Genomic DNA, 47850 nt, shown 5'->3' on the forward strand with positions numbered 1-47850 from the left:
GACTCGACAGGCATAAGATGGTTTGGCGAAGCGGCGCCCTTTGCCGCACAGTCAAAACAGCTTATGTCCCGAGAGTCTGGGAGTCGGAGCTAGACATTAAAGAAAAGCGAAAAAGGCCGCTTAGGCATAAGTTCGCAACACATAACAAAACGGTTTCCACCTAGGAAACCGTTTTGTTATCCCAAAAAAGTAAAAAAGCGGCGGACAAGGGCTATCACCCACTGTCCGCCGCTCTTTTCTGTCTACCACACATTTTTTCCTGAATTGAAACAGCTAGCAAGTTATCCTCTTCTTGCGCCGCGGCCACCGCGTTTCGATTCCGTTGCTCTTTTCAAAGTCGTCAGACGCTCTTCGCTGTCTTTCATGAACTTCGCCATCTTCTGTTCAAAGTTCTCAGGACGATCACTCATAACGGGACGACCACCTTGGCGCGGACGTTGAGGGCGCTGAGGACGTTCCGGGCGTTGTTCAGACTCGGGTTTCGCCTTTCTGATGGACAACCCGATTTTACCGTCTGTTCCGACATTCATCACTTTTACTTCAACCATATCGCTGACTTTTAAATGATCATTGATGTCTTTTACATAATTGTCCGCCACTTCACTGATATGGACAAGACCTGTCGAACCATTCGGTAACTCAACGAATGCTCCGAAGTTTGTGATTCCTGTTACTTTTCCCTCTAACTTGCTGCCTACTTCAATTGACATAAAAAAAATGCTCCTCCTTAAAATTTAAGCGGGCCCCACGCTGGAGACCTTCTAACCGTTATTCACGAGTCCTGCAAAATACAAGATTCTTACTTCCATTATAGCCAACAAAAAAAGAGTGTCAATAAGACTACTCTTTTCCGGCGTCTTTTTTATCCGTTTTCTTCTTATTTTCCGGAATCGAAAAAATAATTTCATTTTTTTCGGACAAAAAGTATTCTTTCCGCGCAAGTTTAGCAATATAGTCATCATCATTCAATTTCACAAGTTGCCTTTGTAGCATTTCATGGTCTTCCTGTACCCCTTCAAGTTGAGCGAGTAATTCAACTTTCCGCTGTTCTTTCGCAACCAATACTTGCTTCTGCTTAATGAACATTTGTGTTAGACCGCCAAGGATAATAGCCGCAGTAATTGCGAAAACAGTCAGTCTGCGATACAAACGGATTTTTCGCGTATTCTTACGACTTTCTTTTTTTTGCAAGGAACGGACATAATCAGTTTGAATCGATGCGACCGATGAGGACGATTTTCTCTGCTGCTTTTGTTCCATACCTTGCACCTCCTTCTCAACTCACAACACAATTTGTTAATCCATAAAATTATACCTCATATCTCTCTTTTTATAAAGAGATTTCTGGAAAGTATACGGAACAGTTTAACAAACGGTGTAAGAAGGAGTACAACAATCCTAACGGCTATGCGGATGAGCTGGCGGATGATGGAAATGATTACATGTATAATGAACCAAATTGGTTTAACAATCATTATCAATAGTATCCGCCCGAAAAAACGAAATGGCTTATAAAAACAACTTACGTAAAGTAACATTCCGCTAATCTGGGCAAACGGATCATACATGCGCCATGCCCCGTCCCGAACAAGAAAAAGGATATAAAACGTCCCGCATCCGATAAGGACCCAACCAAATACCTCAAACCAGATTGTATATTTTCTTATAAACGACTTTTTCCCAGCATGTGCTGTCCCTGTACCAACCAAATCCATAAATGCGCCAGCCATAATGCCCGTCCCAATCATCGCAAGCAGACTAAGAAACTGGACTGAGAGGCTCATCCAAACAATTTATGGAGGAAATTTTTCGAACCTGATTCTTCTTCGTCATATTGGATGGTACTAACCGTCCCTTCCAATGTAAGAAGTCCTTTATCGACATCGAGATGGACGATGCGCAGTTCTTCCCCGCGTATTTGCAGCAATCCTTGTGATGTCCGAACAAGAAATTCTTCCTGATCAAAACGGTCAATTGATTTTACCGATGTGAGGTCCATCCTTTTCCTATTGCGCATTGTGACCACATGATCCCCTGATGGGATTGCGTACGTAGGACTGTCCGTCTGAAATTGCATATATATCCCCCTTTGCTTGTACGTTCACAGCCATCTTATGCAGAGAAATAAAAAAACATGACAGGAAAATTTCCTGTCATGTCGGTCAATCTTCATCATCCATAAATTCCGGTTCAACCTTTTCAAGTTTCTCCTCATTCATAATCGTGTACATCGAAGCAGCTTCTTCTTTCTTTGTCGACTCTTTCAATGCTTCAATTTTCACCGTTACAATTTTTTGGCCAAAACGGATTGCAAGTTCATCATTTCCTTTGACAACAGAGGACGCTTTTGCCACTTTTCCATTGATTGTAATACGCCCTTGGTCTGCTACTTGCTTCGCAAGTGTTCGACGTTTAATAAGTCGGGACACTTTTAAAAATTTATCGAGTCTCATAATTCTTTTCCCTTCCCTTCGCTTGTTGCCAAAATGATTCGAGTTCATCGAGTGTATACTCGTTAAAATCCCCTTGGCCTTCCTTCACACTTTTTTCAACGAATGAAAACCGTGTTTTGAACTTGTGATTCGCATGGATCATCGCTTCCTCAGGGGACAATTTTAAAAAGCGCGAGAGATTGACGATTGTAAACAAAACATCTCCAAGTTCATCTGTTTGGCTTTGTCTTGTCCCATTCTCCACTTCGTCACGGAATTCTTGCCATTCCTCTTTGAATTTCTCAAAAGCTCCATCAATAGTTGGCCAATCAAATCCGACTTTCGCTGCTTCTTTTTGATAATTAAAAGAGGTCAGAAGTGAGGAAGTATGGCGTTCTTGACCTTCCAACAGCGATTCGACTTGCGGTTTCTCACTTTTCTTGATTTCCTGCCAATTTCGAAGGACTTCTTCGGAATCTTCTACGTCTGTATCGCCAAACACATGTGGATGACGGCGAATCATTTTCGCACTTACCGCTTGAAGAATATCCTCCATCCCGAAATACCCGTCATCTTCACCAATCTGGGCATGAAGGAACACTTGCAGCAAGACATCGCCGAGCTCTTCGATGATTCCTTCGTCGTCCCCTTGTTCAATCGCCTCAAGTAGTTCATGCGCTTCCTCTATTAAATAGCGTTTTAGCGATTCATGCGTCTGTTCCTGGTCCCATGGACAACCGTCTGGAGCGCGCAGGGTCGCAATAATTTCCCGGAATGTCGCCCAGTCTTTCAACCGATTTTCTCGCTCCATAACGGGCGGTACATACACCGTCGTCAAATTGTCGATTTCCGTCACCCGATCCAGTTCGAACAATGGAACAGTCCGTAGCTTTTCACCCGTAGAGCCAGCCGCCGTCACAATCGTCACTGGATGGTCATACGTATATTTGTCCATAAGCGTCAGCTTCACTTCCGAAGCCACGAATGCGTCGTACACCTGTCCAATCAAGACATGTTGTGTCATATTAACAGCATCCCGCTTCAACTCCGTGCCGTCAAGTAGCTGAAATCCTTCAATCGGATCCATCCGTAGCGCCGCGAAAATCGGGTCAAGGAAGCTATTACCGCCCGCAATTTCCAGCGCAACGATACCCGCTCGTTCTTTCTCAACAAGAAGCTGCACAGTCCGCTCCGCAACCAAAGGATGTCCTGGTACAACGTACGTTACCGGTTTCTCTTGGCACATAACGAGTAGTTCCTCTACGATTTGTTCATAAACACTTTCGAACGCATCATTGTTTTCATAGATTTCATCGAAACTCGTGATTTCGATTCCTTCCGCCCTTAATTCCGCGACGGCGGGGTGCTGATCTGTCCGTGCAACGATATGGCTCGCCGCTTTCAACTTCCGGTATGTGCCAAGCGATAATTGGTCCAAGTCTCCTGCACCGAGACCGATTATTGTTATCGAATTCATATCATTCACCTTCTATTCGTCAGTCGTAATTGCAATGTCGCCAATCGTTTACCGAACGGTAGTAAATACCATTCCTTCTCTACCATTATACGTGATTTCATGATGACAAGGAGGAAAACTGCTCCACCCATCACAACAGACGTGAGCGCAATCAGCGTCGCCGCTATACGAGACGACATATTATCGAACAAAATCTGTTCCGCCACCCACATCCACGGAACAACAATTGTAAACATTAGCACAGTCGCCGCCATCACCCAGCCGTAAAAACGGATGGGCGCCAACCAAATTGGCCATACCTTCTTGAAATAAAAAATGAGTCCAACTGTGATTACCACAAAACCGATATTCCCTGCAATCGCTGCGCCCGTCACGTCCCATAGAGGCACAAGGACAAGATTTGCAACAATTTTCACCACCAATCCTCCGATTAGTAGCAACGTCGGGATTTTTACTTTCCCCGCGCCTTGAAGAATGGCTGTTAGCGGTAAAATCAAGGACAGCCAAAAAATTTGGAACGAGAATATAATGAGTGCTACGGAACCATCGCTTGTCTGGAACAGCATTTCATTGACATAAGGTAAAACGAGAGCAAGCCCCGCAGCAGCACCCCAACCGAATAGGAAAGCAGTCCGGAATGTCAATCGGATGAACGGTAGTACCCCACGGCCTTCCTTTTTCGCTGCATGATGAGCAATGAGCGGAACGATGGCAAGCGCCAGTGTCGAAGCGATTAGGATACCCATCTGCACAAGTGGCTGTCCACGATCATAGACACCTTTCATCTCCATAGCAGCATCTCCTACGAAACCGTTAGTTAGAAGTATTTTGTACACTGTGAACGAATCGGTCAACTGGAATAGCAATAGAATAAGCGAACTTGCGCTGACACTCAAACTAACAATCGTCAATTCCTTCACAACTTGCCACGTATCGACTTTTTCCAATGGGCCTTTGAAGGAATTTCGGAAATAAAGCGCAAGAATGACAACGCCGGCAGCTTCCCCGACAACCGCACCCCACATCGCCACTTCACCTGCTGTATAGAGCGAAGCGCCTGCCCTCATCGCAACCCACGTCCCGATAAGAATCACTGTCACACGGAATGCCTGCTCACCAACACCAGAAACCGCAACCGGTACCATCCGCCCCTCCGATTGGAATGAACCCTTCAACACTGCAAGCGTAGGCATCAGCAAAACAATGTACGCACCCGCTCGCAGCAGCGCAACAAGCTCTGGATCACCCATCGAACGTGCGAAAAACGGGGCAAATGTCAGTAGGATGATGAAAAACGATACAGACAAACCTACTAAATAAATAAATGCGACTCGCATCATCGCTTTCGCCTCACCACGGCTCGTACTTCCTGCAAGTAATTTCGACACAGCCACCGCAAATCCATAAGACGTCCAGACAATGAAAATACCAATGAACGGATACACTTGTTGGTAAATGTAAAACCCTTTATCACCTACAAGATTTTGAAACGGAATGCGATAAACCGCACCCAGTAGTTTAACAATGATTGCCGAAACCGTCAGGATTGATGCGCCTTTCATGAACGTTTTCATATTCCAATCCACTGAAGACATACCCGCGCCTCTTTCGTTTTTGGATGAAACTAGTATAGCATTAATAGGTTGTTCATTTTATTCCCCTTACAAAACACTGTTCACATATTTGCCTGAAAAGTATATTTTCATGTATAATAATCATATATAAGTAAACATTTCTCACTACAACCCCTACCATCAGGGTAATGGTTGTCAAAACGTTATTTCTGTTTCTGCGAACCACCCTTTTGCTTCTGACGGCGCGGGGTGGTTTTCTTGTTTTCTAGAACATTATAAAAGAGGTGCATATAAATGCCAAAACATATTTTACTAGTTGAAGACGATGAATCGATTCGTGATATGGTGGAGAACTATTTAACAAGTGAAGGCTTCACCATTACAACAGCCGCGGATGGCGAAGAGGCCGTGCAAAAGGGTTTGAATTCCTCATTTGATTTAATGATTCTAGATATTATGATGCCGAAGCTTGATGGTTTAGAAGTATTAAAGATTATTCGCGGGAAAAGTGCACTCCCGATTTTAATAATGTCAGCGAAAGATAGTGATGTTGATAAAGCACTGGGACTTGGATTAGGTGCAGATGATTATATTTCAAAACCATTTTCAATGCTGGAGCTTTCGGCACGGGTGAAGGCTGCGATTAGGCGAGCGACCAACTATTCTAATCCTGTAGGGGCAAAGCAAAATGTATTAATCATTGGTGATTTAACGATCGACATTCTTAACTTTTCTGTTCTGAAAAAACAGCAACAAGTTAAACTCACCTCGAAGGAATTCGGTATTTTAAAATTATTTGCGACAAACCGGACACGCGTATTTACAAAAGCGCAAATCTATCACGCCATTTGGAATGATGAGTACCATGGTGATGAAAATATTATCAACGTTCATATGAGAAGATTGCGTGAAAAAATAGAAGACGACCCTTCTAATCCCCAATACATTAAAACGCTGTGGGGAATCGGGTATAAGTTAGAAGGTTATTAATATGGTATTATTTCTTTCGATTATTATATTTTTGTTAATCACGATTATTTGTTTCCAATACAAAGAAAAAAAAGATCGAAATACTTCCCTCATTTATACACACAAGAAATTACAATCAATCATCACAGAGCATACGGGCGAAAAGATTTTAACGATGACGAACCATCATGAATTGAAGCAATTATTCAATGCGATTAATGAACTGCTTGATTATAATCAAAAAATTATTGCCACACATAAAAAAATGGAACATTCCATGAGGACAATGCTTGCGAATATATCACATGATTTAAAAACGCCATTAACTGTTGTCCTTGGGTATATCGAAATGCTCCAACTCGACAACGCAATAAGTGACGAAGAACGACAACAATTACTCTCCGGAGTCCATGCAAAAACACTGGAAGTACTTAAGATTATCCATATGTTTTTCGACTTAGCGAAAATAGAAGCAGGAGATACAGATTATCCAATTACGAAAATAAATGTGAATGAAATTTGCCGAAAAAACATTTTATCCTTCTATGATCTGGTGATGTCAATGGGGATTGACATTCAGATTGACATACCTGAAACAACTGTCTTTGCACTCGGTAATGAGGATGCACTTGATAGAATTATCAACAACTTACTGTCGAACGCAATTACCTATGGCGCAGACGGGAATATAATTGGACTAGCCATCAGAAACGATGATGTGAACATTTATATCGATATATGGGACCGCGGGAAAGGCATCGACGAATATCATGTAAATAATGTCTTTGAAAGAATGTATACCCTTGAAGATTCAAGGAATAAATCGTTTCAAGGCAGTGGACTTGGACTGACAATTACGAAGCGGCTTGTTGAACTATTGGGGGGCTCTATTCACCTATCGAGCATTCCCTATGAGAAGACCATCTTCACTGTTTCATTAAAAAGAATGACCTATTAGATAAGTTTGCTTGTAGAGATATCAATGCTCTACAGGCTTTTTTCATACTTAAGGAATTTGTAAGAATCAAGTAATAAAAAAGACAAGTTTACCTCTTATACTAAAGAGAGTCGCATAGCGAGGAGGAATTCACATGACATATCTTGTCCAAACAAATCAGCTTACAAAGGTATATGGAGGAAAAGAAGTTATTTCCGCCGTCAATATGCATGTTAAAAAAGGAGAAATTTATGGTTTTTTAGGACCCAATGGCGCAGGGAAAACAACGATTATGAAAATGATAACAAATCTAATAAAACCAACGAGTGGTGACATCGAAATTTTCGGCGAAAAGTTAACAGATAAATCGTATGACGTTTTAAAAAGAATGGGCACAATTATTGAGTATCCTATTTTTTATGATAAGTTAACTGCAAAAGAAACATTAGATCTCCATTGTGAATATATGGGTTATTACGATAAAAAGGAAATCGATCATGTACTTAATCTAGTAAAATTACTAAATACAGATGGGAAGCCTGTGAAAGATTTTTCGCTTGGGATGAAACAACGATTAGGAATCGCACGTGCAATTATTACAAAACCTGAATTACTTATTCTAGACGAGCCGATTAATGGCCTTGATCCAATGGGAATTAAGGAGCTTCGCGAATTATTTAAGGTGCTTTGTAAAGAATATGGAATTACGATTATCATTTCTAGCCATATTTTGGGGGAAATCGAACAAATGGCGGACACCATTGGGGTGATTAATAACGGAAGATTAATAAGTGAAGTATCGATGGAAAATATAAATCATAGCCAAGTAGATTATATTGAAGTTATTGTAGATGATGGGAAGAAAGCAGCCTTTATTTTAGGGGATCAATTACATATAGCCAATTTCAAACTAATCGATGACCACTGTATTCGTATATATGAATCATCCGTCTCACAAAAAATGATTTCAAAGGCATTGATTGAACAGGATATTGGTATTGAAGCCATCAGCAGGAAAACAAGTTCGTTAGAGGATTACTTCATGAAATTGATTAATGGAGGTGTGGTGAATGCTTAATTTAATGCGGTTAGAAATAATTAAATTTAAATTAGGATCGTATATAAAAGGTGCAGTCATAGCAAATTTTGTGATAGTAGGCCTCATATTATCAATTATGTTCATTTCCAAATTCGAAGGAAGTACTGATTTTAATAATTACCAGGAAGTATTAACTATCATTGACTCCTCTGTCAGAGGCACATTTATTATCTTTGCTGCTACATTAATTGCCAAACTAATTATTGGCGAGTTTAAAAGCAAGACAATTACCACGTTATTTATGTATCCAATTAGTAGAAAGAAGTTGATTGCTGCAAAGCTAGCAATTATTATCCTTTTTACTTTCTGTGCCATTGTCATCACAAATTTGTTCGTTACAGCTGTCTTTTGTTTCATTAGCGAAAGTTTTCAATTACTTCCAGATACATTAACGGCCTCCATGATTACACAACTTGTTCCTTCTGTTTTTATGAATGCAATTGCTGCATCAGGAATGTCCCTCGTTCCCCTATATTTCGGAATGAAAAAATACTCTGTACCAACGACGATTGTTTCTTCTATTTTAATCGTAATGGTTATTTCTTCGAATAACGGGGGTTTTTCATTAAATGATATTATTGTGATTCCAATAGCACTGGCGTTAATTGGGGTAGGTATTGCCTACTTAGCGATTCGAAATATTGAAAAGATAGATGTACACTAATTAAGGCGGCAAGGCGAGTGGCTGGTATCAGTCACTCACACAACTCGAGTATGCGCACGAAATAGAGTTTATGCAAGGACAGGGGGAATGCTGATTATATAGTGGTCTATGCAGTAAACCCCAAAAACGGATCTACCCAAAATGGTAGATCCGTTTTTTTCAGTTCAGCCTATATACTCTCCTGCTTCAATGCATCAATAATAGTCTCTTTTTTCACTTTCGAGCTAGAATAGAGCATCGCAGCACCAACAATAACAAATACTGCAGCAATCACATAACCAATAATCAGCCAAGGAAGTACAAACGCATAGTCAAAGCTATTCATCATTGATCTATGGATTAAATACATCACAATAATACTAATCGGAAGCCCATACAGCAATGACTTAATTCCGTAAAAGATACTTTCATAGTTTATCATTTTATTAAAACCTGTTGGCGTCATCCCGACAGATTTCAGCATCGCGAATTCTCGTTTCCTTAGCGAAATACTTGTTGAAATCGTATTGAAAATATTCGCAATTGATATCGCCGTGATCAACAGGATAAAACCATAAATGAATACGGACATTAGCACAATCATTTGTTCATCCCGTTTTCTAGTTTGATACACATTGTGAACATAAATCCCGACCTCTTTCAACTCTTCAATTTCTTGTTGTGTCTTTAATGGATTGGTACTTTTCAATAAGAGCTTTGATCTAACTCGTGCATTATCTTTTTTGCTAATCAGTTGTTCCATAACTTGTTCAGAGACAATGATATCTAACATGGCTAATTCCCCATCTAAACGAACACCCATCGGCAACTGATCTGTCAATGCAGCGATTTCCACTTTGTCTACATACGTTTCTTCTTCCGTTTCTCCATCTTCATAATGTAAATCAAGGCTATGGCCAACTTTTGTATGTATCGCTTTTGTTTCAACAAATTTACCTGTTTCCATATCCTGATAGGGAACCGTATCAATCACAATTGCGGATACTTTTTTCGGATTTGTTAATTGTTCAAAATTTGCACCCACCTCTTTTGCATAGGCTTTTAGGTTCTCCTCATTTAATGAATGGATGATAATATCATAAGGTAATTTTCCGTTCTTAAGCATATCCTTATCTACTTTTGCCCTATTTCGCAATTCATCGGCAATCGAAGCTTCGGAGATGAATGAGGACAGACCCATTTCTTTCACGACATTATATTCCGTTACCCCCTCAAGGGAACCAATCGATTTGATCAACTGTTCATCTTTCCTAGTGTCTTCACCTTGCAATAATACTTGAATATCATAGTTCACACCGTCCTGCGAAAGTCCGAGTGCCTTTTTTAGGTTATCAGTTACAAATACGACCGATAAAAACAACACAATGCTAATCACAAGTGAGAATACGGTTGCTTGGTATCTACGCCTGTTTCTTTTTAAATTTTTCAAGCCGATTTCCGCTTCAATTCCGAATAGCTTACGAACCATTTTTGATGTTTTTACCACTTTCCTTGTCAGCTTAACATCGGCTGTCTGTCGTATTGCATCAATTGCCGAGATTTTAGATGCTCTCTTTGCTGGAATATAAGTTGAAATGAAAATCGTTAACACTGAAACCGCGCAGGCAATCAAAATCGAGAACGGCGTCACAATAGCCGTTAACTTTTCAGCTATCCCTAAAGCATCTTGAATGATTGAGTTAATAAAATAAAAGGTAATCCCCATACCAGCAAGTCCACAAATGATTCCGATTGGTATGCTGATTAACCCAATAACAGCACCCTCAAAAAACACTGACTTTTTCTTCTGCCTATTTGTAGCTCCGACACTTGAAAGCATTCCTAAATGTCGAGAACGTTCTGAGACAGAAATCGCGAAAGCATTGTAAATTAGCGAAACTGAACCCATAATAATGATTGCCATAATGATTGCTACCTATGAAAAAAGCGTCGTACGTAAGTCATCACTACCAATCACTCCATAATAGCGTAGTAAATTATAATTATAGCTACATGATTCTATATTGTTCTTCTTTGCCAAATCTTCTGCGTGAGCAAGCAAAGAATTATTAACTTTTTTAAATACGACTGCCGCATGAACCGTATCTTCTACACCTATTAAACTTTCATCCACATATGAAAGTATTGTATACCCCGGTGCCCATGCTGGTTCCCACATAGGCCGTTTTATGGTGCCCACAATCGTGTAGTTTACAGTTTTTTCATTTTTTAAAACTTCGGTAATTTCCCCATTTTCCATTTGCAATGAAACACCCTGCTGAAATGGATCCTCCCCGTCAGTTGTGAAACGATCACCAACGCCAAGTGTTACTGTATCGCCTATTTCGTAAACAACTTTAGCATTCAACGCAATGTCCTCCGAAATAACTACTTCATTGGCTGCTTGTGGGAATCGCCCCTTACTGAGTACAATCGGAAAGTTTTCAAAACCTTGCGTATTATATTCTTTGATAAATAAATAGGGCTTGTTATCATTTTGACTACCTTCCAACTGTGCAAAGCCAAGATCCCTAGATATAATAAGTTCTTTTGTTGCTTCATCATTTTTAATCGCTTCAAGCTGCTCTTTATCTACATCCATATACAGAACATGCCATTCTCCATTGTCTGCGATTGACTGTCTTTGCATTAAATCCAAAAAGGAAACAGCTATCGTCGCAACAGCTGTCAACATGGCAACAGAAATAACGACGCCAATAATCGTTACGAGTGTTCTACGCTTATTCTGCCTTAAATGCCTAAGCGTAAGTTTATTGACGATGTTCATGGACGAATCACCTCATCCTTGGCAATCCTTCCATCCTTAATGGTAATAATTCTGTCAGCCTGAAGCGCAATCCGTTCATCATGAGTAATGATGATTAGTGTTTGATTATAGTTTTTATTAAACATTTTAAGCAAATCAATGATTTCCTTACTATTTTCACTATCTAAATTACCTGTTGGCTCGTCTGCCAGCATAAGAGCGGGATTACTAATGAGCGCTCTACCGATTGAGACTCTTTGCTGTTGCCCACCGGAAAGCTGATTAGGTAGATGATTTAAGCGGCTTTGTAGATTTAACGTTTTCACAATTTCACCAAGTTGCTTTTTGTCCACTTTATGTTCATCAAGTAATACTGGCAGCGTAATATTCTCTTCAACCGTTAGTACCGGAATGAGATTGTAAAACTGATAAATCAAGCCGATTTGTCTGCGTCTAAAAATTGCTAACTGGGTTTCATTCAGATTATAGATGTCCGTGTTGTCAACGAATACCTTCCCGCTTGTCGGTTTATCTACCCCACCAAGCATATGAAGAAGCGTTGATTTCCCTGAACCTGAGGGGCCAATAATCGCAACAAATTCCCCTTTTTTTATCGTCAGCGAAACATCGTCAAGCGCCTTTACTGCCGTTTCACCTTTTCCATATAGTTTAGACAGATGATCGATTTTTAAAATATCCACTGTAAAACCTCCATTAATTTTGGTAATGGATTCAGCATACCTGTTTGATATGACTTTCTAGTGACTGTAAAATGACAGTTTAGTCACTTAAGGTTAGATGGCTGGCTTGTAAAACTTTATCCGAAACTGCGTGCCTTCTCCTTCTTCACTCTTAACTTCGATATCTCCACTTTGGCTTGTGATAATACTATGGGCCAAAGCGAGTCCAATTCCAATGCTATCTTCGCTTGCATTCTTGCCTTTATAAAATCTTTTAAATAGATAAGGCATATCTTCTCTCGGGATTCCTTTTCCGTTATCTATAATGAGTACCTCAGTAAACAATGCGTTTTCTGAAAATGAAATCGTGATTACACCGCCCTCATGGGTATGCTCAACACAATTTTTTATAATATTAATCAATGCTTCTGCTGTCCAATTTAGATCACCAAAAAAAGAGACTTTTTCTTCACCTTTTACCGAAACCGTTTGCGCTTTGATGTCCATTGGAATATGGAAAGGTTCCAATGATTTTTGAATTAGCTTTCCTACTACTATGCAATCCTTTTTGAACGGAACGGTACCGGCATCTATTTTTGATAGCTTTAATAAAGAAGTTACGAGCCATTCTGTTCGCTCAAGTTGTACATGAATCGTATTTGTGAATTCCGTTCTTTTCAATGCGGGTAGTTCGGCATCACTTAGCAAATCTGCCATCATCATCATTGAGGTAAGTGGGGTTTTAAGCTGGTGGGATATATCCGAAATTGCATCTGTGAGTCGGATTTTATCTTCTTGCAAAAGCAGGCTCTGCTCTGATAGCATGATCGTCACTTTATAAATGTGGCTTTTCAAGATACTGAGCTCGCCTTCCTGATTATCTCGAACATCAAGCGAATACTCACCATTACTAATTTGACGCAAGTAGCCAGATAATTTTTCTATTTCCCGGTATCTCCAGTTCGTAAATAAAAAACTGGATGCGATTAGTAAAGCGGAAGTGATAAACGTGAACACTGCGGCAATGGTCGAAAAGAAAGCCACAACAACTGCACCCACTAAACTTAGTGTACACATCGTTACTATTAAAATCCTGATTTCTCGATTACGCAGCATGTCAATCACCCACCTTATAGCCTAATCCACGCACTGTTTTAATAATCGTCGGCTTTTGCGGATTATCCTCTACTTTTTCGCGAAGTCTTTTTATGTAAACAGTTAACGTATTATCATTCACGAAATCTCCTGCTACATCCCAAATCTGTTCTAACAGTTGATTTCTTGAAAGAACCTGTCCACTATGATTGGCAAAGATGAGCAATAAACGATACTCCAATGCAGTCAACGTAATTTCACCGCCATTTTTATAAACCTTTCCTTGGAGCGTATTAATTTGTACAGTGTCTATTTCAATCACTGCGCTGGTCTGTTTATCGTATCGACGTAAAACCGATTTGATCCTTGAAAGAAGTTCACGAATGCGAAATGGTTTTGTTATATAATCGTCTGCCCCCATGTCCAGCCCCATAACAACATTCACCTCATCATCAATTGCCGTTAAAAAAATGACCGGAATATCACTTTGCGCTTTAACAATCTTACATAATTCATATCCACTTCCATCCGGCAGTGATAAATCGAATAGGCATAAAGAGATTTGATCTAGTTCTTCAGCTAATACCTTTTTAGCAGAGGCAACATCATAGCAAAGAATCGTGGAATAATGATCTTGTTGCAACGAATATTCAAGTCCAGATGCGATTGTTTTATCATCTTCCACAAGTAGTAGTTTCATCTGATGATCATCCTAACTCTATTTTACTGTTTAGTACATCATATTTCATTCACACCATTTCTCCAACAATTTCAGTAAGGTATAAGCGTGAATTCAGCGCTACAAGCTCATTTGAGATAAAATATTTAAATCCCTTGTAATTCAGTATGTATTGTCAGGATTAAATCTGGTATACTTCATTTATCCAACTAAAAAAAATAGAAAGGATGAGTATTTTGCGCGTTGTGAATACGATCGCGGAACTAATCGGCAACACGCCGCTTGTAAAGTTAAATAGGCTCCCCGATCAAAATGGTGCGGAAGTGTATGTGAAACTAGAATATTTCAATCCAAGTCGCAGCGTTAAGGACCGTGCTGCATACAATATGATTATCGAAGCGGAAAAGGCAGGATTATTGACTGAAGGTGACACCATTATCGAACCGACGTCTGGAAATACAGGAATCGGGATTGCGATGAATGCCGCCGCCACAGGGTATAAAACAATTATTGTCATGCCTGACTCAGCCACAATCGAAAGGATAAACATTTTAAAAGCATACGGCGCTAAAGTCGTATTGACGCCAAGCGACGAAAAAATGCCGGGTGCAATTAAGAAAGCACAGGAAATCGCAGCCACGATTCCGAATAGCTTCATCCCGATGCAGTTTGAAAACAAAGCCAATCCCGACATACATCGGACAACAACCGCACCGGAAATCATCGATGCACTCGAATCAGTCGAAAAAAAACTGGCCGCATTCGTCGGAACTTCTGGTACTGGTGGGACGATTACAGGGACCGGAGAGGCATTGAAGGAATATGATTCGTCTATCACCGTTCACGTCGTCGAACCGGCTGGCTCCCCCGTCCTATCCGGCGGCCAACCAGGGAAACATAAACTTGTCGGAACGAGTCCCGGGTTCATCCCCCCGATTTTGAATACGTCCATCTATGATGAGATTTTCAGAATCGAAGACGATGAGGCCTATGATACTGTACGAAAGTTGGCTTCCCTCGAAGGAATCCTGCTCGGTCCTTCTGGCGGTGCATCCGTCTTCGCAGCATTACAAGTAGCAAAGCGCCTGACTCCCGATCAAACGGTTGTCTGCATCGCACCTGATAACGGAGAACGCTACTTATCCAGTGATTTATTTCAGTATTGACGGATTGATACAGAGGACTTTTTTGTTTCTCTGTACTTCTCAGCATTTAATTCCGACTAAACCAATTTGATAAATTAGAGGTGAAAAAATGTATCTTTCAATCGATGGTATCCAAAAAAGTTTTATTGGCGAAAACAAGCAACCAGTCACCGTATTGGACAATATCAACATCGAAATCGACAAAGGAAGTTTTGTTTCAATCGTAGGTCCGTCCGGTTGCGGCAAATCAACATTGCTCTATATCATCGCCGGATTGGAGAAAGCCGATCAGGGTAGCATCCGTATTTCAGGGAAAGTAGTCAAAAATCCTGGTCCTGACCGAGTAGTCGTTTTTCAGGAAGCTGGTCTGTTTCCATGGCTCACCGTACTCGAAAATGTGACATACGGGTTGCTTATAAAAAAAATTCCGAAAAAAAAGGCAGAAGCAAAGGCAATCGACATTTTAAAAATGGTTCACCTCAGCAACTATATCAATTCATACCCACACCAGCTTTCAGGAGGCATGAAGCAACGTGTCTCGATTGCGCGCGCCCTAGTCATGGAACCGGATATTCTACTCATGGATGAACCATTCTCCGCACTCGATGAGCAGACAAGAATGGTACTGCATAAAGAATTGATGGACATTTGGAAAAAAACGAAAGTAACCATCTTTTTCGTCACTCATAATATTCGGGAAGCAGTTCTTTTGTCGGAAACAGTAATCGTGTTCGCGACTCGTCCGGGGAAAATCAAGGAAGTCATCGTTGTACCCACAACGGGTGACGGAATTACGACGGATAGCGTGACGCTGCATACGGAACAACGAATTCTTGCCATTTTGGAAGAGGAAATCGAGAAAGTGTTGAAGGAGGAGATGGGTGATGACTACAGCTTTAAGACGAATCATCTTCATCGCAATGATAGCGGCGATTTGGGAAGTCACATCTAGATTTTCCGGCCTACCAGAATTCATGTTTCCTCGGTTAACGCAAGTGTTGGAAACCCTCTTCAATGGCATCGTCCATGGACAAATTACAGCCGCCATTGGAAAGAGCATGAGCAGACTGCTAATTGGATTTTCCATCGCCATCATTCTTGGGTTAATCATGGGTTACCTCATTTGGCGGTTCAAATTCGTGGAAGATACGCTCGGATTTTTGGTAACGGCTTTGCAGTCCATTCCAAGTATTGTCTGGTTTCCACTTGCTATCGTCTGGTTTGGATTGAATGATTTTTCAATCCTGTTCATCGTCACGATTGGCGCCACATGGACAATGACAATCAGTGCGACGAGCGGATTCAGAAATGTACCAACACTCTACCAGCGGGTTGCCAAAACATTCGGTTCAACTGGGCTACATTTTATCAGAACCGTTATTTTGCCCGCCTCTGTTCCCCAATTATTATCAGGGTTACGCATCGCATGGGCATTCTCCTGGAGAGCGTTGATGGCGGGTGAACTGCTCGGCTCGGGTGGCGGACTTGGGCAACTATTAGAAACCGGGAGATCGCTTGGCCAGATGGATTTGGTTGTTTCCGTTATGATTATCATCGCAGTAATAGGGACCATTATGGATAACGTTGTTTTTGTACGACTTGAACGGTCCGTCCAGAGAAAATGGGGACTCGTATGATTAGAGAAAAGGAGAGGGTTTCATTGAAAAAAGCAACGATAACAGCATTTATATTCATCTTACTAATTGGGGTGTTAAGCGCTTGCTCGGGTGGCAATAAATCCGATAGCAAAACAGTCAAAATCGGGTACTTTCCGAATTTGACCCACATCGCAACGATTGTAGCACTCGAAAACGGTTATTTCAAAGAAGAGTTCGGGGATGACGTGACAATTGAAACAAAAACGGTTAGCAATGGCGGCCTATTTATGGAAGCCATGACGACGAAATCGATTGATGTAGGAACGGTTGGCCCTGGCCCGCTGCTAAACTTTTATGTGAAAAACCCTACATTCCGTCTTATTTCTGGAGCAGTCAATGGAGGTGCGGTACTTGTCGCAAGTGAAGGGAGCGGCATTTCTGAGTTAGCTGATCTTGACGGTAAAAAGGTTGCAATTCCAGTTGTCGGAAGTACGCAAGACGTCATGCTTCGAAAAGCGTTGAAAGAAGTGAACCTTGAAACAACGACAAATGGGGGTACGGTTGAACTATTCGCAGCTGCACCAGCAGATACGGCTACCCTATTTGTTCAGAAATCGGTTGACGCGGCAGCAACACAGGAGCCGTGGGGCAATATTCTTGAAACACAGGCAAACGGTAAGCTAATCCTCGACTGGGATGAATTTGCATGGGGCAAAGAATCGACGAATACAGTCGTTGCCGCTAGTGATGATTTCTTGAAAAATAAGGAACTTTCCGCCTCTTATATTAAAGCACATAAAAGAGCAGTCGAATTCATCCAACAAAATCCAGAAAAAGCACAAGATCTCGTGATCAAACATCTCAAAGATCTAACTGGCAAGGAGATCAACAAAGAGGATACAGCCGCAGCTTTCAAAAGACTTGAGGTCACAACAGATGTCAACGAACAAGTCATCCAGGAAATGGCGGACATCAGCAAAGAGGCGGGCTATGTAACAAACAATGATATCAAAGGACTGATTGACCTTTCGTTGCTTAAGTAACAAGACCAATAATGGTGTAAATTCGATGGCGTAATTGGTCGCTTGAGTCGAAGATCAGTCGCTTCGATGGCGTAATTGGTCGCTTGAGTCGAAGTTCAGTCGCTTCGATGGCGCAATTGGTCGCTTGTTTCGAAGTTCAGTCGCTTCGACGGCGTAATTGGTCGCTTGTTTCGAAGTTCAGTCGCTTCGACGGCGTAATTGGTCGCTTGTTTCGAAGATCAGTCGCTTCGATAGCGTAATTGGTCGCTTGTTTCGAAGTTCAGTCGCTTCGATAGCGCAATTGGTCGCTTGTTTCGAAGATCAGTCGCTTCGATAGCGCAATTGGTCGCTTGATTCGTGGCCACCCCCAAAAATCATACTATCAAAACAGCCCACACCGACCGTCAAAATCCGGTCCATGTGGGCTGTTTCTTATTGCTCCATCTGTTTCGCTAAAAAATGTGCAGCTGTTTCTGCCGCCTTTTGTTCGGTTTCACCGATGAAATGTACTTTCGACAATAAGTAGACTGCACCTATTGTGTCACCACCTGCGACAATCGGGGCGATGCAGTACGATTTAACCTGTTCCACTTGTCCCGGTACCCATTCGATTGTTTTTTCAAGTTTTTCTGTGATGATTTTACGTCCTGTCATAATCTCATCAATATCCGGGGACAACTGGCGATTCAAATAGTCCTTTTTCGATACACCAGATACCGCAATCATTTCATCTCGGTCACTAATCATTGCTGGTGTGCCAAGTGTTTCGTAGAGCGTTTCTGCGTACTCTGTCGCAAATTGCCCAAGTTCCGATATCGGTGAATATTTCTTCAAAATGACCTCGCCATCTCGAGCGGTAAAAATTTCAAGCGGATCCCCTTCTCGTATTCGAAGTGTCCTCCTTATCTCCTTTGGGATGACTATCCTACCTAGATCGTCAATTCTGCGGACGATTCCCGTTGCTTTCATACATGATGCCTCACTTTCTACAAAATTGAACATTGACTTCATTGCTGTCCTAGTATGCATCATGTATGGGCAAAATATGCAACATGTCCTTTAGACGGAATTATCAACAACCGTTTCCTTTACAGATGCTTGTAAAAGTTGCATTAATTCTTCAAGTACATCGAACGCTGTCTTCTTTCCAGTATGACGTTCATCTACATTCAGGATTAGTTGGCCACCTTCCATAGTAAACCCAACCGCACGTCCTAATTTCATTGAATCAGACACAAGTTTTGCACCGTCCGTTCTAGCCGTTCCCTCTGGCGATAGGCAGACCTCTATGAGCGGGCCCTGTTTTTTAATAGATTCGGCACCTGCAAGACGTCCCCATGCTTTCACCCGCGCAATACGTAGTAATAGGTCTGCTTCGAGCGGCATATCTCCGAAGCGGTCTGTCATTTCATCAATAAGCTCGGAATAATCCGTCTCACTTTCAATTGCCTTCACCCGTTTATACATTTGAATCTTTTGGAATCCGTCACGAATATACGTATCCGGTAAATAGGCAGTGAGTGGCAGTGAAATTTCCAGATCCGGAATGTCAGCTTTTACGATTCCTGTTTGTTTCTCTTCGATTGCTTCTTGTAACATTTGCGAATAGAGATCAAAACCAACTGAGTCGATAAATCCGTGTTGCTGTGAACCGAGAAGATTGCCCGCTCCACGGATTGACAAGTCACGCATGGCGATTTTGAAACCAGATCCGAGTTCTGTAAATTCTTTTATCGCTTGCAGGCGACTTTCTGCCACTTCTGTGAGTACCTTATCACGTTGATAAAGAAAATAAGCATATGCAACACGATTTGATCGTCCGACGCGACCTCGTAACTGGTAAAGCTGGGATAAGCCCATCCGATCTGCGTCATGAACGATTAGTGTATTCACATTTGGAATATCGATTCCCGTTTCGATGATAGTCGTTGTGACCAGCACATCAAATTCACCTTCAATGAAACTTAAAATGACCGATTCAAGTGCAGACTCTCCCATTTGCCCATGTGCGAATCCGACACGTGCATCTGGAACGAGCTGCCTGATTTCATCAACCCTCCGCATCATGTCTTCCACACGGTTATACAAGTAGAACACTTGCCCACCTCGGCCCATCTCCCGTTCAATGGCCTCACGAACAAGTCCGAGGTTATGTTCCATAACATAGGTCTGGACCGGAAAACGATTTGCCGGAGGCGTTTCGATAACAGACAAGTCTCGGACACCAAGCATCGACATATGAAGTGTGCGCGGAATCGGCGTCGCCGTCAGTGTTAGCACGTCGACATTCGTCTTCAATTGTTTAAGCTTTTCTTTATGCGACACACCAAACCGTTGCTCTTCATCAACAATAAGTAGACCTAGATCGTGATAGACGACATCTTTTGAAAGAAGACGGTGTGTACCAATAACAATATCGACTGTTCCGGCTTTCATTCCTTTTAATGACTCTGCCTGTTCTTTTTTTGTGCGGAAACGGTTCAACAGCGCAACCTCAACTGGGAAACCGGCGAAACGTTCTTTCATCGTCTCATAATGCTGCTGTGCGAGAATCGTCGTCGGCACAAGGAAAGCCGCTTGTTTGCCATCTGCTACAGCTTTAAATGCCGCACGAATTGCCACTTCCGTCTTGCCATAGCCAACATCCCCACAAAGAAGCCGATCCATTGGACGCTCTTTTTCCATGTCCTGCTTCACTTCTATAATAGACCTAAGTTGATCTTCTGTTTCGTCATAAGGAAAGGCACTTTCAAATGCACTTTGCAAATCATCGTCTTCCGCAAAGGCATGCCCTTTTTCCGCCTCACGTTTGGCATACAACTTGATAAGATCTTCCGCTATATCTTTAACTGCGGCTGTTACTTTACTTTTCGTCTTCTTCCAGTCTGCGCTACCGAGCTTGTGTAATTTCGGCTCTCTTTCACCAGATGCGACATATTTCTGAATCAGGTCAATCTTATCAGTAGTGACGTACAGTCTATCCTCCCCGCGAAACTCAATATGGAGGTGGTCTTTATCTATACCGCCTGAATTTAGATTTGTAATGCCAATGAATTTACCGATTCCATGATGGACATGAACGATATAATCCCCCGGTTTTATTTCCGAGTAGCTTTTGATGCGTTCTGCGTTCGTCATCTTCTGTGGACGCGTTTTCCGTTTCGGTTTGCCTTTAAACAATTCGGAATCGGTTACGACTGCAACACGCTGAAATGGCAGTTCAAACCCCGCGGACAGATCGCCGTCGATAATTGAAACTCCCCCTGCTTGTGACGACTTACCGGTCAAGGTAGAGGTCATATCATAGTCTTGAAGAATCGCTTGCACTTTTTTCATACGTTCCTTACCATCCGCGATGATGAAAACGTTAAAACGACCTTGCTGCCATCGTCCCATTTCGTTTTTCAATAAATTCATTTGTCCGTGGAACTGTTGCATCGGCTTACATGAAAAAATTATCGTCTTTCTCATGACAATACCGGGAACTGAACGAGTGAATAGAGATAAATAAATTTTTCGTTGTTTCAACAAGCCATGCATTTCATCGAAAGAATAGGACATTTTTGCATCATGAACGATTTTCCCTTCTTCAAGGAGGGCAATCATCCATTCCTCTTCCTCCATGTCAAGTGTTGCTACCACTTCAAGAACCCGGCCGATTTCATCGAATAATACAATGCCATCACTTAGAAAATAGCTTCCGAGAGATGTCGTTGCATTCTCTGCAAAGGAAGCGTACTTCAACATATTTTTAGGGATTTCTCCATCTTTTAATAAGCGAATATCGCCGGTCATATTCATTGTGAGTTTTTCTTTCGCCTCTGCATCTTTCAGTTTCTTCAAACTAGTGCCGAGCGCGCCTTCCAAGTTGCCTGCCACAGTTAACAAATCTTCGGCCTTCCAGACAAATTCAGCTGCTGGGAGGATTGTTACTTCTTCCAACTTACCGGTTGAGCGTTGATCTTCTGCGGAGAACGTACGGATCGAGTCGACGTCTGTATCGAATAGTTCAATCCTGACAGGATCTTCCATGTTCAGTGGATATAAGTCCAAAATACCGCCTCGGAGCGCAAATTCACCTGGTGCAGTGACCATCGGCTGTCTCGTATAACCCATTGAAACAAGCTTGCCGAGCCAGTCCGTAATATCAATCACACCACCGATTTTAGCGAATAAGACACTAGCCAACCAGCGGTCTTTCGTTGGTAATAATTTTTTCATCCCCGCAATCGGCGTAATATAGATCCCTTTCCCAATACGAGCCATATGATCAAGTGTATCGATTCGCTGCGCACGAAGTTCATAACTCGAAATGGAGAAGTCAGCCGCAATAAGTTCTTCTGCAGGATAAAGATGTACGAGTGAGTCACCAAGCATTTTGACAAGATCTTCGTATGTACGCTGTGCTTGCAATAGATTGGGAGAAACAATCAGAATGGGCTGTTCAATCGATCGGTGAAGTGCTTTGAAAAATACCGCCTTTGCCCCCCCAGACAGCCCTGCGATAAACTGACGGTCCTTCCCTTCCTCCAACTCTTCTACTAGGTTGCCAATCTCATTCTCTTTTAAAAATAAATCGATTAATGCTTCCAATGGTACGCATCCTCTCATTTCTTATATGGAAAAACAGAAAAAGCTTTGGACGCCTATGATACGCGCCAAAGCATACATTTTATTGTAGCCATTTGTTAAGTGTATAGTAATCCGGAAAGCTTCGTAACGATTGTTCACACTGCTCGCATATGCATCGTACCATTAATGCCCCGTCCCTGTCGTATGTTAAAAATCGTTCCTCTTTCCCTTCGTCCATCTTTTGTAGTTGAAGGACGGTTTCCTTCGCTGACTCAAATGGAAGTGTGCCAATTTCAGTTTCACAATGCCGGCATGTATAACGAATCGCCATCTGATTACTCGCCCCTTTTAATCCAAGTATAGGCGAGAGATGGATTCGTTATTCCTTACACACCGTTAAAGTTATTCATAACATCAAGAAAAGGTTTACCCAGCCATGTTTCACAAGCTGAAGCACTTTTTTTCACCACTTCGTTGATCACTGGCACTTCGTCTTTACTAAAGGACGATAGAACATAATCGGGTACTTTCATGCCACCTGTTGGACGGCCAACACCAATTCGGATTCTATTAAAATTATCCGTTTCGAGATGCGCAATTAGCGACTTCATGCCATTATGTCCACCCGCGCTACCTTTTTGACGTAGACGGATTGATCCAGGCGCAAGATCAAGGTCATCATAAATAACAACGATATCTCCTACATCCACCCCGTAATAATCCATCAGTGGACGAATACATTCTCCTGATAGGTTCATATAGGTGAGGGGCTTAACAAGCATGACTTTCCCTTCAGGACGATGAACGACCGTATACATGCCATTAAATTTCGATTGCATGGCAGGTGCAGAAAGACGGTTGCAAAGTTCATCAATAACGTGAAAACCTACATTGTGACGTGTCTTTTCATATTGTTTACCCGGATTTCCGAGTCCAATTATCATTTTCATCGATTTTTATCTTCCTTTTTTTATGAGTTCAAAAAGGAGGACAAAAAGAGCCGTGAAGTACAGCCACCAAGTATCAGAGCGTATGCTCTTTAATACGTGAAGAGCGGAGGAGCAAGCTGACAACGTAATTCGCGAGCTATTTTTCTCGGACTTTTTGAACTGCCTCTTTCAAGATAGGTTGTTAAATAGAAAATAAGCGCACGGAAACCCGTACGCCGCTATACCTATTACTTTTCTTCTTGCTTCTCGCCAATCACTGCCGGCTCTGCATCTGATCCAATTGCATCGCTTTCAAGTGCATCGAGATCTTCTTCAGTACGTGGTGCGGAGATTAAAACAAGTCCATGATCATCCTCGTTTAAAATCTCATACTTAGATTTACCACGGATATCAGCAACTGTAATCGTTTCACCGATTTGTAATCCCGAGATATCGATATCGAATGTCTCAGGAATATCCGAAGGTTTCACTTTGATAGTTACTTCACGGTTTGGCTGCTGAAGAACGCCGCCCTCTTTTTCACCGATAGAAGTACCCATAAGATTTACCATTACATCCACTTCAAGCTCTTCCGTCATATCGATAGCATGGAAGTCTGCATGATGGATTGTCCCTTTTAGTACGTCGGACTGATAATCACCGAGGACAACGTTAATATCCTTACCCTCGACATGTAACCTCATAACCCCGTTACGTCCTGTTTCACGCAATGTATTTAACAAATCACGTTCTTTTACCGAAATTGACTTCGATTCTGTTTTGTAGCCATAGACTACAGCAGGAACGATGCCGTCTTTCCTTAGTTTTGTTAATGTTGATTGTTTCGCTGATTTTCTCACTTCAGACTGAATTGTTGTACTCATTTTGTTTAGTCACCTTTCTTTTGAAAAAGTTATTCTAACTCATAAATACCCAATGGCAGACGACATGAAACATTGCTATCAATCAAACTAAATCCTATCAATCAAACAGCGTGCTGACGGATTTCTCCTCAAATACGCGGACAATCGCATCGCCAAGAAGTTTAGCGATTGATAATTGGACAATCTTCGGAGACTGTTTCGTTTCCGAAAATTCGATTGAGTTTGTAATGACCAATTCTTTGATTTTCGAGTTATTAATCCGCTCGATAGCCGGACCAGACAACACGGGGTGTGTACAACAAGCATACACTTCTTTTGCGCCACTGGCGATTAAGGCGTTTGCTGCGATTGTAATCGTACCTGCTGTGTCGATAATATCATCAATTAGAATCGCTGTTTTTCCATCGACGTTCCCGACAATATTCATCACTTCTGCAACGTTTGGACGCGGTCGACGCTTATCGATGATGGCAATAGGTGCCTTCATGCGGTCGGCCATCTTACGAGCACGTGTTACACCGCCATGATCAGGAGATACGATAACGAGTTCATCACTGTCAAGGCCTTTTCCTTTGAAATATTCCGTAAGAATCGGTTCTGCGACAAGATGATCGATTGGAATATCAAAAAAACCTTGAATTTGTGGCGCATGTAAATCGATTGCGATTACGCGATGTGTTCCAGCTGTCTCAAGTAGATTCGCAACAAGTTTAGCTGTAATTGGTTCACGTGAACGTGCTTTTCTGTCTTGGCGCGCATAACCGTAATAAGGCATAACGACATTGATTGTACGTGCAGATGCACGCTTCAATGCATCAATCATAATAAGAAGTTCCATCAAATTATCGTTGACAGGGTTCGATGTCGACTGGATAACAAACACATCGCAACCGCGGATACTTTCTTCGATATTGATTTGGACTTCTCCATCACTGAATCGTTTGACGGAGCATTTGCCAAGTGGGCGTCCGATTTCTTCCGCCACTTCCTTTGCAAGTAGTTCGTTGGAATTCAAAGAGAATATCTTCAGTTTATCGTTTGGATAATGATTAGCCATCATGGTCCCCCTGTTTAGTTGAGATTTAATTTTTGTACATAATCTTCTTTATTCTCTTGGCGTGCGCGCGCAATTGCAAGTGAACTTTCTGGGACATTTTTCGTAATGGTCGATCCGGCCGCTACATATGCACCTTTTCCAACATGAACCGGTGCTACCAGATTTGAATTGCAGCCGATAAAAACATTATCTTCAATTGTCGTCTGATATTTATTCTTACCGTCAAAATTTACTGTAATCGCGCCACAACCCACATTGACGTTTGCACCAATGTCCGCATCTCCAATATAGCTCAAATGCGAGACTTTACTTCCTTCGCCTAGTAATGACTTTTTCACTTCAACAAAATTCCCTATTTTCACATGGTCTCCAAGATTGGAATCTGGACGGATGTGAGCGAACGGCCCTACTGTCGTAGCTGACCCGATTCTACTGGTCAATACAACTGACGAATGGATTGTCGTACCATCGCCTATCATACTATTTACAATCTGGCTATTAGGACCAATTGTACATTTGTCACCAATCACTGTGTCCCCTTCAATCATCGTGCCTGGTTGAAGAACTGTATCACGACCAATTTCGGCAGTTGCACTGATATACGTATTCTCAGGATTAATGATTGTCACGCCATTCCGCATATGTTTTTCAGCAATACGACGACGCATAACGCGCTCCACTTCACTCAAGACAACGCGATCATTAACACCCATCGTTTCACTGAGGTCGTCCGTCACATACGCTGTAACGAGCGCACCTTTTGCTTGTAGAATGCCCACGACATCTGGAAGATAATACTCACCTTGTGCATTGTCGTTTCCCACTTTTTTTAACGTTTCAAAAAGAGTTCGGTTATCAAAACAATACGTTCCTGTATTAATTTCAGTTACCTTCTGCTCTTCTGTAGTTGCATCTTTCTGCTCTACGTTCCGCAGCACTTGATTGTTTTCCCCACGGATAATGCGTCCATATCCTGTTGGGTCATCTGCAATGGCTGTCAAAATCGTCGCTTTAGCGCCTGTTCCATTATGATGTGCAATCAGCGCTGCCATCGTCTCTGAGCGTATGAGCGGCGTATCTCCGCATACAACAATTGTCGTGCCACCAAGATCACCAATCAAACTCTCAGCCTGTTGGACAGCATGCGCTGTACCTAATTGCTGTTGCTGGAGCACATATTCACTCTTGCCTCCAAGCGTCTCTTCGACCGTTTCTGCACCGTGACCGACAATCGTGACTATTCGATTAGCGCCAAGACCGCGTATATGGTTAATTACGTGTTCAACCATCGGTATTCCGCAGACGGGATGGAGCACTTTATATAAATCGGACTTCATCCGTGTACCTTGTCCTGCAGCGAGGACAACAGCATATGTATTCGTCATTTTCTGGCCCCCATCAATGAGAGTTGAAACTAAATCCCTCTATAATGTTTTCAATATTGACTATAGCGGAAAACCATCTATTTTTCAACCTCTCCCTCTTGACAAGTAGATTACAATCTTTTAGTATTATACTTTTTCTTTTCTAGATAAAAGAAAGACTGCCTACTATGAAACAGGCAGCTTAGATTATTTTACGAGAAAACATATTTCTCATGCACCTGCTTCTTCAAATACCTCTTTCTCTGCCGCTAGAAAGTATGACGCTAGAACTGCATCCTGGATTTTCAGACGAGCACTTGTATTAATCGGGTGTGCAACATCCCGAAATTCCCCGTCAGGCGTCCGTTTGCTTGGCATCGCTACGAATAATCCCTCGTTCCCATCAATGACACGGATATCATGAACAACAAATTCATCGTCAATCGTAATCGAAGCGATTGCCCTCATTCTTCCATCCGTCTCCACCTTTCTTAATCTTACATCTGTCACTTCCATATATCACCACTCCTTTTGTCTTTACAACGCATGACGTTTATATTCCACAAAAGAAAGGATTCCCCTTTTTTTAAACTAAATTATTTAAACATTTGGAAATTCCGATTTCCAGATTAATAAAAACCCGCTCCAGTTAACCGGGCGGGAACAGGTCATTCGCCCACTAAAGCGATGACTTCAATTTCAATTTTCACATCTTTAGGTAATCTTGCAACCTCAACAGTTGACCTTGCAGGTGTATGTGTTCCGAAATGTTGTGCATATACATCATTTACAGCAACGAATTCATTCATATCATTAATGAATACAGTAGCTTTCACAACTTTACCCAAAGATGATCCCGCTTCTTCGAGTACCGCTTTCAAGTTTGCAAATACTTGATGTGTCTGCTCCTCAATTGTCCCCTCGACGAGTAATCCTTCTGGCGTCAGCGGAATTTGACCAGATGTAAAGATGAAACCATTCACACAAACTGCTTGCGCATAAGGACCGATTGCCTTTGGTGCTTTTTCTGTCGCTACATAGTTCATATCATTTTCCACCTTCCGAAAAGTAATTTCCTTCTTCTAATTGAACTGTTTGTTTCTTTTCATTTACTGCGTGAAGCTTGATGAGAGATAAATAATTTTCGACGAGCACTTCTTCCGGATGATCCGCTTCTACAAGAACAGCAATTCCTGCAAGCTCACAACCGAATTCCTCCAAAAGGTTCTTCATCCCCACCATCGTACCGCCTGCCTTCATAAAATCATCTGTGATGAGTACTTTCTGACCACTCTTCATACTTCTTTTTGACAGAACCATTGTCTGGATCCGCTTAGTAGAGCCAGACACATAGTTGATGCTGACCGTTGACCCTTCCGTTACCTTACTATCACGACGCACGACTACAACAGGAACATTTAGATGGCGTGCGATTGCATGCGCTATTGGAATCCCTTTCGTCGCAACTGTCATAATGACATCAATATCCTTTTCTGCGAATGCCGACGCAAATACTTTACCAACACGGTCCATAATACGTGGATTTCCTAAGAGATCCGTCATGAACAAGTATCCACCTGGCAGCAACCGATCCGAATGACCAAGCTTATCCCTCAGAAGGGCCATTACTTCACGGACATCCGCTTCCTCCGTTTTCGGAATGAACTTCACTCCTCCGGCAGCACCGGATACCGTCACTAACCTCCCTGCACCTTTTTCCTCAAACGTTTCTTTCACAATCGACAAATCTTCACTGATTGAGGATTTTGCCGCTTTAAAACGTTCAGAAAAGAAGGTCAGTGGAATAAGCTCATGCGGATTTTCCAATAAGTGACGGGTCATGTCGACAAGTCGCTCGCTTCTTTTCCACTTCATGGTAGCAACTCCCTGAACACGAATGTTTTATTCGTAGATTAACACAATCGTACGTGTTTAATCAAGAGTATACCGTTCACCCATCATTCTAACCGCATAAACCTCCGGGCAGAAACCCTTTAATCCATTATAAATTCGGGGCACTCTCGACTCATGTTTGACGAGTCCGAAAACAGTAGGACCACTGCCACTCATCAAAACTGCATCTGCACCAAATTTTTTCATCTGTTCTTTCAACATGACCACTTGCGGATACAAGTTCATCGTGACGGGTTCAAGGACGTTTCCGACCGTCTTGCATATTTTATTGTAATCGCTCTTTCTCAAGGCTTCAATCATGCCAGTCGTGTTCGGATGGTTCATCACGGAGAGGTCAAGGTTACTATAAATATCAGACGTCGACACCGAAATAGCAGGCTTTGCAAGAATGACCCAACAATTCGGGGGTGCAGGCAGGCTTTCGATTATCTCACCCCGTCCAGTAGCAAGCGCCGTTCCACCATGGACGCAGAAAGCAACATCTGAACCAATCTGCGACCCGAGCGCGGCAAGCTCAACTGCTCCCAAGCCTAACTTCCATAACCTATTCAAGCCCCTTAACGTTGCAGCTGCATCAGAACTACCTCCCGCAAGCCCGGCAGCCACTGGAATGCTTTTTTCAAGCGTGATTTCTACTCCTTTACTAATAGCGTATCGACTTTGAAGAATTTCAGCTGCCTGATACGCCAGGTTCCTTCTGTCACTCGGCACGTATTGTTCAGACGTCCTGATTGTAATCCGTCCATCATCAGTTGCCCGTAGCCAGATTCGATCTGCCAAATCGACCATCGTCATGATCATTTCCACTTCATGAAAACCATCCGGCCGCCTATGTAATACATCGAGTGTCAAATTGATTTTTGCTGACGCTTTCTCATATAACATCCGGCTCCCTCCATTTCAGCGTGTCATTGTCCCCCTATTTTACCATAGGGGAATTATTTGCGCGGTGAAATTACACGGAACCTTATTAAGAAATTTGAAATCATATATGAATGTGCCAATTGACGTGAAAAAGAGTTGTATCCGACGTCTTGATGACCGTTGGATACAACTCTTTTTCGCGTCAGCCCTTATTGGATTCTGGGAGTCTTATTGCGGTCGTTTACCGTCCGTTAGACCTCGTTCCGCCATTTCGATTGCACGCTTCACCATATTCCCTGCGTCACGTGCCTTAATGCCGCCCCAACCTTCTCGCTCTACAACATCGTAAAATCCAAGTTCCTTCGCAATTTCTTCTTTTAGTTGCTCAGACATTACAGACTTTTTCGCCATTCGGTTTTCCTCCTTTTCAGCTGACAAACGTAGTATGAACCAAATAGAAAAAAAAACACCTATAGTAACCATTCTATTTTAGAATGATTACTATAGGTGGGAAATTTTTGAAATTAACTCAATTATAGTTTTTTAATTATTTAATAATAAGCGCAATAGGATTTGACCCTTCAAGAATGGTTATTTCAACCGCTTCGGTCAAAATATCCGCATAGCTGTAAGATACTCTTTCAAACGCATTTTCGTCTTGATCAAGTTCAACTACAAATACCGCTCGATACGTTTCACGCAGTACTCCAGCTCTTTCGATTGTTTTCTTCCGACCTCCGTTTGCCTTTAAATGCAAACGTTTGCCCAGGTGAGAATCCAATGATTTCTTAATGTCCGCTAATGTTTTTGGCATATTGCTTACACCTCACTAATTATAAGCATAACACTTTTAAAAAGTTCTGTCAATTAAATTTTTCATTTTAACAATACTTCATCGTTCTTGTCAATCTTTTTTTCAAAAAAAAAACATCGAACACCAAAAAACGTACTAATTTTGTCGTTTCTTTTTTGGCACAAAAAAATCATCATACAACGCATTCGACAGTTTTGCGAATTCTTCTATCGTCAGCGTTTCCCCACGTCTTCCTGGGTCCATGCCGATTCGTTCAAACGCATTTAGTATTAGTTCCTTTTTCGCCTTACCGTCCGGTAAGGATGACTGCAAATTATTTAAGATAGTTTTCCTGCGTTGGACAAACGATCCCCTAGAAACCTCAAACAAGAAGTCCTCATCAATCACTTGCGCTGGAGCAGTTTCTTTTCTAGTCAAATGTAGAACCGCCGACTCGACGTTCGGTTGCGGCATGAATACCGTCTTCGGTACAATCATCGCCACTTCCGCATCCATATAATATTGAATCGCGATGGACAAGGAGCCGTATGCTTTCGTTCCAGGAAGAGCTGTAATACGATCCGCCACTTCTTTTTGCATCATGATTACCATGCCGGACACCGGAACTTTTCCAAGCAAAAACTTCATAATGATTGGCGTGGTCACGTAATAAGGGAGATTCGCGACGACAACAACATCCTCATAATCCGCAAAGTGTTCTGTCATTACTATCGCAAGATTAGTTTCAAGTATGTCCTGATGAATGATTGTTACATTGTCGTAAGGTGACAGTGTATCTTCTAATACAGGGAGGAGTCGACCATCAATTTCAAAAGCGACGACCTTTCCCGCACTTCTTGCAATATGCTCAGTCAAAGCACCAATGCCCGGTCCAATTTCAATGACACCCGTTTTCTCAGATAAACCTGCATGTGATACGATATTACGTAAAATATTTGGGTCAATCAAGAAATTTTGGCCTAAACTTTTCTTAAATGCAAAACCGTATTTCTTTAGAATTTCTTTTGTCCTAACCGGAGTCGCGATATCCTTATTCATTTTTTTCCTCCTTATCAAGAACAGTTAATACTTCTACTAATCGATCTTGTCCAATCCGAAACATTTCGAGCCGTTTCTTTAATCCTTTTCCATTGACTGGTCCAATTTGTAGCAATTCGCTCAAACGCTCCCGCCGTCTTTTAGCATCGGGATGACCGATAAGCTTCGCCGCCATCAAGTCAGCAAAAGGGATATCGATTACAGGAAGGGAATCCACTGTATAAACCGAACGAAGCGCCATTCGGATGTCATCATCCTTCGCATGCTCAATCCCTAATCCCTGACCGTTTTTCGCAATCGTCTGTGCCTTCTTCAAGAATGCATGCTTCACACCTATAACTTGTTCTTCGATGATGGCACGTATTCTCCTACCCGGAAAATCTGGATCAGTAAACACGATGACACCCCGCGTTTCCTGTGCATGGCGTATACGCACGAGCGTTTTCTCATCAATTGCAGAACCGTTCGTTTCAATTGTATCTGCCCCTGTCGCTCGTTTGACGGCGACAGTGTCAGATTTTCCTTCAACCACGATAATCTCTTTAATATTCACAAAAATCCTCTTTCCCATTCCGTTCTTTCCCTAATTCTACCCCGCAAATCCCTAGTTGTACAGAGAGGCAGGCATTATACACACTCATGTAAAGTGAAATTTTCTGATGGCCCGAGGCTCGCAGGAGATAAGTCACATAGACGAAGCTATACGATGTAGCTTCATCTATGTGACTTATCTCAGACTTTACAGACAGTTAATCCCATACTTACGCTTCTTGATACTTCCTTAAGCCTTGAAGTAGGGATGTTCTGACGTACCATGACGTACTTAATACTTACGTTGCTAACACACTGGCAGGAAGAAGCTAGTCATACAAACCTCGCACACGAAGTCGCGCATTTAGACTACCCTCTTCTATCACGGCTACTTTAGTCAGCCTGCCCGTTAATTCGGAATTAAAAAATAATCCGTAGGACTAGTTACAGTCCTACGGATTATTAATCAATCGATTACTTTCATTTTAACTTGACGCCTACCAAATTTGTAGGCGGCCTCTTTCGTTGGATAAAGTAAATCAATCTTCATCCCTTTGATGGCACCACCTGTATCTCCAGCTATTGCATAACCATAACCTTCAACCCATACTTTTGTTCCAAGCGGAATGACTCTCGGGTCAACCGCAATGACTTTAATATTAGGATTTGAACGGATATCAATACCTGCAGCAGTAGTACCTGAACAGCCGTTACAGTAAGGTGTATAAGCAGTAGCCGTTACATAAAACTCCTTACCACCCTCTGGTGCAGCTGAGGTACTTCGAGAAACAGCAACTCTAGAAGAATTGGCTTTTGGAACACTCGCGATAACTACTTTCGAGCCAACAGCAACAATTTTATTTTCTGCTTTTGTAATTGTTTTTTCTTCCACTAATTCACGAGAAACTTCCTTACCATTTTCTTTTACAACTTCAAACTTCCGTGAAATCGTTCCTTTCTTCCCTTGCTGAACAACCTTTTCACGGCCCTTAAGCAACTTTGGATCGTCGCGTGTTTCAACTTCGAAGTTCGCCGGCTTTTCCACTACATCGGTGACTTTTTCCACTCGTACGACCTTCAAGACAGAATTAGGCATCACAAGTTCTTCAGTATGCCCTTCTAGCCGGTCGTCTTCATTCAACTGAATGTTTTCTCTCTTTAAAAGGCCAGCGACCGTAGTCGAAGTGGACCAGACCTTCTTCTCTTTCCCACCGTCATCCAACGTTACTTCGAACGCTTTTTGAACGGTAATGCCATCACCTTCCCCAAGTTGCTCATGCAGCGCTGGGCTCACTTCGTCATGCTCAGTTATTGTAATGCCTGCTTCAGCCAACACATGCTCCACCTTGCTATCTGTCGTCCAAACGGACGTGGTTTCCTTGTCGACATTTATGGCAACTTGTTTCGATTGTTCCCACCTAATCGATAGACCGTCTTCGATAGATGTATTCACTGAGGGTGTTACTAAATCATGCTTAGCAACTTCGATTTCCTGTTCGGAAAGAAGTTTACCAACTGTATGTGCGTGCGTCTTGATGTTAAGTTCTTCACCGTTCACGTCCAACGTGACAGATGTCTTCGTCCCCTCGAAAAGGACTAGTGAAATAATCGTAACAAACAGCGTAAGTGAAACGACGGTAACTACTATTTGTTTACTCCTCAATGATTTAAAGAACAGATTTCCCATAGTTCTATTTGACATGAAAAAACTCCTCCTTCATCACTCGGCAAATTATAAGGGGTACTTTATGACCTGTCAACCCCTTTGATTCTGGTATATTGTAAATTTAGGAAGCTCCCGTGTGTTAAAGTATGGGAAAATATCCAACTATTTATTCATGTGATATTAAATATTTTTAAGGCATTTGCGGTCGTTTTATTTGCAACTTCTTCAATCGAAATACCCTTCAGATTAGCAATTTCTTCAGCCACAAACGTCACCCAAGCCGGTTCATTCCGCTTTCCGCGATAGGGATGGGGAGCAAGGTAAGGTGCATCCGTTTCAATCAATAAATACTGGAGCGGAATTTCAGTAGCAACTTCTTTCGGCATTTTCGCATTTTTGAACGTTACCGGTCCTCCAAGTGAAATCATGAAGTTCATGTCGATGCATTCTTTAGCCGTTTCGACACTCCCTCCGAAACAGTGCATGATTCCTCCGGTGATATCCGCTTCTTCCTCTTTCAAAATACGAACAACATCTGCTGTTGCATCTCGGTTATGAATAATAATAGGAAGTTCAACTTTTTGTGCAAGTCGTATCTGTTTTCTGAATAATTGTTGTTGTACATCCTTCGGTGATTTATCCCAATGATAGTCTAGACCTGTTTCCCCGATACCAACAACCTTCGGGTGCGCTGCGAGCGATTCAATCCATACCAAGTCTTCTTCGGTACAATCAATTGCGTCTACTGGGTGCCAGCCGACTACCGCATAGATGAATGAATGCTTTTCTATCAGTTCCATCGCCTTCGTAATCGTCTTGCGGTCAAATCCGACCACAATCATCCTTTCAACACCGACTTCTAGGGCGCGATGGATTACCTCATCTACATCGTTGTCATATTGGTCTGCGTTTAGATGAACATGTGTATCTACAAACATTAGCCTTTCGCCTCACAATACTTTTATTCTATTCGTACGAATTATTACTTTCATCACATTTTGTTTACAAGTTGATTACAATTTAGAGTTTTATGCGACAAAAAACGAAAACGACGTTTCCGTGAGGGACGTCGTTTTCATTCGTTGATCATTTAACTTGAGCGCCATTTTCAAGTGACTGATCGACAGTGGCGAGTTTTAATATCCCATTTGATTTGCCTGCTAAAATCATACCTTGTGACAGTTCTCCACGTAGTTTTACAGGCTTCAAGTTCGCAACGACAATCACTTTCATGCCGATAAGGGCCTCTGGTTCGTAGTGTGCCGCTATGCCTGACACGACTTGTCGTTGTTCATAACCGAGATTGAGTTGTAGTTTGAGCAATTTGTCTGCTTTCGGAATTCTTTCACATGCCGTTACTGTAGCAACACGTAGATCCACTTTCATGAAATCGTCAATTGCTATTTCATCCACTTCTTCTACTAATTCAACTTCTTTAGCCGGTTGATGTTCAGCTGGTGCGGATATAGCCATCTGATCGCGAATATAGACCACTTCAATTTCTGGGTCAAGACGCGGGAAGATCGGCACTCCTTTTTCTATTACCTTCGTACCCGATGGAACTGCGTTGAAATCACCAAGTGTTTCCCAAGCAAGTGAATTTTCATCCAAACCTAGCTGCTCAACAATCTTTTTCGGTGTTTCCGTCATGAACGGCTGTAAGAGTACTGCAATATGACGGAGCGAAGATGCCAGATGTGACATGGCGGATGCTAGCTTGCCACAGTCCGCTTCTTCTTTCGCCAAAACCCATGGCGACGTTTCATCGATATATTTGTTCGTACGTGATATAAGGGCCCATAAATCACCCAGAACGACGCTAAACTGCATCTTCTCCATTGAAGATTCGTATTTCCTCACAGTCTCTCTTATGAAATCCGTCAAACTTGAATCGAATTCCGTTGCCACAAGTCCTTCTGTCGGAATTTCCCCGTCGAAATATTTATTAATCATCGATACGGTCCGGTTCAACAAGTTACCGAGGTCATTCGCAAGGTCATAATTAGTCCGTTCAACGAAGGTCTCTGGTGAGAAGACGCCATCTTGTCCAAATGGTAGTTCACGTAATAAGAAATAACGAGTCGCGTCGAGTCCATACCGTTCGACGAGCATTTCAGGATAGACAACATTTCCTTTTGACTTCGACATCTTGCCATCTTTCATCATAATAAAGCCATGTGCATAGACCTTTTTCGGCAACGGGAGATTGAGTGCCATTAGGAAGATTGGCCAATAGATAGTATGGAAACGAACAATATCTTTCCCAACAACATGTACATCTGCAGGCCAATACTTTTTGAATAATGAATCGTCATCAGAACGATAACCAAGTGCATTGATGTAGTTCGTCAAGGCGTCAACCCATACATAGATAACATGCTTTGGATTTCCTGGCACTCGTATTCCCCAATCGAATGACATACGAGATACTGATAAGTCTTCAAGACCTGGTTTGATAAAGTTATTGATCATTTCATTTTTCCGCGATTCCGGCTCAATGAACGTCGGATTATCGTTGTAAAACTGCAAAAGTCTATCTGCGTATTTCTTCATATTAAAAAAGTATGACTCCTCTTTCACTTTTTGGACAGCCCGACCGCAATCAGGACAGTTCCCATTTTCAAGTTGCCCTTCTGTAAAATAAGATTCACATGGCGTACAGTACCAACCCTCGTACTCGCCCTTGTAAATGTCGCCATTATCAAGGAATGTTTGGAATATCTTTTCGACACCCATTTTATGCCGCTCTTCAGTTGTACGGATGAAGTCGTCATAGGAAATGTCCATCTGTTTCCATACGTCTTTTGCGACTTTTGTAATGCCATCCACATACTCCTGTGGTGGCAATCCCGCTTCTTCCGCCTTCTCCTGGATTTTTTGACCATGCTCATCCATTCCAGTCAAAAAACAGACATCATACCCGCGTAATCGCTTATAACGTGCCATCGCGTCCGAAGCGACGGTCGTGTACGCTGTTCCGATATGAAACTTTCCGCTCGGATAGTAAATAGGGGTCGTAATATAAAATGTCTTATTCTGTTCGCTCACGAAAATTCCTCCAGTATGAAAGTATATACTGTCTATTCTATGTGAAACATCATACCGATACAATGAAATTCGTTTTCTGTGGTATATCGGTACTACTATCTACACATTGTTTTACCATAGTAATGTTATTTGTTATATGTAAATTTTTCTAATTACTACTTTTATCATATTTTTAAGCAAATTTTATTGACGTTAATTGGAAGGCTTGGTATGATAAAAAACAGACGTGAGAATTATGTCGAATTTTGACGAATTTTATAGAATGGAAGGGGTACTTGCCATGAAATCTACAGGAATTGTAAGGAAAGTCGATGAATTAGGGCGGGTCGTAATTCCAATTGAGTTACGCCGTACGCTTAGTATTGCACAGAAAGATGCATTAGAGATTTATGTCGATGAAGACAAAATCATTTTGAAAAAGTATATGCCGAATATGACATGCTCGATTACGGGTGATGTCTCTGATGACAACCTCCGTCTTATCGACGGAAAATTGATTTTGAGCCCAGAAGGTGCAAAACAACTTATCAAGGAAATCGAAGAGCACTTAGATAAATAATTTTATACTACTGTCCAGAATGGTTAACATTCTGGACTTTTTTTATAAATAAGATTAAATTCGTCAATTTTCAACATGATATTCTTTATAGACATCACGTCGACTCATACCGCGATCATTTGCCACTTCTCGGATAGCTTCTTTCGAACGGACACCTTTTCTTTCTATCAATTCGGTGACATGGTCAAGGACCGATAATTGGATCCACCACATGTCCTGCTTTTCTTCAACAACTCCATCTCCACCCTCGATGACGATACAGAACTCTCCCCTTATGTCATTCAATCTTGTCCATAAGATAGATTCTTCAAGCGTTCCGCGAAGAAACTCTTCAAAGCGTTTTGTCAATTCCCTTGCTAGGACAACACGGCGATCCCCTCCGAAGCTTTCTTGTAACGCGCACAGAGTCTCCTTTAGTCGATGTGGTGCTTCATAGAAAATAATGGTCTCTTCCCTGTTTTTCAATCCGTCCAATTGAGTACGTCTATCTTTTTTCTGGCGGGACAAAAATCCGAAGAACAGAAACGGTTGTGTTGCCAAACCCGATGCAACTAGCGCACTGATTGCCGCATTCGCGCCAGGTACGGGAACGACGTCATAGCCTGCAACTAGCGCTTTGGAGACAATGTCCACTCCCGGATCAGAAATACATGGCATTCCTGCATCACTCACAAGCGCGACCGCTTTCCCTTCTTCAAGTAATGCTAATATCTTTTCTCCACCAACCTCTATATTATGTTCGTGGTAGCTCATAAGCGTTGTCCTAATTTCAAAATGGTTGCATAATTTTATTGTATTCCTTGTGTCTTCTGCCGCAATCGTATCGGCTTCTTTCAATATACGAATTGCTCGATATGTCATATCCTCAAGATTACCGATTGGCGTTCCAACGAGAAACAGTTTTCCGCCGCCCGGTTCAGCGCTTTTTTGTGACTTCATCCGAATCTTGCCCCTTTCCAATATACAGTTCTTTCGCATCTCTCTTTAGTTGCTTAAATTGATATTCCGCCCGCATCGCTTCGCGTTTCGTTTCGAAATTTTCGTGATAAATGTATCGGACAGGTCGTTTTGCCCGGGTGTATTTTGCACCTTTCCCTTCATTATGAACACGTATACGTTTTTCCAAATCATTCGTATAACCAGCGTAATACGACCCGTCCTTGCATTCGAGTACATAAAAAAAGTGATTATCCGTCTTGTCCATAGAGAAGGAGCCTCACTTCTTCCGTATATTGACCATCTGGCCCATATACATATAATGGAGGTAATACTTTCAAATCCGGCTTTCCATCTTTAATCGCTTCAATTAGTAACGTATTCGCTTCTTTCCCTTCTTTCGGATAAATGAACCGAATTCGTTTAGGCTCAAGTCGGCTCGCACGCATCGCAGTAACAATGTCGAGCAAACGACCAGGTCGATGGACAAATGCTGCTTTTCCACCTTGTTTCAATAGTTCGTTGGCAGATTGAATTGCTTGTTCAAGTGTTAGACGAATTTCATGTCTAGCAATTGCGACATGTTCTAGCAGATTTTTATCACTTGCCTCTTGTGCAGGGAAATAAGGAGGATTACATGTCACCACATCATATTTTTCATATCCTATCTTTGAAGCAATGCCGATGACGTCATCATTCACGATATGAATCCTGTTCTCTAACCCATTATACCGAACACTTCTTTCTGCCATACCTGAAAGACGTCCCTGCAACTCGACAGCTGTAATATCGGCATTTGTCCGAGCGCTTAGGAACAGTGGAATTGCTCCGTTACCTGCACAAAGGTCAACAATACTGCCGGAACGTATCGGAACGTATGCGAATTTTGCAAGTAGCACCGCATCCAGTGAAAATGAAAAAACAGATGGGCTTTGAATAATACGCAATTTCTCCGCCAATAAATAATCGAGTCGTTCATCACCTTGTAAAATATTCTCCATATTTTTCTCCTCCGGGAACAAGAAAAAGCCGATGCCTACTTATTGATAGGATCGGCTCATTTCAGACATTTTGTTTATTTAAAAAAGATAGACAGAAAAGACAGTCTTCCCCTTTCCTGCTACTTCCATAATGGACATTGCAGACATGAAACCCTTCGTTATAAAGTCGTGCCAAGTTATCCACACCTTCTCCGATATCTATTTTACTAGATTTTTTTGAAGGTTGTTCTTTGTTAAAAGACTGTGTTTGTCCATCCATTTCTTCAAGCCGTTTTCGCAAATGATGGTTTTCTAGTTGAAGCGAATGGTTCTCTTCCGTCATTTGTGCGACGAATCCAATCAATTCGCGGAATTGATTATGCATGGATTCAAGTTGTTGCTCGAATTCCATTACCCTGTCCAAAAAATTCCTTTCTTTCAACTACTCCACCTCATTATTTCATCAATTGAACCAGATTATTTTTGGGATCCAATATTTCTTCCAATGTATACTCCAGTACATGATCCTGCTCCGTCAAACTAACTTGCAGAAGACGCTCGAGAAGGTTTAGACCAATAACTTTCCCAGGTCCTTCAGGCGTTTGTACTCGTGTCCCCACATCCGGCATTAGCGATTTAGCTTCTTCGTAATCATCATTTTCGTATTTTAAGCAGCACATAAGACGTCCACATAAACCCGAAATTTTCGATGGATTGAGTGATAAGTTTTGATCCTTTGCCATTTTTATCGACACTGGCTCAAAATCACCGAGAAACGTTGAACAACAGAGCATTCGACCACAAGGACCAATACCACCAAGCATCTTCGCCTCGTCACGTACACCAATCTGACGAAGTTCAATACGTGTTCGAAAAATGGAGGCTAAATCTTTTACAAGGTTTCGAAAGTCTACTCGGCCCTCTGCTGTAAAATAAAAGACAATTTTATTCCTGTCAAATGTATATTCAACATCAACAAGTTTCATATCTAAGTTGTGCTCTTTAATCTTATCTACACCTGTATTAAAAGCCCTCTCCGCGTCTAGAACATTTTCCTCCACTTTTTCGAGATCCTCGGTTTGCGCTGGACGAATGATCCTTTTGAGCGGTAGGACGACATCATTTTCATCGACTTCCCTTGCTTGACTCGTAACTTTTCCATATTCAATCCCTCGCGCTGTTTCAACGATGACATACTCGCCTTCAATGAGCGTATAATCGAGTGGATCAAAATAATATATTTTACCCGCTTTTTTGAAGCGGACACCTACTACTTTATACAACAAGTAACCCCTCCTGCATGCTGAGCACCAATTGTTCCATTAAAAGCATACGATTCATATTCCCGCGCAATCGTTTTTTTGCTTGTAAAATTGCCTCCATATTAGCAGACAATCGGCTATACGTCATCTTCATCGAAAAACTCTTGAAAAACTCTTGCTGATCCGGAAATGCCAACGTAGACTGTAGGCCTGCCTTGGACGAAACTATGTCCCGAAAAGCGTATAGAAGGAGGTCTAGTCCACGTTCTGCTTCTTCCTTCTCTTTGAATAGAGGAGACCATTCCGATTGAATGAATAGTAATGCTTCATGGACATGTCGATCCGATGCTTCAACCAATTTTAACACTGTCTTTCGCATGTGTGCAAATTGATCATCCCTAGCAAGTTGAAATGCATCGTCTATGTCAGCCGTTACCATGGTCACAGTCGCAGCCATTGAAATAGTAACTCCCTTTTCCACGAGCTCCATTATCATAGCCTCTCTTGACGGTGAAAGAAACGAAATGCGCTGGCATCGAGATTGAATAGTCGGTAAAATTGATTGATACGAATCCGTTAAAAGGATTGCAGTTACATCGCCTTCTGGTTCTTCGAGAAATTTAAGAAGTGTATTTGCCGCTGCACTATTCATACGGTCTGCCTTGTAAATGATATAGATTTTCCTACCCGACTCATATCCTTTTTTTGTCATATTGAAAATGAGTCCTGACATTTGTTCCTTCTTTATATCTTGTCCATCTGCCCGAATTGTCGTTACGTTTGGATGATTACCGGATGTGATGCGACGACAGGAATGACACGTTTCACATGGAACAGTTTTTTCGGGATTACCGCAAAGGAGTAACTTAGTGAAAAAAAGCGCGGCTTCTTTTTTTCCTGTGCCCTGTTCACCATCAAATAGATACGCATGCCCCACCCGGCCATTTCTAAATGATGAACTTAGTTGTTTGATTACTAATTTCTGCTTTTCAAGGTGCTGGTTATTCTTTTCTTCTAGCATATTACCAAACTCCCTTGTTTTAAAAAAACCGCGTTTCTTAGTTGATAGAAAACACGGAATTACATATATAAATTAATGAGAAGTCCTTTAATTTCACCGATTTTAGCCAATAAATCAACTGATGCCTTTTCTTCATCTAACAAATCTTCCGCCAATTCGACGAGCTTCTCATCAATTATTTCGACGAGCTTCAACAGACGTCCCTCGCCATATTGGTTCCAAGTATGGGACTGCTTCAATCCCATTCCAGATTCGACCGCGCCTTTCAGAAAACGTCGAACAAGCATTTTGAATTTGGCCATGTCTCGTAAATTACGTGAACGTGCAATCCGATCTCCTGCCGACGAAATGTCACCAAGAAGCCTTGTAATCTGCTCACCATGGAGACGTTGCTCTTGTTTCACGACCATTTGACCGAACCGCGCCCCACTTTGAGGCGTCTGTAAAGGATTGTTCTTTAGCTTATCAAGCCCCGAGTGGAAATCGCTGTTGACTTTCATTTAAGTTCACCTCTTTCAATCAAAAATGATGAAAGTGTTCAATTGGAAGAACGAAGACCGTCGCTCCACCCACTTCAACTTCAACAGGGTAGGGAATATAAGAATCTGCATTGCCACCCATCGGAGAAACGGGCGCCACCATTTGATCACGTGAACGACAATTTTCACGGATGAGCTCAAGTGCCTTTGGAACAAGACTATCATCAGTACCGATAAGAAACGTCGTATTACCTGATCTTAGAAATCCCCCTGTACTGGCTAATTTCGTCGCCCGAAAATCATTTTTCGTCAACGAAGTGGATAACCGATTACTATCCTGATCCTGTACAACTGCTACAATCAATTTCATGGTAATCTCCCCTTTTTCCACTTTCCAACCATTATATCATGAATTAGAGTATTTGATGTGTTGAAAGTATATGATTTTCCAAACATTTTCTGTAACTTCCAATTCTGAAAGTGATGCATCCGTCGTGACAATCCGATCCGGATAACGATGAATAAGCTCTTGATAGCCTTCGTACACCTTACGATGAAATTGGATATTTTCTTTATCCAGCCGATTTTGTTCACGCTCACTATTATTCGCAATCCGCGCAAGCCCCTCTTCTGGATCGATATCGAAAAATACAGTTAAATCCGGCATGGTGTTGGCGATTGCAAACTTATTAATCAACAAAACTTCATCAATTCCAAGTCCTCGTGCATACCCTTGATAAGCAAGTGAACTATCTACAAAACGGTCACATAGGACGATAAATCCATCATCTAAAGCAGGTATGACCTTCTCGACAAGATGCTGCCTTCTTGCAGCGGCGTAAAGTAGTGCTTCCGTCTTCGCATCCATTTCCTGATGATTGTTATCGAGAATAATTTCACGGATTTTCTCCGCTATACGGATTCCACCTGGTTCACGTGTAAGAACGACATTCCATCCTTCCTCTACCAACCGTTTCGCTAACTCTGTGATAACCGTCGTCTTTCCTGCCCCTTCAGGACCTTCAAAAGTGATGAAAATTCCTTTCTGTATCATGGTATTCCTCCGCTCTTCATTTTACTACGACTATTTGTTGTTCATTCATTCGAATTTCTCCTTGAAATTTCGCCCCCATGTTGACCAATACCCTAAGTGATTGGATATGTTCTTCTGTTACTCTCTCCCCGGCAATTAACAGTGGGATGCCCGGTGGATAGGGAATGATTGAAGCAGCCGCTACACGTCCAACTGACTCTTCATATGAAACCCATACGGTCCCCACTTGTTCAATTTCTTCAGCTGTATGGATAAGGTAGGAAACCCCCCCATTAATTGGTGGCACTTCAACTGTGGTTATCATTCTGCATGATTCATCTAAACAAGTAATTGCGGACTCGATTTTTTGGATAGTTTCTTCGAAAGGATATGTTGACTCCACTTTTAGCAGCGGCATAACGAATAGAACTTGATACGCATCTGCAAACTCTCCGTAAACCCCTTTCTCTTCCAACCGCTTTTGTATGTCAAAACCCGAATAGCCTTCCACACGGATGATAAGCTTTAGCGGATCATCTGTTTCACATGTTTGAAGCCGCGGAATCATTTTTAGGCGTTCGATAAATGTAGCCCGTCTTTTCATGAATAAACGCTTATCCTCTTCATTATAAGACTCTGCATAAGCCCTTGCATCATCAAGGGAAGCCATCAACATATACGACGGACTGCTGGACTGTAGCATTTGTAAATAGCGTGCAACCCTTTCATAGGAGACGAGATTTGACCTTATATGTAGAAAAGAAGCCATCGTCATAGCCGGCAACGTCTTATGTGCCGAATGCACAACAACGTCGGCCCCCATTTCCAATGCTGAACGAGGAAACGGTTCACCGACAACAAAATGCGCGCCATGAGCCTCATCAACCAAGACAGGGATTTTATATATATGACAAAGTCTAATTATCTCTTCCATATCTGTCCCTGTTGTACCATAATAGGACGGATACGTAAGAATAACTGCCTTTACATCAGTATTTTCTTCAAGTGCCATACCTATTTGAACAAGGCTAACTGCACCAGCCGTCTTTGTTATCTTATCCCAAACAGGGGACACAAACACCGGATTCGCACCGGTCAATTCAATTGCATGGAATACCGATTTATGTGCATTACGCTGAACAATAACTGTATCACCTTTACGACACGTCGCGTAAACCATCGCCAAATTTCCAACTGTCGATCCATTCACAAGAAAAAAACTGCGATCCGAACCGTAGAAAGTGGATAACTTCTCTTGTGCCTCTTCTATTACCCCATTAGGCTCGTGAAGGTCATCAAGTCCTGCTAGTTCAGTGAAATCATATTGGAGGGCTGCACGCAATTCTAATGGTAATCCAGAGAGCACCCCATGTTTATGTCCCGGCACATGAAATGAGACCGGATTTGCTTCTTTAAATTTTATTAACGCTTGGATAAGCGGACAATCAGAATTTCCCATCACGAACCACACTTCCTTCTCTTCTATCTATTCTATTCTATGGGAAGTTACAAGTCAGCTTTTTGAGTACTCCTAAACTGTACGTCCAGACTAGAATTGTGAAATATCCGGTCGCTATTTAGATTTACATAAACTCTTCATAAATGTCGTTAGGTTTTATTCTACAAAAATGTTTTCCATTTTCACATTCCTTTCCAGACTTTATTAGATAAACAATATGCGTAATATCTTTATCTAGTTTTCATTAATTATTTTCGTAATGTTCAAAATCATCATTGTAGATTTATAGGTATTGAAGTATAATTTATACAGAAGCGAAATGATTCTTTATACCTGTACAACGATACTGGGAATACTAGATTTAACTACTATGATTTTAGTAAAAGTTTAGAACAAAATATAGACAGGGGGATTCATAGTAATGGTTAACTCTTTATCGAAAAAATTGGTTTTAGGTTTTCTTTCAATTATGATCTTATTGGTCTTTGTAGGAGGTATGGGATTTTATTCTGTAACGAAAATGAATAATAGATATTCGTACCTGCTCGACGACAAAGTTAAAAAAGTAAATCTGGTAAATGAACTTATTAGTGTACAAAAAGATATATCTGCCGATTTACACAGTTATTTACTACTGAGGAATAATATGTATAAAGAGAGAATGGTGACAGACAATGAAAAATTTATCAAGATTTCTAAAGAATTAAAAACCATTTTTAAACAGGATCAAAATTTACACATCGTTGAGAAGTTGTTGGAAGGTAACCTCCACTATGATGGATTCGCTCAGAAGGTTATCGACAGCTTCATTAAAATGGAACAAGAACAAGTCGAAAAAAATGCGCGCCTAGCAAATAGTGAATTCGTTGTTTTTCTGAAGAATGCGGAGCAACTAAAAGAAAATCAAAATTTAGAAATGAGTATAACGAGGGATGACTTAAATAGTTTGGTAAGAAAAACCAATATAGTGATTATTAGTTTAAGTATCATTGCCCTTATTGCAAGTGGTCTCATTGCATACTTTATTAGCCGAAGTATCACACGTCCTGTCCAAATGATGACCGATGCTCTTCAACTTGTTGCAGATGGTAATTTACAAATTGATAAACTACATATTAAAAGCCGAGATGAAATCGGTACGATGGCAAGTGCATTTAATAAAATGACTGATGACCTGCGATTCATCGTAAGTAGAATGAGTGAATCAGCGGTTCAACTTGCAGCTCAATCTGAGGAGCTATCGGCGAGTTCGGAAGAAAGTACCGCATCCGCGCAAATGGTAGCAAGCGTCGCAGAAGAACATTTGAAGGGAAGCGAAGGTCAACTTGAAATTGTCGGACAAACCGTCAGCTCTATGGAGAAAATGACATCCGGAATACTGCAAATTTCCGTTAGCAATGATACAATGCTCCTCGCAGTCCAATCAGTAGGATCACTTGTTAAACAAGGGTCACTAGCTTTTGACAATGTATCGATTCAAATGAATGAAATTCGTTCTTCAATCCAAGAAACAGCCACTATTATGGACACTCTAGAACAAAGCTCTATTAACATTCAAAAAATAACAGCAATCATCACCGCGATTTCTAATCAAACCAATTTACTTGCGCTAAATGCAGCCATCGAAGCGGCTCGAGCTGGACAACATGGAAAAGGTTTCGCTGTTGTAGCAGAAGAAGTACGCAAACTTGCCGAGCAATCTAAAGAATCAGCTTCAGAAATCGAAGATATGATCAAATTCATTCAATCTGACTCAGCAAGGGCAGCCAATTCGATTAAAATAGGAAGTGACAAAGCAAATCAAGGATTAACAACTTTAGAGACATCCCTACGGATTTTCGAACACATTGAGATAGCTGCGCATGACGCAAGTGAAAGTGTGCATACCGTTTTTACTGCAGTCGAAGAAATTCAGACAATGACGGATGAAGTTATAAGCGGATCCTTACAGATGAAAGAACTCGCTGAAACTGCGGCAGCAAGCGCTCAAGACGCAAGTGCTGCGACCGAAGAACAACTCGCGACGATTGAAGAAATCTCAGCAAGCACTCAATCATTAGCGTCCCTTGCGGAAGACCTTCAGTTAGAAGTAAGTAAATTCATAGTGTAGTAGTAATATATGAGTCATTCCTTTTTATTAATTATGGATTTTTCATAAGACGATTTTCCATTTTGTGTGTGTGTGAAGATTACTTGCTACTCAGTTTTAAGTTTATATGCGCCATATTGTTTCTTATCATTGAACAAAAGAATAGGCATACATTAGTTCTTCCTCCGACAAACGCTGAAAGATCAGGGGTTATAATTATTTTGTGACTCCAATAAAGAAGAAGAATGATTTTAACTTCATTCAGCAGAAGTCTCCCACTTCAATAAGTTGTGAGATGAATGCCAAAGTATGTAGACAATTCAGCAGGGGTTCAAACCCCTGCTGAATACCTCAGAACTCTGGCTAAGGTCGCCGCGTCCTACAAGCACGCCCGAGTAACAACATCCCGGTTGTTGGGCCCAAAGACATGCGAATTGAGCAAGCTCTGGCCTGCGTGGAGGGCCTACACAATGTAGATCATATCGACAACGCCACAGGACATGCCTTTTTTGGCAAATCAGGATCTGACTCCTATCATTTCATCAGCATTTCATTCCTCAATATGAACCTCCCCCACTTAAAACGTATCGTTTTTGAAGTGGGGGTTTCCGACAAAACCGTTCCAACAAGATAAGTGGGTGACACCAACCTTTTTCGTCAAATCACAGAAATCGTTTTCATCGACTACAGTCGGCAACAACCCTCCTTCGAAAAGGCAAGGTAGGATAGGGTCGGAACAGACCATCTACTACTTCAGCATTACGCTAGCCGTAGATACGTTGTTGTTTTTAATTCAAATTCAAACGGGCTGATTTCACCGTAAACCATTTTTGCGAAGAAGTTGGATGCATCATGAATGTCACGATGTCTTTCGTACCCGTATTTGCATTTGTAGATTCTCGAAGATACTCTCTTTCTCTTCGTACAGCAAGGACATTGCTGTGTTGTGTAACTTTCATCTTGTTTTTCTATTTTAATGCCTTCAACTTCTAGTTTGTACCTTCTGCAATTCACTTTTTGAACTCTTCCCTCACCTTTCTCGCATTCCATTAAACATATTCAGAATTAACCTTTCGGTTAAAAGCCTACTTTAGGTCAAAATAAAAAGTCATTACCTAGTTAGGTAATGACTTTTTTGATGCCTGGCGACGTCCTACTCTTGCAGGGGGAAACCCCCAACTACCATCGGCGCTGAAGAGCTTAACTTCCGTGTTCGGGATGGGAACGGGTGTGA

The 47850-nt window shown here is 41.7% G+C and carries 50 protein-coding genes, 1 rRNA gene and 1 pseudogene; 11 read left to right on the top strand and 41 right to left on the bottom strand.

What is annotated here, in order from left to right; genetic code table 11:
* Positions 1 to 281 precede the first annotated feature (281 nt).
* The 7 genes from H4683_RS15950 to H4683_RS15980 all read right to left on the bottom strand — a co-directional run bounded on the left by H4683_RS15950 (position 282) and on the right by H4683_RS15980 (position 5504).
* Complete coding sequence (locus tag H4683_RS15950; protein WP_192599827.1) at positions 282 to 710, bottom strand: S1 domain-containing RNA-binding protein; 429 nt, start codon at positions 708 to 710, stop codon at positions 282 to 284.
* A gap of 130 nt (positions 711 to 840) precedes the next feature.
* Positions 841 to 1260 (bottom strand): FtsB family cell division protein, encoded by a 420-nt coding sequence (locus H4683_RS15955; protein WP_192599828.1) that lies wholly within the window; start codon positions 1258 to 1260, stop codon positions 841 to 843.
* A 56-nt stretch (positions 1261 to 1316) separates the two neighbouring features.
* The gene (gene yabQ / locus H4683_RS15960) at positions 1317 to 1784 is read right to left on the bottom strand and encodes a spore cortex biosynthesis protein YabQ (RefSeq protein ID WP_338062483.1); all 468 of its coding nucleotides are present in this window, start codon (positions 1782 to 1784) and stop codon (positions 1317 to 1319) included.
* Positions 1781 to 2077, bottom strand: a complete 297-nt coding sequence (gene yabP, locus H4683_RS15965) for a sporulation protein YabP (protein WP_192599830.1) — start codon at positions 2075 to 2077, stop codon at positions 1781 to 1783. The genes yabQ and yabP overlap by 4 nt, the downstream gene beginning before the upstream one ends.
* An 85-nt stretch (positions 2078 to 2162) precedes the next feature.
* Entirely contained in the window at positions 2163 to 2453 is a 291-nt protein-coding gene (locus H4683_RS15970) for an RNA-binding S4 domain-containing protein (protein WP_192599831.1), read from the bottom strand.
* Positions 2440 to 3909: a bifunctional methyltransferase/pyrophosphohydrolase YabN gene (gene yabN / locus H4683_RS15975; protein ID WP_192599832.1), complete on the bottom strand. Its 1470-nt coding sequence runs from the start codon at positions 3907 to 3909 to the stop codon at positions 2440 to 2442. The genes H4683_RS15970 and yabN overlap by 14 nt, the downstream gene beginning before the upstream one ends.
* A 5-nt stretch (positions 3910 to 3914) precedes the next feature.
* Complete coding sequence (locus tag H4683_RS15980) at positions 3915 to 5504, bottom strand: putative polysaccharide biosynthesis protein (RefSeq protein WP_192599833.1); 1590 nt, start codon at positions 5502 to 5504, stop codon at positions 3915 to 3917.
* Positions 5505 to 5777: 273 nt separating this feature from the next.
* On the opposite strand from H4683_RS15980, the gene H4683_RS15985 reads away from it, so the two are divergent.
* The 4 genes from H4683_RS15985 to H4683_RS16000 all read left to right on the top strand — a co-directional run bounded on the left by H4683_RS15985 (position 5778) and on the right by H4683_RS16000 (position 9152).
* Entirely contained in the window at positions 5778 to 6473 is a 696-nt protein-coding gene (locus tag H4683_RS15985) for a response regulator transcription factor (RefSeq protein ID WP_192599834.1), read from the top strand.
* A gap of 1 nt (position 6474) precedes the next feature.
* Positions 6475 to 7410 (top strand): sensor histidine kinase, encoded by a 936-nt coding sequence (locus H4683_RS15990; protein WP_192599835.1) that lies wholly within the window; start codon positions 6475 to 6477, stop codon positions 7408 to 7410.
* 133 nt (positions 7411 to 7543) lie between these two features.
* Positions 7544 to 8467, top strand: a complete 924-nt coding sequence (locus H4683_RS15995) for an ABC transporter ATP-binding protein (RefSeq protein ID WP_192599836.1) — start codon at positions 7544 to 7546, stop codon at positions 8465 to 8467.
* Positions 8460 to 9152: an ABC transporter permease gene (locus H4683_RS16000; protein WP_192599837.1), complete on the top strand. Its 693-nt coding sequence runs from the start codon at positions 8460 to 8462 to the stop codon at positions 9150 to 9152. Before H4683_RS15995 ends, H4683_RS16000 begins: the two co-directional genes overlap by 8 nt.
* 169 nt (positions 9153 to 9321) lie before the next feature.
* Here H4683_RS16000 and H4683_RS16005 read toward each other — a convergent pair.
* The 4 genes and pseudogenes from H4683_RS16005 to H4683_RS16020 all read right to left on the bottom strand — a co-directional run bounded on the left by H4683_RS16005 (position 9322) and on the right by H4683_RS16020 (position 14373).
* Positions 9322 to 11919, bottom strand: a pseudogene (locus H4683_RS16005) (ABC transporter permease).
* Complete coding sequence (locus H4683_RS16010) at positions 11916 to 12599, bottom strand: ATP-binding cassette domain-containing protein (RefSeq protein WP_192599838.1); 684 nt, start codon at positions 12597 to 12599, stop codon at positions 11916 to 11918. The pseudogene H4683_RS16005 and the gene H4683_RS16010 overlap by 4 nt, the downstream one beginning before the upstream one ends.
* Positions 12600 to 12692: 93 nt before the next feature.
* On the bottom strand, positions 12693 to 13694 hold the full coding sequence (locus tag H4683_RS16015) for a sensor histidine kinase (RefSeq protein ID WP_192599839.1): 1002 nt from the start codon (positions 13692 to 13694) through the stop codon (positions 12693 to 12695).
* A gap of 1 nt (position 13695) precedes the next feature.
* Complete coding sequence (locus tag H4683_RS16020; protein ID WP_192599840.1) at positions 13696 to 14373, bottom strand: response regulator transcription factor; 678 nt, start codon at positions 14371 to 14373, stop codon at positions 13696 to 13698.
* A gap of 215 nt (positions 14374 to 14588) precedes the next feature.
* Here H4683_RS16020 and cysK point away from each other — a divergent pair, with 215 nt between their 5' ends.
* The 4 genes from cysK to H4683_RS16040 all read left to right on the top strand — a co-directional run bounded on the left by cysK (position 14589) and on the right by H4683_RS16040 (position 18138).
* Entirely contained in the window at positions 14589 to 15518 is a 930-nt protein-coding gene (gene cysK, locus H4683_RS16025) for a cysteine synthase A (RefSeq protein ID WP_192599841.1), read from the top strand.
* An 88-nt stretch (positions 15519 to 15606) separates the two neighbouring features.
* A complete protein-coding gene (locus H4683_RS16030) occupies positions 15607 to 16449 on the top strand; it encodes an ABC transporter ATP-binding protein (protein WP_192599842.1) in 843 nt (280 codons plus the stop codon).
* On the top strand, positions 16382 to 17134 hold the full coding sequence (locus tag H4683_RS16035) for an ABC transporter permease (protein ID WP_192599843.1): 753 nt from the start codon (positions 16382 to 16384) through the stop codon (positions 17132 to 17134). The genes H4683_RS16030 and H4683_RS16035 overlap by 68 nt, the downstream gene beginning before the upstream one ends.
* Positions 17119 to 18138 (top strand): ABC transporter substrate-binding protein, encoded by a 1020-nt coding sequence (locus H4683_RS16040; RefSeq protein WP_420826570.1) that lies wholly within the window; start codon positions 17119 to 17121, stop codon positions 18136 to 18138. Before H4683_RS16035 ends, H4683_RS16040 begins: the two co-directional genes overlap by 16 nt.
* A gap of 411 nt (positions 18139 to 18549) precedes the next feature.
* Here the strand turns inward: H4683_RS16040 and spoVT are convergent, their stop codons facing one another.
* The 18 genes from spoVT to metG all read right to left on the bottom strand — a co-directional run bounded on the left by spoVT (position 18550) and on the right by metG (position 36798).
* Entirely contained in the window at positions 18550 to 19086 is a 537-nt protein-coding gene (gene spoVT, locus H4683_RS16045) for a stage V sporulation protein T (protein WP_192599845.1), read from the bottom strand.
* 90 nt (positions 19087 to 19176) lie between these two features.
* On the bottom strand, positions 19177 to 22710 hold the full coding sequence (mfd, locus tag H4683_RS16050) for a transcription-repair coupling factor (RefSeq protein ID WP_225942144.1): 3534 nt from the start codon (positions 22708 to 22710) through the stop codon (positions 19177 to 19179).
* A 79-nt stretch (positions 22711 to 22789) separates the two neighbouring features.
* Positions 22790 to 23020 carry an anti-sigma-F factor Fin gene (locus H4683_RS16055; RefSeq protein WP_192599847.1) on the bottom strand — a complete coding sequence of 77 codons (231 nt, stop codon included), beginning with the start codon at positions 23018 to 23020 and terminating at the stop codon, positions 22790 to 22792.
* 55 nt (positions 23021 to 23075) lie between these two features.
* A complete protein-coding gene (pth, locus tag H4683_RS16060) occupies positions 23076 to 23639 on the bottom strand; it encodes an aminoacyl-tRNA hydrolase (protein WP_192599848.1) in 564 nt (187 codons plus the stop codon).
* A gap of 227 nt (positions 23640 to 23866) precedes the next feature.
* The gene (locus H4683_RS16065; protein ID WP_192599849.1) at positions 23867 to 24502 is read right to left on the bottom strand and encodes a 50S ribosomal protein L25/general stress protein Ctc; all 636 of its coding nucleotides are present in this window, start codon (positions 24500 to 24502) and stop codon (positions 23867 to 23869) included.
* 97 nt (positions 24503 to 24599) lie between these two features.
* Positions 24600 to 25559, bottom strand: coding sequence for a ribose-phosphate diphosphokinase (locus H4683_RS16070; RefSeq protein WP_192599850.1), 960 nt, complete (start codon positions 25557 to 25559; stop codon positions 24600 to 24602).
* A gap of 14 nt (positions 25560 to 25573) precedes the next feature.
* On the bottom strand, positions 25574 to 26944 hold the full coding sequence (gene glmU, locus H4683_RS16075; protein WP_192599851.1) for a bifunctional UDP-N-acetylglucosamine diphosphorylase/glucosamine-1-phosphate N-acetyltransferase GlmU: 1371 nt from the start codon (positions 26942 to 26944) through the stop codon (positions 25574 to 25576).
* A gap of 210 nt (positions 26945 to 27154) precedes the next feature.
* A complete protein-coding gene (gene spoVG, locus H4683_RS16080) occupies positions 27155 to 27439 on the bottom strand; it encodes a septation regulator SpoVG (protein ID WP_192599852.1) in 285 nt (94 codons plus the stop codon).
* 152 nt (positions 27440 to 27591) lie between these two features.
* Positions 27592 to 27969 (bottom strand): RidA family protein, encoded by a 378-nt coding sequence (locus H4683_RS16085; protein ID WP_192599853.1) that lies wholly within the window; start codon positions 27967 to 27969, stop codon positions 27592 to 27594.
* Position 27970: 1 nt separating this feature from the next.
* Entirely contained in the window at positions 27971 to 28798 is an 828-nt protein-coding gene (gene purR / locus H4683_RS16090; RefSeq protein ID WP_192599854.1) for a pur operon repressor, read from the bottom strand.
* 57 nt (positions 28799 to 28855) lie between these two features.
* Positions 28856 to 29722: a 4-(cytidine 5'-diphospho)-2-C-methyl-D-erythritol kinase gene (ispE, locus tag H4683_RS16095; RefSeq protein ID WP_192599855.1), complete on the bottom strand. Its 867-nt coding sequence runs from the start codon at positions 29720 to 29722 to the stop codon at positions 28856 to 28858.
* A gap of 207 nt (positions 29723 to 29929) precedes the next feature.
* The gene (locus tag H4683_RS16100) at positions 29930 to 30112 is read right to left on the bottom strand and encodes a small, acid-soluble spore protein, alpha/beta type (protein ID WP_192599856.1); all 183 of its coding nucleotides are present in this window, start codon (positions 30110 to 30112) and stop codon (positions 29930 to 29932) included.
* A gap of 136 nt (positions 30113 to 30248) precedes the next feature.
* Positions 30249 to 30515: a biofilm formation stimulator Veg gene (gene veg, locus H4683_RS16105; protein WP_192599857.1), complete on the bottom strand. Its 267-nt coding sequence runs from the start codon at positions 30513 to 30515 to the stop codon at positions 30249 to 30251.
* Positions 30516 to 30650: 135 nt separating this feature from the next.
* Complete coding sequence (gene rsmA, locus H4683_RS16110) at positions 30651 to 31553, bottom strand: 16S rRNA (adenine(1518)-N(6)/adenine(1519)-N(6))-dimethyltransferase RsmA (RefSeq protein ID WP_192599858.1); 903 nt, start codon at positions 31551 to 31553, stop codon at positions 30651 to 30653.
* Positions 31546 to 32106: a ribonuclease M5 gene (rnmV, locus tag H4683_RS16115; protein WP_192599859.1), complete on the bottom strand. Its 561-nt coding sequence runs from the start codon at positions 32104 to 32106 to the stop codon at positions 31546 to 31548. The genes rsmA and rnmV overlap by 8 nt, the downstream gene beginning before the upstream one ends.
* 444 nt (positions 32107 to 32550) lie before the next feature.
* Positions 32551 to 33786 (bottom strand): G5 and 3D domain-containing protein, encoded by a 1236-nt coding sequence (locus H4683_RS16120; protein WP_192599860.1) that lies wholly within the window; start codon positions 33784 to 33786, stop codon positions 32551 to 32553.
* A gap of 134 nt (positions 33787 to 33920) precedes the next feature.
* Positions 33921 to 34688 carry a TatD family hydrolase gene (locus tag H4683_RS16125; RefSeq protein ID WP_192599861.1) on the bottom strand — a complete coding sequence of 256 codons (768 nt, stop codon included), beginning with the start codon at positions 34686 to 34688 and terminating at the stop codon, positions 33921 to 33923.
* 148 nt (positions 34689 to 34836) lie between these two features.
* The gene (metG, locus tag H4683_RS16130) at positions 34837 to 36798 is read right to left on the bottom strand and encodes a methionine--tRNA ligase (protein WP_192599862.1); all 1962 of its coding nucleotides are present in this window, start codon (positions 36796 to 36798) and stop codon (positions 34837 to 34839) included.
* A gap of 280 nt (positions 36799 to 37078) precedes the next feature.
* On the opposite strand from metG, the gene H4683_RS16135 reads away from it, so the two are divergent.
* A complete protein-coding gene (locus H4683_RS16135) occupies positions 37079 to 37357 on the top strand; it encodes an AbrB/MazE/SpoVT family DNA-binding domain-containing protein (RefSeq protein ID WP_192599863.1) in 279 nt (92 codons plus the stop codon).
* 63 nt (positions 37358 to 37420) lie between these two features.
* Here the strand turns inward: H4683_RS16135 and rsmI are convergent, their stop codons facing one another.
* The 10 genes from rsmI to H4683_RS16185 all read right to left on the bottom strand — a co-directional run bounded on the left by rsmI (position 37421) and on the right by H4683_RS16185 (position 44527).
* Entirely contained in the window at positions 37421 to 38296 is an 876-nt protein-coding gene (rsmI, locus tag H4683_RS16140; protein ID WP_192599864.1) for a 16S rRNA (cytidine(1402)-2'-O)-methyltransferase, read from the bottom strand.
* Positions 38274 to 38561 carry a GIY-YIG nuclease family protein gene (locus H4683_RS16145; RefSeq protein ID WP_192599865.1) on the bottom strand — a complete coding sequence of 96 codons (288 nt, stop codon included), beginning with the start codon at positions 38559 to 38561 and terminating at the stop codon, positions 38274 to 38276. The genes rsmI and H4683_RS16145 overlap by 23 nt, the downstream gene beginning before the upstream one ends.
* Positions 38545 to 39294, bottom strand: a complete 750-nt coding sequence (locus H4683_RS16150) for a tRNA1(Val) (adenine(37)-N6)-methyltransferase (protein ID WP_192599866.1) — start codon at positions 39292 to 39294, stop codon at positions 38545 to 38547. The genes H4683_RS16145 and H4683_RS16150 overlap by 17 nt, the downstream gene beginning before the upstream one ends.
* A 61-nt stretch (positions 39295 to 39355) precedes the next feature.
* Positions 39356 to 39715: a DNA replication initiation control protein YabA gene (gene yabA / locus H4683_RS16155; protein ID WP_192599867.1), complete on the bottom strand. Its 360-nt coding sequence runs from the start codon at positions 39713 to 39715 to the stop codon at positions 39356 to 39358.
* Between the two features lie 13 nt (positions 39716 to 39728).
* Positions 39729 to 40556, bottom strand: a complete 828-nt coding sequence (locus H4683_RS16160) for a PSP1 domain-containing protein (protein ID WP_192599868.1) — start codon at positions 40554 to 40556, stop codon at positions 39729 to 39731.
* Positions 40549 to 41556, bottom strand: a complete 1008-nt coding sequence (gene holB, locus H4683_RS16165; RefSeq protein ID WP_192599869.1) for a DNA polymerase III subunit delta' — start codon at positions 41554 to 41556, stop codon at positions 40549 to 40551. The genes H4683_RS16160 and holB overlap by 8 nt, the downstream gene beginning before the upstream one ends.
* Positions 41557 to 41615: 59 nt before the next feature.
* On the bottom strand, positions 41616 to 42056 hold the full coding sequence (locus H4683_RS16170; RefSeq protein ID WP_192599870.1) for a YaaR family protein: 441 nt from the start codon (positions 42054 to 42056) through the stop codon (positions 41616 to 41618).
* Between the two features lie 19 nt (positions 42057 to 42075).
* Positions 42076 to 42405 (bottom strand): cyclic-di-AMP receptor, encoded by a 330-nt coding sequence (locus tag H4683_RS16175; protein WP_192599871.1) that lies wholly within the window; start codon positions 42403 to 42405, stop codon positions 42076 to 42078.
* 36 nt (positions 42406 to 42441) lie between these two features.
* The gene (gene tmk / locus H4683_RS16180; protein WP_192599872.1) at positions 42442 to 43089 is read right to left on the bottom strand and encodes a dTMP kinase; all 648 of its coding nucleotides are present in this window, start codon (positions 43087 to 43089) and stop codon (positions 42442 to 42444) included.
* A gap of 16 nt (positions 43090 to 43105) precedes the next feature.
* The gene (locus H4683_RS16185; RefSeq protein WP_192599876.1) at positions 43106 to 44527 is read right to left on the bottom strand and encodes an aminotransferase class I/II-fold pyridoxal phosphate-dependent enzyme; all 1422 of its coding nucleotides are present in this window, start codon (positions 44525 to 44527) and stop codon (positions 43106 to 43108) included.
* A gap of 421 nt (positions 44528 to 44948) precedes the next feature.
* Here H4683_RS16185 and H4683_RS16190 point away from each other — a divergent pair, with 421 nt between their 5' ends.
* Both H4683_RS16190 and H4683_RS16195 read left to right on the top strand, forming a co-directional pair.
* Positions 44949 to 46637, top strand: coding sequence for a methyl-accepting chemotaxis protein (locus tag H4683_RS16190; RefSeq protein WP_192599873.1), 1689 nt, complete (start codon positions 44949 to 44951; stop codon positions 46635 to 46637).
* A 406-nt stretch (positions 46638 to 47043) separates the two neighbouring features.
* Positions 47044 to 47250 (top strand): hypothetical protein, encoded by a 207-nt coding sequence (locus tag H4683_RS16195; RefSeq protein ID WP_192599874.1) that lies wholly within the window; start codon positions 47044 to 47046, stop codon positions 47248 to 47250.
* Between the two features lie 125 nt (positions 47251 to 47375).
* Here H4683_RS16195 and H4683_RS22445 read toward each other — a convergent pair whose 3' ends face one another.
* Together H4683_RS22445 and rrf are read right to left on the bottom strand one after the other, a co-directional pair.
* On the bottom strand, positions 47376 to 47666 hold the full coding sequence (locus H4683_RS22445) for a zinc ribbon domain-containing protein (protein ID WP_225942145.1): 291 nt from the start codon (positions 47664 to 47666) through the stop codon (positions 47376 to 47378).
* Between the two features lie 90 nt (positions 47667 to 47756).
* Positions 47757 to 47850: ribosomal RNA gene (gene rrf / locus H4683_RS16205) — 5S ribosomal RNA — on the bottom strand; the annotation flags it as partial.

It is taken from the genome of Sporosarcina limicola (genome assembly GCF_014873855.1).
Classification (GTDB): domain Bacteria; phylum Bacillota; class Bacilli; order Bacillales_A; family Planococcaceae; genus Sporosarcina; species Sporosarcina limicola.

Excerpts from the sequence above, each read along its gene's own strand:
- H4683_RS15950 (WP_192599827.1), bottom strand. The coding sequence starts at position 710 with ATGTCAATTGAAGTAGGCAGCAAGTTAGAGGGAAAAGTAACAGGAATC.
- H4683_RS15955 (WP_192599828.1), bottom strand. The coding sequence starts at position 1,260 with ATGGAACAAAAGCAGCAGAGAAAATCGTCCTCATCGGTCGCATCGATT.
- yabQ (WP_338062483.1), bottom strand. The coding sequence starts at position 1,784 with ATGAGCCTCTCAGTCCAGTTTCTTAGTCTGCTTGCGATGATTGGGACG.
- yabP (WP_192599830.1), bottom strand. The coding sequence starts at position 2,077 with ATGCAATTTCAGACGGACAGTCCTACGTACGCAATCCCATCAGGGGAT.
- H4683_RS15970 (WP_192599831.1), bottom strand. The coding sequence starts at position 2,453 with ATGAGACTCGATAAATTTTTAAAAGTGTCCCGACTTATTAAACGTCGA.
- yabN (WP_192599832.1), bottom strand. The coding sequence starts at position 3,909 with ATGAATTCGATAACAATAATCGGTCTCGGTGCAGGAGACTTGGACCAA.
- H4683_RS15980 (WP_192599833.1), bottom strand. The coding sequence starts at position 5,504 with ATGTCTTCAGTGGATTGGAATATGAAAACGTTCATGAAAGGCGCATCA.
- H4683_RS15985 (WP_192599834.1), top strand. The coding sequence starts at position 5,778 with ATGCCAAAACATATTTTACTAGTTGAAGACGATGAATCGATTCGTGAT.
- H4683_RS15990 (WP_192599835.1), top strand. The coding sequence starts at position 6,475 with ATGGTATTATTTCTTTCGATTATTATATTTTTGTTAATCACGATTATT.
- H4683_RS15995 (WP_192599836.1), top strand. The coding sequence starts at position 7,544 with ATGACATATCTTGTCCAAACAAATCAGCTTACAAAGGTATATGGAGGA.
- H4683_RS16000 (WP_192599837.1), top strand. The coding sequence starts at position 8,460 with ATGCTTAATTTAATGCGGTTAGAAATAATTAAATTTAAATTAGGATCG.
- H4683_RS16015 (WP_192599839.1), bottom strand. The coding sequence starts at position 13,694 with ATGCTGCGTAATCGAGAAATCAGGATTTTAATAGTAACGATGTGTACA.
- H4683_RS16020 (WP_192599840.1), bottom strand. The coding sequence starts at position 14,373 with ATGAAACTACTACTTGTGGAAGATGATAAAACAATCGCATCTGGACTT.
- H4683_RS16030 (WP_192599842.1), top strand. The coding sequence starts at position 15,607 with ATGTATCTTTCAATCGATGGTATCCAAAAAAGTTTTATTGGCGAAAAC.
- H4683_RS16035 (WP_192599843.1), top strand. The coding sequence starts at position 16,382 with ATGACTACAGCTTTAAGACGAATCATCTTCATCGCAATGATAGCGGCG.
- H4683_RS16040 (WP_420826570.1), top strand. The coding sequence starts at position 17,119 with ATGGGGACTCGTATGATTAGAGAAAAGGAGAGGGTTTCATTGAAAAAA.
- spoVT (WP_192599845.1), bottom strand. The coding sequence starts at position 19,086 with ATGAAAGCAACGGGAATCGTCCGCAGAATTGACGATCTAGGTAGGATA.
- H4683_RS16055 (WP_192599847.1), bottom strand. The coding sequence starts at position 23,020 with ATGGCGATTCGTTATACATGCCGGCATTGTGAAACTGAAATTGGCACA.
- pth (WP_192599848.1), bottom strand. The coding sequence starts at position 23,639 with ATGAAAATGATAATTGGACTCGGAAATCCGGGTAAACAATATGAAAAG.
- H4683_RS16065 (WP_192599849.1), bottom strand. The coding sequence starts at position 24,502 with ATGAGTACAACAATTCAGTCTGAAGTGAGAAAATCAGCGAAACAATCA.
- H4683_RS16070 (WP_192599850.1), bottom strand. The coding sequence starts at position 25,559 with ATGGCTAATCATTATCCAAACGATAAACTGAAGATATTCTCTTTGAAT.
- glmU (WP_192599851.1), bottom strand. The coding sequence starts at position 26,944 with ATGACGAATACATATGCTGTTGTCCTCGCTGCAGGACAAGGTACACGG.
- spoVG (WP_192599852.1), bottom strand. The coding sequence starts at position 27,439 with ATGGAAGTGACAGATGTAAGATTAAGAAAGGTGGAGACGGATGGAAGA.
- H4683_RS16085 (WP_192599853.1), bottom strand. The coding sequence starts at position 27,969 with ATGAACTATGTAGCGACAGAAAAAGCACCAAAGGCAATCGGTCCTTAT.
- purR (WP_192599854.1), bottom strand. The coding sequence starts at position 28,798 with ATGAAGTGGAAAAGAAGCGAGCGACTTGTCGACATGACCCGTCACTTA.
- ispE (WP_192599855.1), bottom strand. The coding sequence starts at position 29,722 with ATGTTATATGAGAAAGCGTCAGCAAAAATCAATTTGACACTCGATGTA.
- H4683_RS16100 (WP_192599856.1), bottom strand. The coding sequence starts at position 30,112 with ATGGCGAAAAAGTCTGTAATGTCTGAGCAACTAAAAGAAGAAATTGCG.
- veg (WP_192599857.1), bottom strand. The coding sequence starts at position 30,515 with ATGCCAAAAACATTAGCGGACATTAAGAAATCATTGGATTCTCACCTG.
- rsmA (WP_192599858.1), bottom strand. The coding sequence starts at position 31,553 with ATGAATAAGGATATCGCGACTCCGGTTAGGACAAAAGAAATTCTAAAG.
- H4683_RS16120 (WP_192599860.1), bottom strand. The coding sequence starts at position 33,786 with ATGTCAAATAGAACTATGGGAAATCTGTTCTTTAAATCATTGAGGAGT.
- H4683_RS16125 (WP_192599861.1), bottom strand. The coding sequence starts at position 34,688 with ATGTTTGTAGATACACATGTTCATCTAAACGCAGACCAATATGACAAC.
- H4683_RS16135 (WP_192599863.1), top strand. The coding sequence starts at position 37,079 with ATGAAATCTACAGGAATTGTAAGGAAAGTCGATGAATTAGGGCGGGTC.
- rsmI (WP_192599864.1), bottom strand. The coding sequence starts at position 38,296 with ATGAAGTCACAAAAAAGCGCTGAACCGGGCGGCGGAAAACTGTTTCTC.
- H4683_RS16145 (WP_192599865.1), bottom strand. The coding sequence starts at position 38,561 with ATGGACAAGACGGATAATCACTTTTTTTATGTACTCGAATGCAAGGAC.
- H4683_RS16150 (WP_192599866.1), bottom strand. The coding sequence starts at position 39,294 with ATGGAGAATATTTTACAAGGTGATGAACGACTCGATTATTTATTGGCG.
- holB (WP_192599869.1), bottom strand. The coding sequence starts at position 41,556 with ATGCTAGAAGAAAAGAATAACCAGCACCTTGAAAAGCAGAAATTAGTA.
- H4683_RS16170 (WP_192599870.1), bottom strand. The coding sequence starts at position 42,056 with ATGAAAGTCAACAGCGATTTCCACTCGGGGCTTGATAAGCTAAAGAAC.
- H4683_RS16175 (WP_192599871.1), bottom strand. The coding sequence starts at position 42,405 with ATGAAATTGATTGTAGCAGTTGTACAGGATCAGGATAGTAATCGGTTA.
- tmk (WP_192599872.1), bottom strand. The coding sequence starts at position 43,089 with ATGATACAGAAAGGAATTTTCATCACTTTTGAAGGTCCTGAAGGGGCA.
- H4683_RS16185 (WP_192599876.1), bottom strand. The coding sequence starts at position 44,527 with ATGGGAAATTCTGATTGTCCGCTTATCCAAGCGTTAATAAAATTTAAA.
- H4683_RS16190 (WP_192599873.1), top strand. The coding sequence starts at position 44,949 with ATGGTTAACTCTTTATCGAAAAAATTGGTTTTAGGTTTTCTTTCAATT.
- H4683_RS16195 (WP_192599874.1), top strand. The coding sequence starts at position 47,044 with ATGCGAATTGAGCAAGCTCTGGCCTGCGTGGAGGGCCTACACAATGTA.
- H4683_RS22445 (WP_225942145.1), bottom strand. The coding sequence starts at position 47,666 with ATGGAATGCGAGAAAGGTGAGGGAAGAGTTCAAAAAGTGAATTGCAGA.